Below are 54,545 nucleotides of genomic sequence, written 5' to 3' on the forward strand. Positions count from 1 at the left end.
TACGCGGCGTCGCCGGCACCTGGCGGGACCTGACGGACAACGTCAACTCGATGGCGTCGAACCTGACCGCGCAGGTCCGCAACATCGCCCAGGTGTCCACTGCGGTGGCGAAGGGTGACCTGTCGCAGAAGATCACCGTGGACGCGCAGGGCGAGATCCTGGAGCTGAAGTCGACTGTCAACACGATGGTGGACCAGCTGTCGTCGTTCGCGGACGAGGTGACGCGGGTGGCCCGTGAGGTGGGCACCGAGGGCAAGCTGGGTGGTCAGGCCCAGGTCAAGGGCGTCTCGGGTACGTGGCGGGACCTGACCGACAACGTGAACTCGATGGCGTCGAACCTGACCAGCCAGGTGCGGAACATCGCCTCGGTCACCACCGCCGTGGCGAACGGTGACCTGGGTCAGAAGATCACAGTGGACGCGCAGGGCGAGATCCTGGAGCTGAAGAACACCGTCAACACGATGGTGGACCAGCTCTCCTCGTTCGCGGACGAGGTGACGCGCGTGGCGCGCGAGGTGGGCACCGAGGGCAAGCTGGGCGGTCAGGCCCAGGTCAAGGGCGTCTCCGGTACGTGGCGCGACCTCACCGAGAACGTCAACCAGCTCGCCTCCACGCTCACCACGCAGTTGCGCGCGATCGCGCAGGTCTCCACGTCGGTGACCCGCGGCGACCTGACCCAGCGGATCAACGTGAAGGCGCAGGGCGAGGTCGCCGAGCTGAAGGACAACATCAACCAGATGATCGTCACCCTCCGGGAGACGACGAAGAAGAACGCCGAGCAGGGCTGGCTCGACTCGAACCTGGCCCGGATCGGTGGTCTGCTGCAGGGCCAGCGCGACCTGGGCGAGGTCTGTCGCATGATCATGATGGAGGTGACCCCGCTGGTGGACGCGCAGCTCGGCGCGTTCTTCCTGGCGGACAGCTCCGAGGGCAGCATGCGGCTGCGGCTCACCGCCTCCTACGGATACGTGGCCCGGGGGCACGACGTCACGTTCGGCCCGGGTGAGGGGCTGGTCGGGCAGGCCGCGTTGTCCCGCCGGACCATCCGGGTCAAGGCGCAGCCGGACGGGCGCCTCGTGGTGCGCTCCGGGCTGGCCGACACGCCCCCGGCCGACCTGGTGGTGCTCCCGGTCCTGTTCGAGGGCGAACTGCTCGCCGTGATCGAGTTCGCCGGCGTGGCCACGTTCTCCGACCTGCACCTGGCGTTCCTGGAGCGGCTGGTGCTCACCATCGGCGTCGCGGTCAACACCATCCAGGCCAACCGGCGTACGGAGGAGCTGCTGGCGCAGTCGCAGCGGCTGGCGCACGAGATGCAGGACCAGTCGGCCGAGTTGCAGCGCACCAACGCCGAGCTGGAGGACAAGGCGAAGCTGCTGTCCGAGCAGAAGGCCAACATCGAGACGCAGAACCGGGAGATCGAGCTGGCCCGCCTCGGCTTGGAGGAGAAGGCGCAGCAGCTCACCCGGGCGTCGGCGTACAAGTCGGAGTTCCTGGCGAACATGAGCCACGAGCTGCGTACGCCGCTGAACTCGCTGCTCCTGCTGGCCCGGCTGCTGGCCGAGAACCCGGAGCGCAACCTCAGCGCGAAGCAGATCGAGTTCGCGCGGACCATCCACGGCGCCGGCTCGGACCTGCTCTCGCTGATCGACGACATCCTCGACCTGTCGAAGATCGAGGCGGGCCGGATGGACGTGGAGCCCACCGAGATCCAGTTCGCCGAGATCCGGAGCTACGTCGAGCAGGCGTTCGCGCCGCAGGCCGAGGAGAAGGGCCTGGACTTCCAGGTACGGGTCAGCAGCGATCTGCCGCCGGCGCTGGTGACCGACGCCCAGCGGTTGCAGCAGATCCTGCGCAACCTGCTCTCCAACGCGGTGAAGTTCACCGACAACGGCGCGGTGACGCTGCGGATCGGGCCGGCGGCCGAGAACGCCGTCTTCGACGTGCCGGCGCTGACGAACGCGCAGCGGGTGATCGCGTTCACCGTGATCGACACCGGCATCGGCATCTCCGACGACAAGCTGTCGCTGATCTTCGAGGCGTTCCAGCAGGCGGACGGCACCACCAGCCGGCGGTACGGCGGGACCGGCCTGGGCCTGTCCATCAGCCGTGATCTGGCCCGCCTGCTCGGCGGCACGATCACCGTCTCGTCCGCGCCCGGTCAGGGTTCGACGTTCACTCTCTTCGTACCCGATGTGCTGGCGCCGGACGCGGTGGTGGCGCCGGCGCCGCCGTCGCCGAGCCGCGCGGGCCTGCCGTCGTCGCTGCTCATGCCGATGGAGCTGCCGCAGCCGCAGGAGACGCCGGCCACCCGGCGGCTGGACGGCGTGACCGTGCTGATCATCGACGACGACGTGCGGAACGTGTTCGCGTTGACGTCCGCGTTGGAACTGCACGGCATGACCGTGTTGTACTCGGACAACGGGGCGGACGGCGTCCGCCAGCTCGCCGAGCATCCGGAGGTGGACATCGTCCTGATGGACGCCATGATGCCGGACCAGGACGGGTACGAGACGACAGCGCAGATCCGCCGCAACCACCGGTTCGCGGACCTGCCGATCGTCTTCCTGACCGCCAAGGCGATGCCCGGCGACCGGGAGTCGGCGCTCAGCGCCGGCGGCAGCGACTACATCACCAAGCCGGTGGACCTGGACGAGCTGATCGAGCTGATGGCGTCCTGGATCGGCCGCAGCCGAGGCGAGGAGAACGCGTGACGCAGACGGCCAAGGCCCTGCTGGTGGACGACCGGCGGGAGAACCTGATGGCGCTGGAGGCGATCCTCCAGGGTCTCCCGGTGCAGTCGGTCGCGGTGGAGAGCGGCGAGGCCGCGCTCAAGCAGCTCCTCGTGGACGACTTCGCGGTGATCCTGCTGGACGCCCAGATGCCCGACATGGACGGCTTCGAGACGGCGACGCACATCAAGCGGCGCGAGCGCACCCGGCACGTACCGATCATCTTCCTCACCGCCGCGGACAAGGACGCGCAGCTCGCGTTGCGCGGCTACGCGGCGGGTGCGGTCGACTACCTGACCAAGCCGTTCGATCCGTGGGTGCTGCGGGCGAAGGTGACCGTCTTCGTCGACCTGTGGGTGAAGACCCGGCAGCTCGCCGCCCAGTCGGACCTGGTGCGGGAGCGGGATCTGCAGTGGCGGCACCTGACCGACGCGGTGGACGAGGCGACGGCGCTGCTGCGCGCCGACGACGACCCGTCCACCCGCGAACGCGCGGTCGAGCTGCTGGAGCAGGCGCGCTGGGGCAACACCCGCTGACGGTTCAGCCGCCGGCCGGGCCGCCGTGCCCGGTCGCGGCCCGCCGGGCCCGCCACCGGTCGCCGAGCGATTCCAGTTCCTCCTGTACGAAGAGGAAGAAGTCGCGCATCTCGGCGACCCGTTCACCGGCCGGGGTGCTGCGGCCGTGCAGCGCGTCGACCCCGCCGGCGGCGATGTCGATGAAGTTCTTGTAGAGCGTGGTCTTGGTGATCGTCGCCTCGTACCAGGGGTTGTCCGGCATCCGGTAGCGGTCGCGCCGGGACCCCTTGACCGGCTCGCGGACCAGCATGGCGAACTGGGTCAGGTAGCGGACCGCGCCGCTGACCGCCGCCGCGCTGACGCCGAGCCGTTCGGCGATCTCGCCCGCGGTGAGCGGGTCGTCGGCGCTCATCACCGTGAACAGGACCCGGGCGGCCATCCGGGGGAAGCCCACGTCGGCGAAGGCCATCGCCATCCGCTCCACGAAGAGGTGGACCTCCTCCTCGTCGTCGTGGCGGAACGGCTCGTTCATGGTCGGCTCCTCGACACTCACCCCGTGACCCTACAGTCTTCACAAGTTTGTGAAACGAGCGTAGCTTCTGAATTATGGAAACGGCAATCGATGTGTCCGGCCTGGTGAAGACCTTCGGCCGCACCCGGGCCCTCGACGGGCTCGACCTGACCGTCCGCACCGGGGAGGTGCACGGCTTCCTCGGCCCGAACGGCTCCGGCAAGTCGACCACCATCCGGGTGCTGCTCGGCCTGCTGCGGGCGGACGCGGGGGCCGCCCGGCTGCTGGGCGGCGACCCCTGGCGGGACGCGGTCGCGCTGCACCGCCGCCTCGCGTACGTGCCCGGCGACGTCACGCTCTGGCCCAACCTCAGCGGCGGCGAGGTGATCGACCTGCTCGGCCGGATGCGCGGCGGGCTCGACCCGAAACGCCGCGCCGAACTGCTGGACTCCTTCGAGCTGGACCCGCGCAAGAAGGGCCGCACCTACTCCAAGGGCAACCGGCAGAAGGTCGGCCTGGTCGCCGCGCTCGCCTCCGACGTCGAACTGCTCATCCTCGACGAGCCGACCTCCGGGCTCGACCCGCTGATGGAGGAGGTCTTCCAGCACTGGGTCCGCCGCGCTGTCCACGACGGACGCACGGTGCTGCTGTCCAGCCACATCCTCGCCGAGGTGGAGGCGCTCTGCGACCGGGTGACGATCATCCGGGCCGGCCGGACGGTGGAGTCCGGCACGCTCGGCGACCTGCGCCACCTGCACCGCACCGCCATCGACGCCGAGGTCGCCGCGCCGCTCGACGGCCTGGCCGACCTGCCCGGCGTACACGACCTGCGGGTCGACGGGCGGCGGGTGCGCTTCGACGTCGACACCGCCGCGCTCGACGCCGCGCTGCGCCGGCTCACCGAGCTGGGCGTACGCAGCCTGGTCAGCACGCCGCCCACGCTGGAGGAACTGTTCCTGCGGCACTACGAGACGGCGGACCGGGCATGAGCACGCTCACCGGCACCCGCCACCTGGTCCGGCTGATCCTGCGCCGGGACCGTCTCCTGCTGCCGCTGTGGGTGCTGATCCTCGCGGTGCTGCCGATGACGTACGCGGCCAGCTTCGCCGGGCTGTTCCCGACCGCCGCCGAGCGGGCCGCGTACCTGGAGGGCACCGCCCGCAACCCGTCGATCGTCGCGCTGCTCGGCCCCGCCTACGGCGACAGCATCGGCGGGCTGACCGCGCAGCGCAGCGGCTTCCTGCTGCTGATCGTCGCGCTGGCCAGCCTGCTCACCGTCATCCGGCACACCCGCACCGAGGAGGAGGCCGGCCGGCGGGAACTGCTCGGTGGCAACGTGCTCGGGCGGCACGCCGGGCTGACCGCCGCGCTGCTCGTCACGTACGCGGCGGATCTGCTGCTCGGCCTGCTCACCGCCGCCGGGCTGGTCGCGACCGGGCTGCCGGTCGGCGGCTCGCTGGCGTACGGCCTGGTCACCGTGCTGACCGGCGTCGTGTTCGCCACGCTCGGCGGGCTGGCGGCCCAGTTGACCGAGACCGCGGGTGGGGCGCGGGGCATCGGCCTCGCCGGTCTCGGCGCCGCGTTCGGGCTGCGCCTGGCCGGGGACACGGCGGGCAACGACTGGCCGAGCTGGCTGTCCCCGCTGGGCTGGGCCGCCCGGGTCCGCCCGTACGAGGGGGAGCGGTGGTGGGTGTTGCTGCTGCCGCTTGCCGCCACGGCACTGCTCGCCGCGTTCGCGTACCCGGTCTCGGTCCGCCGCGACCTGGGCGCGGGCGTGCTGCCGCCCCGGCTCGGCCCGGCCGCCGCCGGTGGTGGCCTGTCCGGTCCGTTCGGCCTGGCCTGGCGGCTGCACCGGGGGCAGGTCCTCTGGTGGTCGGTCGGGTTCGGCCTGCTCGGGCTGATCCTCGGTGGCGCGGCCGAGGCGGCCGGACGGTCCGTCGAGGGCAGCCCGCGGATGGAGGAGATCGTGGCCCGGCTCGGCGGGGCGTCCGGGATGGCCGACGCCTACCTGGGCGTGACGCTGAGCCTGGCCGGGCTGGCCGCCGCCGGATACGGCATCCAGGCCGCGCTGCGGATGCGCGCCGAGGAGTCCGCCGGGCACGCCGAGCCGGTGCTCGCCACCGGCACCCGCCGCTCGACCTGGCTGCTCTCGCACGTGACGTTCGCGCTGCTCGGCCCGGTGGTGGTGCTCGCGGTGACCGGGCTCGCGACCGGCCTGACGTACGGGCTGAGCACCGGTGACGTGCCCCGCCAGCTGGGCCGGATGCTCGCCGCGGGCCTGGCTCAGGTGCCGGCGGCGTGGGTGCTGGCCGGGCTCGCCGTGCTGCTCTACGGCCTGCTGCCCCGGCTCGCGCCGGTCACCTGGGCGGTGCTGGCGGTCTGCGTGCTGCTCGGGCAGCTCGGCGCGGTGCTGGAGCTGGACCAGTGGCTGCTGGACCTGTCCCCGTTCACGCACACTCCGCAGGTGCTCCGCGACGCCTGGACCCCCACCCCGCTCTACCTGCTCACGGCCCTGGCGGTGACCCTGGCCACGGCTGGCCTGCTCACCTTCCGCCGCCGCGACCTCCCCGTCCTCTAGCAGCGTTGATCTTGCACTTGCGGCCCCGGCGAAAGGGGTGAATCACCCTCGTGGAGGGCCGCAAGTGCAAGATCGCGGAGGAAGGAGGGCGGGGCTACGGGGTGGCTTCGTTGCGGATCATCAGGGCGCTGCGGAGACCGGTGATGTCCAGGACGCGGATCAGGAAGTCGCCGACGTTGGTGAGTATCAGCAGGCACTGGGCATGACTGGCCTTGCGGCTGAGCACCACGAGCGTGCCGAGGCCCTGCGAGTCGCAGAACGTGACCCCGGCCAGGTCGAGCACGATGCGCGGGGGCGGATCCGCCAGCACCTCGTTGACCACCGTCGAGAGCTGGGCGGCCGTGAGCATGTCGATCTCACCGGCCAGACGAAGCACTGCTTCGTCACCGGTCCGCTGTACGGCGATGGACAGTTCGGCACGATCCACCCGGTCAGCCTATCGCGATCTCGACCGACGGGCCTGTCGAGCGGATCGCTGGCGGCCTGCCGCCGCTCACCGGGGTGAGCCTGGTAACCCCCGTCGCGGGGTGCGTGCCAGGCAGTGCTCCGACGCTGACACAATGGGCCCATCGTGACCGAGACGCTTTCCGCCGGATCCGGCCGCTACCCGGCCGACGCCCCGGCCTCCGAGGCCCTGTTCGACCGCGCCAAGGCCGTCGTGCCCGGCGGGGTGAACTCTCCCGTGCGCGCGTTCCGTGCCGTCGGCGGCACCCCGCGCTTCATGGTCCGGGGGGAGGGTCCGTGGCTCTTCGACGCCGACGGTCGTCGGTACGTCGACCTGGTCTGCTCCTGGGGCCCGCTCATTCTCGGCCACGCGCACCCGGCAGTGGTGGAGGCGCTGCGCGAGGCCGCCACGCTGGGCACGAGCTTCGGCACGCCCACCCCGGGTGAGGTGGACCTCGCCGAGGAGATCATCGCGCGGACGCCGGTCGAGCAGGTGCGCCTGGTCAACTCCGGCACCGAGGCGACCATGTCGGCGATCCGGCTGGCCCGCGGCTTCACCGGCCGCTCCAAAATCATCAAGTTCGCCGGCTGCTACCACGGCCACTCGGACGCGCTGCTCGCCGCCGCCGGCTCCGGCGTGGCCACGTTCGGCCTGCCCGACTCGCCCGGCGTGACCGGCGCGGCAGCGGGCGACACGATCGTGCTGCCGTACAACGACCTGCGCGCGGTCGAGGAGGCGTTCGCCGCCCAGGGCCAGCACATCGCCGCGATCATCACCGAGGCCGCCGCCGGCAACATGGGCGTGATCGCCCCGCGCGACGGCTTCAACGCCGAACTGGCCCGGATCGCGCACGCGCACGGCGCGCTGCTCATCGTCGACGAGGTGATGACCGGGTTCCGGGTGTCCCGCGCCGGATGGCACGGCCTCGACCCGTCGGACGCGGACCTGTGGACGTACGGGAAGGTCATGGGTGGCGGCCTGCCCGCCGCGGCGTTCGGCGGGCGCGCGGAGATCATGGCGAAGCTCGCCCCGGCCGGCCCGGTCTACCAGGCCGGGACGCTCTCCGGTAACCCGCTGGCCTGCGCCGCCGGACTGGCCACGCTGCGGCTGGCCGACGACGCGCTCTACCGGCGGCTCGACGAGACCTCCGCCGCGCTCGGCAAGCTCACCACCGAGGCGCTGTCCGCGGCCGGCGTGCCGCACCGCCTCTCCACCGCCGGCAACATGTTCTCGGTCTTCTTCACCGACGCGGACGTGCGCGACTACGACAGCGCCCGTACCCAGGTGGTGCCGGCGTTCAAGGCGTTCTTCCACGCGATGCTCACCGGTGGCGTCTACCTGCCGCCGAGCGCGTTCGAGTCGTGGTTCGTCTCGACCGCGATCGACGACGCGGCGTGGGAGCAGATCGCCGCCGCCCTGCCGGTGGCGGCGCGGGCGGCGGCAGCGGCGGGAAGCGGGGGGTAACTATGGCGGAGACCGTGGTGCACGTGCTGCGGCACGGTGAGGTGCACAACCCGGACGGCATCCTCTACGGCCGCCTGCCCGGGTTCCGCCTCTCCGAGCTGGGCGTGCAGATGGCGAAGGCGGCCGCGCAGGCGCTCGCCGACCGGACCGTGGTGCACGTGGTGGCCAGCCCGCTGGAGCGCGCCCAGCAGACCGCCGAGCCGATCGCGGCGCAGTTCGGCCTCTCCGTCGGCGTCGACGAGCGGCTGATCGAGAGCGCGAACTGGTTCGAGGGCAAGAAGGTCTCGCCCGGTGACGGCTCGTTCCGCGACCCGCGCAACTGGTGGGTGCTGCGCGACCCGGTGACCCCGTCCTGGGGCGAGGCGTACCGGGCCATCGCCGAGCGCATGTTCGCCGCGCTGCACGCCGCCCGCGTCGCCGCCGAGGGCCGCGAGGCGGTGCTCGTGTCGCACCAGCTCCCGATCTGGACGCTGCGCCGGCACGTCGAGCGCAAGCGCCTCTGGCACGACCCGCGCCGCCGCCAGTGCGGCCTGGCCAGCCTCACCTCGTTCCACTTCGACGGCGCCAAGATCGTCGGCATCGGGTACTCCGAGCCGGCCGCCCACCTGGTGTCGATCTCGCCGACCGCCCGGACGGCCAAGGGGGCCTGATGCTCACCCGGAGGCTCGCCGCCGCCCTGCTCGCCGCCGTCACCGCCGGTACGGCGCTGGTCGGCTGCTCCTCCGGCAGCCAGGAGAGCCGGTGCGCGGCCGACGGCTCCGTCGTCACCTGCGCACCCGACCAGCGCTCGAAGACGCCGAAGGTCAGCGGTGAGCTGCTCACCGGCGGCGGCTACGACATCTCCCGCGACCGCGGCCAGGTCGTCGTGGTCAACTTCTGGGGCTCCTGGTGCGCGCCCTGCCGTGCCGAGGCGGACGACCTGGAGGACACCTACCAGGCCACGAAGGGCTCCGGCGTGACGTTCCTCGGCATCAACGTGCAGGACAGCAAGGACAAGGCGCTCGCCTTCGAGGAGGGCCGGGTCACGTACCCGAGCATCTTCGACCCGGCCAGCCGGCAGGCGCTCAACTTCGACATCCCGCCGAACACCACCCCGGCCACCGTCGTGCTCGACCGCGAGGGCCGGATCGCCGTGGTGATCCGCCGGGCCGTCACCCGCGACGAGCTGCGACCGATCGTCGAGAAGATCGCCGCCGAGTCGCCGGCGCCGAACGGCGCCCGCTGATGGGCGAGACGTTCCGCCAGCTCGCCGAGTCCGGCCCGCTGCTGTTCGCGGTGGGCGCGGCCGCACTGGCCGGGCTGGTGAGTTTCCTGTCCCCGTGCGTGCTCCCGCTGATGCCCGGCTACCTGTCGTACGTGACCGGCCTGGCCGGCGCCGACCTGGAGGGTGCAAGGAAGGGCCCCCTGTTAACGCCTCCGGTAGAGGAAGGGCCCCTTGTTAACAGCGGCGGCGCGAGCGGGGGCGGTGTGGGCGTCGCCGAGCGGGCGGCGCCGGCCCGGACCACCGCGGCCGTCAAGGGCCGGGTGCTCGCCGGCACGCTGCTGTTCATCGCCGGCTTCACAGTCGTGTTCGTCGCCACCGCGATCCTCTTCTCCGGCGTCGGCAAGCTCTTCTTCCGGTACGAGCGCACGCTGGAGATCGTCATCGGCGCGCTCGTGGTGGTGCTCGGGCTCGGCTACCTCGGGGTGATCCCCGGCATGCAGCGGGAGTTCCGGATCCGCTGGCTGCCCTCCGCCGGGCTGCTCGGCGCGCCGGTGCTCGGCGCGGTCTTCGCGCTCAGCTGGCTGCCCTGCACCGGCCCGACGCTCGGCGCGGTGCTCGGCATGGCGGCCACCGAGGGGGGCACCGACCGGGCCGTGGTGCTCGCCGTGGCGTACTGCCTCGGGCTGGGGATACCGTTCGTCGTCTTCGGGCTGGGCTTCCAGCGCCTGCTCGGGGTGTTCCGCGCCGTCCGGCGCAACAGCCGCTGGGTCACCCGCATCGGCGGGGCCCTGCTGATCGCGATCGGCCTGGCGCTGATCAGCGGCGGCTGGGTGAACGTGGTGATCTGGCTGCAGACGAACGTGGGCGTGGGCGAGGTGAGCATCTGATGACGACCGTCGACGACCGGCCGTCGACCCCTCCGGCGCAGGCGCCCCGACGGCGGGTCAACCCGGTGCTGGCCCTGCTGCGCAACTCGTGGCGGCAGCTCACCAGCATGCGTACCGCGCTGATCCTGCTGTTCCTGCTCGCCGTCGCGGCCATCCCCGGCTCGGTGCTGCCGCAGCGCGGCGTCAACCCGGAACGGGTCAACCAGTGGTTCGTGGACCACCCCGACCTCGCGCCCCGGCTGGACCAGATCGGCGCGTTCGAGGTCTTCGGCTCGGTCTGGTTCTCCGCGATCTACCTGCTGCTGTTCACCTCGCTGATCGGCTGCATCCTGCCCCGCGCCCGGGACCACGTCCGCGCGCTGCGGATGAAGCCGCCGGCCGCGCCGAAGCGGCTCGAACGGCTGCCCCAGCACACGGTGCTGGAGGCCCCGGCCGCCGCCGACCCCGAGGCGATCGCGGCGGTGCTGCGCGGCCGCCGGTGGCGGGTCACCGTGCGCGGCAACGAGGTCTCCGCCGAGAAGGGCTACCTCAAGGAGACCGGCAACCTGCTCTTCCACGTGTCGCTGGTCGCCGTCCTGCTCGGGGTCGCGCTCGGTTCCTGGTACGGATGGCACGGCAACCGCATCCTGGTCGCGGGCGAGGACAACGCCTTCTGCAACACCCGTCAGCAGTACGCCGAGGCGTCGCTCGGCCCGCGCGTGGACAGCGCCGACCTGCCGCCGTTCTGCCTGACGCTGGAGAAGTTCGAGGCCGACTACCTGCCGTCCGGGCTGGCGTCCCGCTACTGGGCCACGGTGACCGTGGAGGAGCCGGGCGGCGAGGCGCGGACCGCCGGCTTCTCGGTCAACTCGCCGCTGCGGCTCGGCTCGGCGAACGTCTACCTGCTCGGCAACGGCTACGCGCCGCTGCTGAAGTACACCGACAAGTACGGCCGCAGCCAGACCAGCGAGGCGCCGTTCCTGCGTACCGGCGACTCCAACGCGACCGAGGAGGGCGTGGCGATCTTCCCGGACGCCAACGTCGACCCGAAGACCGGCGCGCGGGCCCCGGACCAGCAGATCGCCTTCGACGGGCTCTACCTGCCCACCGGGCCGGAGAGCGCGCCGTACGTGGCGTCGCAGTATCCGTCCGAGCGCAACCCGATGGTGAACCTGACCGCGTACCGGGGGAACCTCGGGATGGACGCCGGCATCCCCGGCTCGGTCTACGCGCTGGACCGGCGGCAGATCGACGACGGCAAGCTCAAGGAGATCGGCACCAAGCTGCTGCGGCCGGGGGAGAAGTGGACCCTCGACGACGGCAGCACGCTGGAGTTCGTCGGCACCAAGCCGTACATCACGCTCGCGGTCCGGCACGCGCCCGGGCAGACGCTGCTGCTGGTGGCCAGCGGCACGCTGCTGCTGGGCCTGATGGGCTCGCTGTTCGCCCGGCGGCGACGGGTGTGGTTCCGGGTTTTGCCCCCGGAGGGTGGATCTCCGACGGGCGGTAGTAGTTTGGTGGAGGCCGGTGGGCTGCCGCGCACCGAGCACCCAGGGTTCGCCGACGAGTTCGCGCAGCTCGTCGCCGCGGTGAGCGGCGACGCGCCGGACGCGCGGCGGGCGCGAGAAGGAGACGAGTGATGTCCGCACTCTCCGACCAGCTGGTCGCGTACGCGATCCTGGTGTACCTGATCGCGATGATCAGCCACGCCGTGGAGTTCGCGCTGGGCAACGCGCGGAAGGTCCCCGCGGCCGCGCCCGCGCGGGAACTGGTCGGCGCGGGCGTCGGCGGCGCCGGCGGCACCGTCGACGAGCCGGCCGCGCCGCCGCGGCCGGACCACTCCGCCGCCCGGGCCGTGCTGGCCGGCCGGATCGCCGGCTGGCTCACCGCGGTCGCCGCCGCCGTGCACCTGGGCGCGGTGATCACGCGGGGCGTCGCCGCCGACCGGATGCCCTGGGGCAACATGTACGAGTTCGTGCTGACCGGCACCTGGATCGGTGTGGCGGCCTGGCTCGTGGTGCTCTGGAAGCAGCCGTGGCTGCGCCGGCTCGGGCTGTTCCTGACGCTGGTGATGGTGCTGCTGCTGGCGTTCGCCGAGCTGAAGCTCTACGTGCCGATCGAGCCGCTGATGCCGGCGCTGCAGTCGTGGTGGTTCATCATCCACGTCTCGACGATCATCTTTGCCTCGGGCCTCTTCCTGCTGGGCGTGGTGCCCGCCGCCGCGTACCTGATGCGGGCCGGCTGGGAGCAGGGTCGCCGCAGCTTCCCGTACACCCTGGCCCGCCGCCTTCCGGCGGCGGCCGGGCTGGAGCGGTTGACCTTCACGCTGCACGCCTTCTCGTTCCCGATCTTCACGTTCGCGGTGATCGCGGGCGCGATCTGGGCCGAGGCGGCGTGGGGCCGCGCCTGGGGCTGGGACCCCAAGGAGACCTGGGCGTTCATCTCCTGGGTGGTGTACGCGGGCTACCTGCACGCCCGGGCCACGCCGAGCGTGAAGCGCAACGTGGCGACCTGGATCTCCATCGTGGGCTTCCTGACCGTGATGATGAACCTGTTCGGCGTGAACTTCTTCTTCACCGGTCTGCACTCGTACGCCGGGGTGTAGTGGCCGGGCGCGCGCTCAGCACCTCGTCCACCCGGCGCGTGACCTGGTAGGCCACCTCCGGCAGGTCGGCCAGTTCGAGGCGGTCGGCCCGGAGCGCGAACTGGGCGTGCAGTTCGCGGGCCACCGCGTCGCGGATCTCTGCCTGGAGTGGGCTGAGGCCGTCCGGGTCACCCACCACGTATGCGTCGTCCATCCGCCGATGATGAACCGCCGTCGGCGATCCTGTCAGTGACGAATTCATCCGCCGAACCAGCCGGGGACGTCGAGGCGGAACACGTCGGCGGGAACCATCCGGCGCAGGTCGTCCTCGATGGCGGCGACCCGGTCCGCGCCGAGCGTGGCCGCCCAGCGGTCGCGTAGCTCGTCGAAGACCGCCGCCGAGCGGTGCAGCCCGTCGCGGCCCTTCGCGGTCGTCCGGACCAGCTTGCGTCGGGCGTCGGTCGGGTCGTCCACGCGTTCCAGGTAGCCGAGCGCGACCAGCCGGTCCACCGTCTTGCCCGCTGCCTGCTTGGAGACGCCGAGACGCTGGCCGAGGTCGGAGGCGGTGGTGCCGTCCGGGCCGACGGCCTGGAGGACGAACCCGTGGGCCGGGCGCAGCTCGGGGTGCCCCTGGCGGGCCAGCTCGGCGTGCAGGTCGTCGACGAGCGTACGGAAGCCGGCGAGCAGGAGCAGCGGCAGCGCGAAGCCGGGGCGGTCAGGCGTTGCCACGTTCGACAACCACGTTTACTATTTCGTCAACCACGTTGACCATCTTACGAGAGGGGCACAGTCATGTCCCGCTTCACCACGTACGAGCCGGACACCGCACCCGCCGCCGCCCGCCCGGTCATGGCCGGGGTACGCCGCACACTGGGCCACCTGCCCGCTGCCGTCGGCCTGATGGCGGGCTCACCCGAACTATTGAAGGGCTTCCTCGCCGCCAACGCCGCGTTCGAGGCGACCGACCTCGACCCGGTCGCCCGGGAGGTGGTCGTGCTCGCCGTCGCCACCCGCAACGGCTGCCACCTCTGCGTGGCCATGCACACCGCTACGCTCGTCCGGCACGCCGCCGCGCCGGAGCTGATCGAGGCGCTGCGGACCGGCGCGACGCTGCCCGACCCTCGGCTGGAGGCGCTGCGCCGGTTCACCGTCGCCGTCCTCGACCACCGGGGCGCGGTCCCCGACGCCGACCTCGACGCGCTGCTCGCCGCCGGGTGGCAGCGCCGGCACGCGCTGGACGTGGTGCTCGGCGTCGGCACGTACACCATCTCCACGTTCGCCAACCGGCTCACCGAGGCGCCGCTCGACGCGCCGCTGGCCGCGTACGCCTGGACGTCCGCGGCCTGAGCTGCGGGGTGTTAAGAAGGGGCCCCTCCTCTACGGGAGGCGTTAACAGGGGGCCCTTCCTTACCTCCCAGGAACGTGCGGGAGGATGGCGGCATGGCGGCTCGTGGCTTCCCGTACACCGATCTCAAGGACTTCCTCGCGGCGCTGGAGCGCGCGGGCGAGCTGCGGCGGGTGAGCGCGCCGGTCGACCCCACGCTGGAGATCAGCGAGATCGTCACCCGCACCGTCCGGGCCGGCGGGCCGGCGCTGCTGTTCGAGCGCCCCACCCGGGGTGAGATGCCGGTGGCGATCAACCTGTTCGGCACCGAGAAGCGGATGGCGATGGCGCTCGGGGTGGAAGACCTCGACGAGATCGGCGCGCGGATCGGCGACATGCTCAAGCCGGAGCTGCCGCAGGGCTTCTCCGGGATGATGGGTGGCCTCGGCAAGGTCATGCAGCTCAAGTCGATGCCGCCGAAGAAGGTCAAGACCGCCCCCTGCCAGCAGGTCGTCTACCGGGGCGACGACGTCGACCTGAACCGGCTGCCCGGGTTGCAGGTGTGGCCCGGCGACGGCGGGATCTTCCACAACTTCGGGCTGACCCACACCAAGCACCCGGAGACCGGCAAGCGCAACCTCGGGCTCTACCGGCTCCAGCAGCACAGCCACAACACGATCGGCATGCACTGGCAGATCCACAAGAACTCCACCGCGCACCACGCGGTCGCGGAGCGGCTGGGCGAGCGGCTGCCGGTGGCGATCGCCATCGGCGCGGACCCGGTGGTGGCGTACTCGGCCAGCGCGCCGCTGCCCGCCGACATCGACGAGTACCTGTTCGCCGGGTTCCTCGCCGGTGAGCGGGTCGAGATGGTCGACTGCCTGACCGTCCCGCTCCAGGTGCCGGCGCACGCGCAGATCGTGCTGGAGGGCTACATCGAGCCGGGCGAGCGGCTGCCCGAGGGCCCGTTCGGCGACCACACCGGCTTCTACACGCCGGTCGAGCCGTTCCCGGTGATGCACATCGAGTGCATGACCATGCAGCGCGACCCGGTCTACCACTCGATCGTCACGTCCCAGCCGCCGCAGGAGGACCACGGTCTCGGCAAGGCCACCGAGCGGATCTTCGCGCCGTTGCTGCGCTTCCTGATCCCGGACATCGTCGACTACGACCTGCCCGCCGCCGGTGTCTTCCACAACTGCGCGATCGTGTCGATCCGCAAGCGCTACCCGAAGCACGCGCAGAAGGTCATGAACGCGATCTGGGGCGCGCACATGATGTCGCTGACCAAGCTGATCGTGATCGTGGACGAGGACTGCGACGTCCACGACTACAACGAGGTCGCGTTCCGCGCCTTCGGCAACGTCGACTACGCCCGTGACCTGCTCCTCACCGAGGGCCCGGTGGACCACCTCGACCACGCCTCGTACCAGCAGTTCTGGGGCGGCAAGGCGGGCATCGACGCGACCCGCAAGCTGCCCGAGGAGGGCTACACCCGGGGCTGGCCGGAGGAGATGCGGATGTCGCCCGAGGTGGTCTCACTGGTGGACAAGCGCTGGAAGGAATACGGGATCTGATGACGGCGGCGGTACAGGAACGGCCCGGCCGGGTCGCGTCCTTCCTCAAGCTCGTCGCCATCGAGCACTCGGTCTTCGCGCTGCCGTTCGCGTACCTGTCGGCGCTGACCGCCATGCAGCTCAACGGCGGCCGGGTGCGCTGGGGCGACCTGCTGCTGATCACCGTGGCGATGGTCGGCGCGCGGACGTTCGCCATGGCCGCGAACCGCATCCTCGACCGGCGGATCGACGCGCGGAACCCGCGTACGGCGAACCGGGAACTGGTCACCGGCGCGGTGAGCGTGCGGACGGCCTGGACCGGCGCGGCCGTCGCGCTCGTGGTGTTCCTGGCCGCCGCCGCCCTGCTCAACCCGCTCTGCCTGGTGCTCGCGCCGCTGGCCGTGGTGCCGCTGATCGTCTACCCGTACGGCAAGCGGTTCACCAACTGGCCGCACGCCATCCTCGCGGTGGCGCAGGCGGTCGGCCCGGTCGGCGCCTGGCTGGCGGTCACCGGCACGCTCGACGGCTCCGGCCCGGCCTGGCTGCTCGGCGCGGCGGTCGGCCTCTGGATCGGCGGCTTCGACCTGATCTACGCCTGCCAGGACTCGGAGATCGACCGGGAGATCGGCGTGCACAGCGTCCCCGCCCGGTACGGCCGGCGCTTCGCGCTGCACGCCTCCACCGTCGCGCACGCGGTGACGTTCGCGCTGTTCATCTGGTTCGGCGCGTGGGTCGGCTTCGGCTGGCTGTGGTGGATCGGGCTGGCGCTGACCGCTGCCGCCTTCGCGTACCAGCACCTGGTGGTCAGCCCGACCGACCTGAGCAAGGTCAACCGGGCGTTCTTCACCGCGAACGGCTTCGTCGGCATCGCGTTGTTCGTCCTCGCGCTGCTCGACCTGGTGATCCGGCTCGGCCTGCGGCCGTAACGGCAACGCCGGAACGCGGTCAGGACGCCGGGGTGACCGGATAGCGGGCGCTCTCCAGCGTCCAGTCCACGGTGCCGCGCACGGCGGCGGCCAGGCCGTCGAGGTGGACGGCGACGGCGTCGTCGAGCGTCGGGCCGAACGACGGCGCCGCCGCGCGGAGCGCCGCGAACCGGGCCATCTCGGCTCGCCAGTGCCCGGCCACCAGGTCGACCGCCGCCGGCAGCGGCACGCCCCGCTCGGCGGCCACTGCCAGCACCAGGTTGTGCCCGCCGCCGGTGGCGTGGTCGCGCTCCAGCGAGGCGATGTCGTTGAACCAGGACAGCAGGTCGTTCGCGAGGTCCGCGAGCCGCCGCAGTGCCGGGTGGTGGTAGACCGCGTCGGGCAGCGGGCGTCCGGACGCGAACTCGATGAGCGGGTACGACACGTACGCCGCCGAGGTGGCCCGGCGCAGCCGCACGTACTCGGCGACGCCCGGCGGACGGCCCGACCCGGTGGCGGTGGCCTCCCGGTGGACGCCGTCGAGGTGGTCGGCGACCGCGTCGGCGAAACGTAGCCGCCAGCGGGCCGGCATCCGGCGGCGGGGCTCCCGCCACGCCTGCACCAACAGGCGGCGCAGCGGGCCGGAGAAGCCCGGATGGCGGGCTCGCGGACCCTCGCGCAGCAACGCGAGCGCGCCGTCGCGCAACGCGCGGATCTGCCCCGGCGTCAGCCCGTCCCGCCCGTCGCAGGCGTCGTCGACCAGGAAGAACCAGGTGAACAGCGCGGTCAGCACCCGCAGGTCCGCCTCGGTGGCGTCCGGGTAGAGGCGGCCGGCGTACCGGGCGAACCCGGCCCGCGCCAGCCGCCGCCGGGTGGCCGGGTCGGGCGGCAGACCGAGCCGGTCGACCAGTTCCACCAGCCAGCCCTGCACGTCGTCCGCGTACGGGGAGAGGCGGGGCGTGATGGGGCAGTCGGAGCGCAGCGCCCGCAGCACCGCCGCAGTCATCACCGGCCCTTCCCACGGAAGTGGATTTGCCGATCGAAGAATTTCACGCCGAGGGAACTCCCGTGAACCCTCTGGACATCCCGGGCGGGCCGCCCGAACGGGGGTCGTGGTCCGCCGCCCGCGGCGACCAGGCACGCTTGAGGGCATGCGCGAACCATGGGTGGTGGGTGTCTCCGGCGCCTCGGGCACGCCGTACGCGGCGGCGGTCGTCCGGGCACTGCTCGACGCGGGCCAGGCGGTGGACCTGATCGTGTCCCGGGCGGCCCGGCTGACAGTGCTGGACGAGACCGGCCGGCCCTTCCGGGACGGGCACTGGGCCGAGGACCTGGCCGCCTGGCTCGACCGCGACCTCACCGGCGCGGACATCCGGCACTGGCCCGCCGGTGACCTGGCCGCCGGCCCGAGCAGCGGCTCCTATCGGGTACGCGGGATGGCGGTGGTGCCGGCCAGCACCGCCGCCTGCGCCGGCATCGCCATCGGGCTCTCCAAGGACCTGCTCCAGCGTGCCGCCGAGGTGAACCTCAAGGAGCGCCGCCCGGTAGTGGTGGTGCCCCGGGAGACCCCGGTGACCCGCAGCCACCTGGAGCACCTCATCGCGCTGCACGACGCGGGCGCCGTGGTGCTGCCGGCCAGCCCGGGCTTCTACGGCGCCGGGGCGGCGGCCTCCGCCGGGCAGCTCGTGGACTTCGTGGCCGGCAAGGTGCTGGACGCGCTGGGCGTCCCGCACACGCTGTTCCGCCGGTGGGCCGGTGAGCTGGCCTCCGGTCGCCGGGAGCCCGGCCCGGCCTGACCGGACCCGGCGTACGACGAGCGGGGCGCGGCCTCGATCGGACCGCGCCCCGCACGTTCAGTACATGCCGGCGTTCGCCGGGCCGGGGCCGGTGGAAGCGGTCGGGCCCATGTTGCGGGCCTTGCCCATGTCCTCCGCCTCGTCCAGCATGCCCTCCCCCTCGAGCAGGGCCCGCACCTCGGATTCCCGAAACCGGCGGTGCCCTCCTGGAGTCCGGATACTGCCGATCCGGCCGGCCGCTGCCCATCTGGTCACGGTTTTCGGGTCAACCCGAAACAGCGCAGCGACCTCACCCGGTGTCAGCAGGCGATCTCCAGTGTCCACAGCCCCCTCCTCGCGTCGACGAAGCCCCCGGCTGAACACACTGCCCCCGGCCGGTGCGAGCCCAGAGCCGTCATGAGGGACGTATGGCAATTACAGCACCGGCTACCGGACGTGTCCGCCAAACGCGAAAAACGCACACACTGGGAAGTTAGGAAATGGTACCGGCGGAGAACCCCCGTGAGCGCACGTTTGTGATAGGCGCGGCCCGACCTCATCGTCGCCCGGTGGCCGCAGTGCCGGGCCCCGATCGAGATAGGGTCACTCTCCGTGGACACGATCGACCTGAGCCTTGTGGAGCTGTTGCGAGGCAACGCCCGTCTGTCGTACGCCGAGCTGGCCCGTCAGGTCGGCCTCTCCGCCCCGGCCGTGCACGAGCGGGTCGGCAAGCTGGAGTCCAGCGGCGTGATCCGGGCGTACCGGGCCGAGGTCGAGCCGGAGTCGATCGGGCTCGGCGTCACCGCGCTCATCGGCATCATCGAGGACTCCGACGCGGACACCGACGACGTGCTGGAGTCGTTCCGGCGCATCCCCGAGATCGAGTCCTGCTACTTCATGGCCGGCGTCGAGTCCTTCCTGCTCAAGGCGCGGGTCGGCACGATCGCCGAGCTGGAGCAGCTGATCGTCCGGCTGAACCGGACGGCCGGCGTGGCATCCACCCGTACCAGCATCGCCCTGTCGACCAAGTGGGAGAACCGCCCGCAGCCGCTGGAACCGCCCACCGCCTGATCACTCTGGCCCCGGCGCGGGGATTGCGGTTACCGTGCGCCGATGACGATCTCGGGACGCGGCGCCGCAGTGGTCACCGGTGCGGCCGGCGGGCTGGGCCGGGCCATCGCCGTCGCGCTGCACGCCGACGGCTGGAACGTGCTGCTCACCGACGTCGACGCCGATGCCGTGGCGGCCGCCGCCGCGCCGCTGGGTGGCTGGTCGCGCCCGCTCGACGTACGCGACGAATCCGCCTGCGCGGACGTGGCCGCCGAGGCGGCGGCCGCACCCGGCGGCCTCGGGCTCTGGGTGAACAACGCGGGCATCCTGGTCACCGGCCCGTCCTGGGCGCACGACGCCCCGACCCGGCGCGCGGTGGTCGAGGTGAACGCGCTCGGCGCGATGAACGGCACGCTCGCCGCCGTCGCGGTGATGCGCGAGCAGGGCCGCGGCCACGTGCTGAACGTCGTCTCGCTGGCCGGGCTGATCGCCGCGCCAGGCGAGACGGTGTACGCGGCCAGCAAGCACGCCCTGCTCGCGTTCAGCCTCGGCACGTTGAGCGACCTGCGGATGGCCGGCGTCCGGGGCGTACACGTGTCGTGCCTGTGCCCGGACGGGATCTGGACGCCGATGCTGCACGACAAGCTGGACGACCCGGGCGCGCTGGCATCCTTCACCGGTTCGCTGCTGACGCCGGAGCGGGTGGCCGCGCGGGCCGTCCGGCTGGCCCGGCGGCCCCGGCCGGTGGTCAGCCTGCCGCGCTGGCGCGGCGCCCAGGTACGGCTGCTCGACGCCTTCCCCCGGCTCGCCCTGGCGCTCACGCCGGTGATCCGGGCCACCGGCCGGGCCGGTCAACGGCGGCAGGCCCGCCGGGTCCGGGGAAACCCGAGCCCACCTCGCTTGTAACGTTGCCGACGTGACTCATCTCGACCGGTGCGACGAGGCCAGCCGGCGCTGGGTGACCGAGGCGATCGCCGCTGTCGAGGCGGACGCCAACCGCTCCGCCGACACCCACCTGCTGCCGTTCCCGCTGCCCCGCGAGTGGGGGATCGACCTCTACCTCAAGGACGAGTCGGTGCACCCCACCGGCTCGCTCAAGCACCGGCTCGCCCGCTCGCTGTTCCTCTACGGGCTCTGCAACGGCTGGATCGGCCCGGACACCACGATCGTCGAGGCGTCGTCCGGCTCGACGGCGGTCTCCGAGGCGTACTTCGCGCGGATGCTCGGGCTGCCGTTCATCGCGGTCATGCCCGCCTCCACGTCACCGGAGAAGATCGCCCAGATCGAGTTCCAGGGCGGGCGCTGCCACCTCGTCCAGGACCCGGCGAAGGTGGTGGTGGAGGCGCGCTGGCTCGCCGAGGACAGCGGCGGCCGGTTCATGGACCAGTTCACGTACGCCGAGCGGGCCACCGACTGGCGGGGCAACAACAACATCGCCGAGTCGATCTACGCCCAGCTCGCGCTGGAACGGCACCCGGTGCCCGCCTGGATCGTCGTCGGCGCCGGCACCGGCGGCACCAGCGCCACCATCGGCCGCTACGCCCGCTACCGGCGGCTGCCCACCAAGCTCTGCGTGGTGGACCCGGAGAACTCCGCGTTCTACCCCGCCTGGCAGGCCGGCGACTGGTCGGTGTGCACCGGCCGCGGCTCCCGGATCGAAGGCATCGGGCGGCCCACAGTCGAGGCGTCCTTCCTGCCCAGCGTGGTGGACCGGATGGTGCAGGTCCCGGACGCCGCGTCGCTCGCCGCCATGCGGGCCGGCTCGGCGGTGCTCGGCCGCCGCGTGGGCGGCTCCACCGGCACCAACCTGTGGGGCGCGTTCGGGCTGATCGCCCAGATGCTCGCGGACGGACGTACCGGCTCGGTGGTCACGCTCATCTGCGACCCGGGCGACAGGTACGTCGACACCTACTACTCCGACGAGTGGGTGGCCGCGCAGGGCCTCGACCTCGCCCCGCACCTGGCCACCATCGACCGGTTCCTGACCGACGGCGCCTGGCCGGCGGCCTGAGCCGGCCCCCGGACTGTCAGCGCGGGTCGACCCGCTCGGCCAGCCCCGGATAGCGCACCACGAAACCCTCCGGGTCGACCTCCAGGTCGGCCGTGAACGTGCCGCTGGCGTACCGGACCCGGCCCGGGCCGAGCGAGGTGTAGACCTGCTCGGCGGGGACCACGGCCAGGCCGGGCAGCAGCACCCAGGCCACGGTCACCGCCGTCGCCATGTCGGCGGGCAGCCGCCCCAACCCGATCCGGCGGATCGGCAGCGTGTTCGTCAGCGGGGACCCGCCCAGGTCGACGTCGAGCGCGTCGTCCAGCCGGCCCGGGTCGTCGGTGCCCGGCAACCCCGCCGGTGGGTGGCCCGCCGCGCTCAGCGCCGCGTCCAGGTCGCCCTCCTCGCCGGTACGCACGCGCCACCCGTCCCGGCCCCGTTCCAGGCGTACGCTCCGCGACCAGCCGGCGCCCTCTGCCTCGACCTCCAGCTGGTCGGTCGACCAGTCGGGCGCGAGCGCCAGGCGGTAACGGCAGGTGTACGGGATCGGGTCCACGGCGAGTGCCACGCCCTGCGCGGTCAGCCCCTGCCCGCCGTCGAGCACGACGTGCTCGCAGCCGGCGGTGTCGGTCCGGGCCCAGAAGAGCGACTTCGGCATGGTCCGGACGTTACGCGACCCGGCCGTCGGCGGCAGCGGATGCGCGAACGCCGCCGCCGGCCGGATGGCCACTGACTACCCCTGCTCGTCGCCCTCAGTGGGGCGCGACGGCCGGTTGTGGCGGGCCCACTCGTCGACCTCGTCCGCGTCCCAGACGTTCATGCCGATCAGCCGGGCGAGCGGCTCGGGGAACCCGGGGCGGCGGGTGATCTGCAGGACCCGCTGACGCGATACGCCGAACAGGGCGGCCAACTCGCCGGGCCCGTACAGGCGTGGTCGTCTCACCCGACGAAGGTAGTCATGGTCGTGCCTCTTCGGGCTATTCGTCGTCGTCCGCCGGCCGGGGCGGCCGGTGCTCCCGGATGTACCGCTCCACGTCCCGCTTCAGCCAGACGGCGCCGACCGACAGCTCTTGATACGGCGCGGGGAATGCGGGATGCCGCCGGATCTCGCGGAATCTCGATCTGCCCACGCCGAGCATCTTCAAGATCTCACCGGCCGCGACGAGTTCGCCCGGTCCCGTCTCCTTGCCCATGACTTCGAAGGTAGGGAACGAGCCGACCCGGCGACATCCCGTCCTCACGCCGCGCACCTAGAACGGGAGCCGAAATCACCACAGACGCACAGCCGCCGCCGAGCGGGTGCTCGGCGGCGGCGTCGTGGGTGCGCTCAGATCAGTGGGTACGCGCCGGCGGTCGCCCGCCGAAGCCGCGCCGGTCGTCCCGGCCCCGCCCCTCGGCCCGGAAACCGCCGCTCCGGCGCTCGGCCGGACGCGCGTCGCCCCGGTCACCGAAACGCCGCTCGGCGTGCGGGCGGTCCTCCTGGCGACGGTCACCGAAGCCACCCGGCCGGTCGTCGTACCGCCGCTCGTCGCGGTCGTACCCGCGCCCGGCCGCCGGCCGGTGCCGGTCCCCGAACGGGCGGTCGGCGCGCTCGCCGAAACGCCTGTCGTCGCGCTGGCCGCCGAAGCGGTCGCTGCGCTGGCCACGGTCGTCGGACCGCTGCTCGCCGAAGCTCCGGCCGTCGGACCGCCGGTCGCCGAAGCTCCGGTCGTCGCGACGCTCCGGCCGCCCGAAGCGGCGCTCGCCGCCACCGGCCCGCTCGCCCGAGTAGCGCTCGCCCGCCGGACGGTCGCCGAACCGGCGGTCACCGCCACGGTCCGCGAACCGGTCGCCGGACCGCTCGCCCGCGGGCCGGTCGCCGTAACGGCGCTCGCCCCGGCCGTCGCGGTCGCCGAACCGGCGCTCGCCACGGTCGGAGAAGCCGCCCCGGCCGCCCCGGTCGAAGCCCCGGCCGTCCCGGTCGCCGAAGCGGCGCGGGCCGCCGCGTCGCGGCTCCGGCTCGTCCCGGACGGGTACGCCGCTGGGCTCGCGCGCGCCGGTCAGCTCGGCCAGCGCCTCGTCGCCCGCCCGGACCCGGGTCTCGGCCGGCTCGACGCCCGCCTTCTCCATCATGGCCAGGGTGGTGCGGCGCTGCTTGGGCAGCACGAGCGTCGCCACCGCGCCCGACTCGCCGGCCCGGGCCGTACGGCCGGCCCGGTGCAGGTAGTCCTTGGGGTCCTTCGGCGGGTCCACGTGCAGCACCAGCGACACGCCGTCGACGTGGATGCCGCGGGCCGCCACGTCGGTAGCGACCAGCACGGGCGTGCGGCCCTCGCGGAACTCGGCGAGCGTCTTGGTACGCATTCGCTGGGTCTTGCCGCCGTGCAGCCCACCGGCCCGCACGCCGACGGCCGCGAGCTGCTCGACCAGCCGGTCCACGCCGAGCTGCGTACGGGCGAACAGCATGGTGCGGCCCTCGCGGGCGGCGATGGACGCGGCGACCGCGAACTTGTCGTGCGGCGGGATCAGCAGCAGGTGGTGGTCCATGGTGGACACGGCGGCGGTGGCCGGCGCGGTCGAGTGGGTGACCGGGTCGGTCATGAACCGCTTGACGAGCGTGTCGACGTCGTTGTCCAGGGTGGCCGAGAACAGCAGCCGCTGCGCGTCCGCCGGGGTCTTCGACAGCAGCTGGGTGACCTCGGGCAGGAAGCCCATGTCGGCCATCTGGTCGGCCTCGTCCAGCACGGTGATCTCGACGTCGTCGAGCCGGCATACGCCGCGCTCGATCAGGTCGGCGAGCCGGCCCGGGGTGGCCACGACGATCTCCACGCCGCGGCGCAGCGCGTCGATCTGCCGGTCGTACGGCACCCCGCCGACGGCGGTCTTCAGGAAGACGCCCACCGACTTGCCGAGCGGCACGAGGGCGTCGTTCACCTGCATGGCGAGTTCACGGGTGGGGACCAGGACGAGCGCGCGGGGGTGCAGCGGCCGGGCCCGGTTGCGGTCGGCGACCCGGGCGATCACCGGCAGGCCGAAGGCGAGCGTCTTGCCCGAGCCGGTCTGGCCCCGGCCGAGTACGTCGCGGCCCGCGAGCGAGTCGGGCAGGGTGGCCCGCTGGATCTCGAACGGGGTGGTGATGCCCTGCCGGGCGAGCGCCTCGACGAGCTGCCGGGGCAGGCCGAGCGACGCGAAGTCGACGGCGTCGGAGTTCGGGTCGACGGACGGGGACGTGCTGGATTCAGCGAACGTGGTCAAGAAATGCCTCTCGAGCGGGGCGCATCTTCGCGATGGCCCGCCGCGGCCTGTCACGCCGCCGAATCGCCCGCAAGATCGCCCATGAGCGCGCAATCGGGGCGCGCCAGGTCAGTAATCGGAGACAAGTGTACGGCGCTTCGCCCACTCCGCCACGGCAGCGCGAGGCGGTAGTGGGCGGGCTCACCCCCGTCACTCGACCGGCATGGCTCCGGTCAGGCCGCTGAGCGCGTCGTTGGCCAGGAAGACCACGAGCAGACTGATCGCGATGAGCATGGTGAGCGCGACCGCCAGCACGATGATCACCTTGGTGTTGCCGCCCCGGGCCGCCGGGCTCTCCTCGGACCAGCCCTGGGCCAGGATGTGCCCGGTCAGCGAGCCGGAGTTCTCCAGCGGATTGCCCTGCGGGAACGACACGGTGGCGAAACCGGGTCCGTCCGTCCCGCCGCCGTAGACGGCGCCGGCGAGGTCCGTGCTGCCGGACTGCTGACGTACCGGACGGGTCGCGTCGGCGTCGCGGGCCGGCGTGGCCGGCGGCGGCCAGGTCGGCAGCGCCGGTGCCGGGACCGCGGGCGGCGGCGGGGCGGAGACGGGCGCGGCGGCCCACGCCGGAGGCGACTCGGCGGAGGACGCCGGAGTGCCGGTCGTGGCCGGCGGCGCGGACGGGAAGGGCGTGGTGGCCGGCGCGGGCGGCACCGCCGAGCCGGCCGACGGCGTGGCGAACGACGGCGGGCCCGCGGTGACCGGTGGCGTGACGAACGACGGCGCGCCTGGGGTGGCCGACGGCGTGCCGAACGACGGGCCTGCGGTGGCCGGTGGCGCGGGGAACAGCGGCGCGGGCAGCGGGTTCGCCGCGGCCGTCATCGCCGGTGGTGGCGGGAACGGAGGCGCGGGCATCGGACCCGGTGGGGGCGGCGGCGGGGGCACCGCGGGTCCGGGCGGCGGCACCGGCGGCCCCGGTACGGGCGGAACCGGCCCCGGTGGGGTGGGCGCCGGCGCGGGCGGCGCGGGCGCGGGCGGCGTGGGCCGGAACGGCGGCTCCGGCTCCGGCACCGGCGGCGCGGGCGACGGCGGGGTCGGACCCGGTACCGGGGTCGGCGCCGGCTCGGGCTCCGGACCGTGCGGGGCCGGGGGCTGCGCGGGCTCCGGCGGCTGGGCGGGCTCGGGCGGCTCCGGGTTCACCGGACCCGCCCGGTAGACGGTCGCGGCGGCGGGAGCGGTCACCACCGAGGCGGCGATCTCGTCGGCGGACACCCGGCTCAGGCCGGGTACCGCGGCGCTGGCCCGGGCGTGCGCCGTCCCGCCTTGCCCGGCCGGCTTCGTGGACAGCGCCGCATTGAGCCCGGCGGGCTTCGCGGACGGCGCCGCATCGAGGTCGGCGGGCTTCGCGGAGGGCACCGCACCCGGCCCGGCCGGTTGCTCGGCGAGGGCGGGGGACGCGGTGCCGGAGTCGGCGGACCCGGCTGCCGGGGCGCCGTCCCGGGGATCGGTGGCGGTGCTTCCGGCCGCGTTCTCCGGCCCGCCCGGCGCGGCGTCGCGGTCCGGTCGATCGTCGGTCGCGACCGCATCCGCGCCGGCGGCGTCCTCACCCGGCGTCTCGCCGCCCGCCGGAGTGGACACGCCAGCCGGAGCGGCCGGTGTGGACGAGTCGGCAGGAGCGGAAACGGCGGGAGCGGACACGGCAGGCGGAACGGCCGGGGCAGCCGAGTCGGCGAGGGCCGTCGGAGTGGGCACGGGCACCCGGGCGGAACCGGAGACACGGGGAGCCGGGATACCGGCAGCCGGGCCGTCCGGCGTGGCCGGGGAGGGCGTACCCGCAGCGGGTGTGCTGATGGGGGCCTCGGGTGTCGCCGGGCGTTCGGCCACGGCGAAGGCGGACCAGGTCGACGGGGGAACTGTCGCGCCGGGCTGACGCCGGTCCAGCGGCGGGGCGTCCGCCGGGGTGCCCGCGCGGTACGTGGTTGGGCTCGACGGCGCCGCCGGCGGCTCGTCGCCTGCGGGAGGCGGTACGGCCGCCCCGGCGACGGTCACCCGTGCCCGCGCGACGGCCACCGGCCCGGGGCGGGCCGCTGCCGGGCTGTCGTCGGCAGGGTCGGCGGCGTCGGGCGTCGGTCCGGGGTGGACCTTCTCCGCCGGAACCTCGTGCTCGCCCATCTCGCCCCTCCGCACCTACGCTCGCCCCCGACCGTGGCGCCGGCCGAAAGTGCCTGGATCTCACCGTGCCATATTCCGGCCCGGGCGCACAGCCGGAGTGCGGGTTGGGTCAGTCGGCGCTGCCGCTCGCGCTGGCAGAGGCGCTGGCGGACGTGCTGCGCGACGGGGCGACGCTGCTGCTGCTCGGGGCGGCGCTGGTGCTCGGCGCGGCGCTCTTGCTCTCGCTCGGCGTCGGCGTCGGCTCCTCGGGCGGGCTGGGCGGCGTGCTGGGCGTCGGGCTGGAGGTCGTCGGGTCCGGCGTGGGCGTGGTCGGCCTCGGGGTGGTCGGCGTCGGCCTGGGGGTCGTCGGCGTCGGCTTCGGCGTGGTGGGCGTCGGCTTCGGCGTCGGGGACGACGGCGGCGGGGTGGTCGGCACGGGCGGCGGGGGAGCCGGGGTGGCCGGGGCGGCGACGGCTCCGATCACCCGGGTCGCGGCGTAGAGCCGGGACCAGCGGACCACCGAGATCTTGACGACGTCGCCGGTCCGGGGCGCCTCCACCATCTTGCCGTTGCCGATGTACATGGCGACGTGGTGGATGCTCGTCCAGCTGCTGCTGGAGGCGAAGAAGAGCAGGTCGCCGGGGAGCAGCGCGTTCGGTGAGACGGTGCGGGAGCGGGTGGCGTAGTACTGGTCCTTCGCGACCCGCGGCAGGCCCTTGTAGCCGGCCGACCGGTAGGAGGCGAGCACCAGGCCGGAGCAGTCGAACCGGTCCGGGCCCTCGGCGGCCCAGAGGTACGGGTCGCCGAGCTGGGCGAGGGCGTAGCGGACCGCGGCGAGCGCCTTGGGGTCCGCCGCCAGGCCGTCGATGCTCTGGTTGACGACGTACGAGGTGCCGAGCTGCTGCTCGGCGGCGTCGGCCAGGCGCTCGATCTCGAGCAGCTTGGCGGCGTTCTCCTTGCGCAGCGCGACGAGCGTCGTCTCCTGCTTGCGCAGGTCGGTCTCGGCGCGGGTGAACTCGGCGGCCTTCTCGGTCGCCCGGCGCTGGGCCGAGTCGTGCGCCTCCCGGGCGATCCGCTCGGCGTTCGTGGCCCGGAGGAGTTCGCCGGTCACCGACGTGGTGGCGCCCTCGGCCTTGTCGCCCCGGGTGATGCGCTGGAGGTTGGCGAAGTCACGCAGGCTGGCGCCGAACTCGCCCGGCGGCAGCGCCGCGTCGGCCTTGACCGCGTCGGCGGCGGCGCTCTTCGCGTTCTCCTGGGCCCGGGTGAGCGCGTCCTGGGCCTCCTTGAGCCGGGCGGCGGACTGGGTCAGCTCGGCCTGTGCGGCGTCCCGCTCGCCCTTGATCCGCAGCATTTCCTCGCCCAGCAGCCCGACCTGGGCGTCGAGCTGGTTGATCTGCGCGATCAGCGGGCCGTCGGCCGGGTTGGTGACGCCGGTGGTGCCGCCCGGCAGGCCCGGGACGGTTACTCCGGGCACGCCCGGAACGCTGCCGGGCAGGCCGGGGACGCTGCCGGGCAGTTGCAGGGGGCCGGTGACCTGGGGGCGGGAGCCGGTGCTGGGCACGGTGTCGGGCAGCGGGTCGGCCCAGGCCGGGGTGGCGAGCGCCGCCGCCGCGACCGCACCGAGGAGGGCGGACCAGAGGGCCGGACGCAGGACCGGTGAGATCACCGGCTGCCGGCCTCGTCGCCGCCGGGCCTTGGTGCTGTCGGACATTCCGCTCCCCGTCCGGTCTGGTGCCCGCCACGCGAGGTGGGGCGTGTCAGGACAGGACGGCACTGGTGTGTGTTCCGCCCCACCCTGTCTTACCTCACCGTCGCAGCGATGTCGATGTGCGGAGAGTGACGGCGGGTGAACTGGCTCGACCACGTCGGCGGCTGGTCGGACCCGCGACGTACGCTCGATCGGGAACCCAGGGGGAAGGACGTGGCTTTCGGATGGACGCCGGACTCAAGCGCGAACTCGAAGCGAAGGTGTACGCCGGGGAGCGGTTGACCCGCGAGGACGGCATCGCCCTCTACGACAGCGACGACCTGACCTGGCTGGGCCGGCTGGCCCACCACAGGCGTACGGAGCTCAACGGCGACCGGGTGATGTTCAACGTCAACCGGCACCTGAACCTGACGAACGTCTGCTCGGCGTCGTGCGCGTACTGCTCGTTCCAGCGCAAGCCGGGCGAGAAGGACGCCTACACGATGCGGATCGACGAGGCGGTCCGTAAGGCCAAGGAGATGGAGGACGAGCAGCTCACCGAGCTGCACATCGTCAACGGCCTGCACCCGACGCTGCCCTGGCGCTACTACCCGAAGGTGCTGCGGGAGCTGAAGGCCGCGCTGCCGAACGTCAACCTCAAGGCGTTCACCGCGACCGAGGTGCAGTGGTTCGAGAAGATCAGCGGGCTCACCGCCGACGCGATCCTCGACGAGCTGATGGACGCCGGCCTGGAGTCGCTGACCGGCGGCGGCGCGGAGATCTTCGACTGGGAGATCCGCCAGCACATCGTCGACCACAACTGCCACTGGGAGGACTGGTCGCGCATCCACCGGCTGGCCCACTCCAAGGGCATGAAGACGCCGTCGACCATGCTCTACGGCCACATCGAGGAGCCCCGGCACCGGGTCGACCACGTGCTGCGGCTACGCGAGCTGCAGGACGAGACCGGTGGCTTCCAGGTCTTCATCCCGCTGCGCTACCAGCACGACTTCGTCGACTCGGCGGACGGCAAGATCCGTAACCGGATCCAGGCCCGCACCACGATGGCCTCGCCGGCCGAGTCGCTGAAGACGTTCGCGGTCTCCCGGCTGCTGTTCGACAACGTGCCGCACGTCAAGTGCTTCTGGGTCATGCACGGCCTGTCGGTGGCTCAGCTCTCGCTGAACTTCGGCGTCGACGACCTGGACGGCTCGGTCGTGGAATACAAGATCACCCACGACGCCGACTCGTACGGCACGCCGAACACCATGCACCGCGACGACCTGCTGCACATGATCTGGGACGCCGGGTTCCGCCCGGTCGAGCGGAACACCCGCTACGAGATCGTGCGCGAGTACGACGGGCCGCCGTCGCTGGCCGAGCGCCGGTCCGAGCCGCAGCAGGTCTGGGCCTGAGCGGGCGATGAGCGGCGAGGAACAGCAGCGCGCCTTCCCCCGGCGTGACGCCGAGGGGCGCATCCTGACCCTCGGTGACCTGCTCGGCGTGAGCCTCGCCGGCCTGGTCATCGGGGTGCTGGCGCTGCTGGTCTTCGAATGGGCGTTCGCCACCATCGGCGACAGCGGCTTCGGGGGCACGAACGGCTGGCTGGCGGTGATCCTGCCGCTCTGGTTGTTCTGGGACGAGTTCCGGGCCTGGGAGTTCGGCGCCGCCCGGGTGGTGGCGGCGCTGGCCGGCATCGCGCTCGGCGTGCTCGCCGGTCTGCTGGCCGCCGGACTGGCCTCGGGGCTGCCCGCGCTGTTCACGGGAGCGTTGGCCGCGGCGGTGTTCACCGTGGTCTACGCGGTCGTCTGGTTTCATGGCGTGCACTGGCTGGCCCGGCGTACGGGCTGAGGCACGAAGAGAGTGGGAATGCGGGAATGAGCGCGGCGCTCAAGTACACGCTGGGCCGGATCGGGCTGTTCGTCGTCGTGCTGGCGGCCCTCTGGTTCGTCGACATGAACATGTTCCTGCGGCTGATGCTGGCGCTGATCTTCTCCGCCACCCTGTCGTTCTTACTGCTCAAGGGCCTGCGGGACCAGATGGCCGGGGAGATGGCGGAGGCGGCGGAGCGGCGTCGCCTGGAGAAGGACCGGCTGCGCTCCGCGCTGGCCGGTGAGGACCAGGCCGAGGCGGACGGCGAACGCCGCGACAGCTGAGCGGACCGGCGGGGCCCGGCGCGCGACGTCGCGCCGGGCCCTTCGCGGTTCACCAGCCGGTCGAGCGGTTCACCGGATGGTCGAGCCGCTCACCAGTTGGTCGAGCCCGGGACGACCGGCCACGGCCGGTCGACCGGCTTGATCAGGTACGCGATGCCGCCCGAGCCGGAGGCCACTGTGCCGTTGGCCCGGTAGCGCTTGGTGCGCAGCCAGATCTGCTCGAACTGCTCCCGCTTGTAGACGTTGCGCACCGCCTCGTTCGAGGAGGACGCGGGGTCGTTGACGATCACGTCGCCCTCGGCGGTGAAGCCGACGATCACGAACAGGTGCCCGGCGGTGCCGTAGTTGGCCCCGTCCAGTTCGCTGGCGAGGAACGACTGCGAGGTGACCACCGGGATGCCGGCCCTGATGAAGCGTTCTGCCTCGTCCAGCGAGTGCAGCCGGGTGACCCGGCCCTCCAGGCCGGGGAAGCTCGCCGCGTACGCGGTGTTGAACGGCCAGTTGCCCGCGCCGTCGTACTCGTAGTCGTAGGTCATCCGGGCGGCGTGGTCGACGGTCGGGTCGGGGTAGGCGGGGTCGACCCAGGAGGTGTCCTCGGCCGAGGGCTTGCGGCCCCAGTACTCGACCACCATCTCCGTCGAGGTGGGTGAGCACCACGCCTCGCCGCCGCCGTTGTACTCGGGGTACTCGCCGATGTGGACGTTCTGCGAGTAGCGCGGCACGGCCAGCTCGGTGCCCCAGGCGATGCCGCCCCGGCTCGGGGTGACAGTGAACCGGTCGGGCACGTTCGACGCCATCGCGCCGACCATCCGCACCTGCGGCGCGGCGGCCTGGCCGGGCGCGCGGTAGAGCGTCAGCCGCAACTGGTACGAGCGCAGCAGCACTCCGGCGTCGGCGTCGTCGATCGAGAACGTGTCGGTCCAGATGCTCGACCAGGGGTCGCCCTGGCCGTCCAGCGTGGACCGCTTGATGTCCTGGTCGCCGGAGGCCCAGCGGCCCATGACGAACCACGGGGTCTGCGCCCCGGTGTTGTACGTGCCGTGCAGCTCGACCTGGATCCAGGTGCCGGCCGGGGTGGCGGCGTTCCAGGACGCGACCATCTCGCTGGCGTCGAAGCCGATCCGCCGCTCGGGCGAGGTCCAGGTGGCGTACTCCCAGGTTCGGGTCGTGCCGGTGTGCTCGTCGGTGAACTCGGTGGTGCCCACCGGGCGGTCGATGGTCAGCGCGGGGTGGCGGCCCGGTACGGCGCGGGTGCCCTGGTGGGAGCCGCTGCGCCAGTCGGGGAAGCGGGAGTACTCCTGGAACGTGATCTGTTCGTCGTGTGTGAGGCCCGGCCGCGGGGCTTGTGCCTGGGCCGGTGCGGTGGTGCCGAGGAGGGTGAGCGCGGTGAGGCCGGCGAGGGCGGCCGCGCGCATGGGTCGTCCGAACATGGCAGCTCCACGGGGAGACGGCATCGTTGCCGTTCACTGTCGCGCCTGGCGGGAAGTTTCGCCAGATGTTCAGGCATGGAAAATCATTGCCGAAGTGACGATCAGGTCGGGATGACTAAAGGAAGAGACAGATATTGATATGACCATGTGTCTCCTGGTGGAGTGTGCGGACAACGGGAGCTCTCCCGTACCCCCAGGAGGTTGTCCATGGCCTTCCGCACCTCTCCGTTCCGCCGCCGGCTGGCGCTCGCCGCCGCCGTCGGCCTGACCATCGTCAGCGCGGCCGCCGCGCCCGCCGTCGCCCGGCCCGCGCCGGAGGGCTCCGGCGAGCCGGCCACCGTCGCGTACCGGGTGCTCGGCCCCCGCACCGCCGCGGACCGCACCGCGGTCGCCGGCACCGGCGCCGCCATCGACTACTCCGAACACGGTGTGTTGCACGTCACGGCCACCAAGGCCGAGGCGAACGCGATCACCCGGCTCGGGTTCCGGCTCGAGAAGGACGTCGTGCCGGAGCACGACCACGCCGACGGGGGCATGACCGCCAACGCGTTCCCGCCCGCCGACTCGAACTACCACGACTACGCCGAGCTGACAGCGGTGGTGAACAAGGTGGTCGCCGACCACCCGACCATCGCGCGGAAGCTGAGCATCGGCACGTCCTACCAGGGCCGGGACCTGATGGCCGTGAAGATCTCCGACAACGTCGCCACCGACGAGGCGGAGCCGGAGATCCTGTTCAACGCCCAGCAGCACGCGCGTGAGCACCTGACCGTCGAAATGGCGATCTACCTGCTCAACCTCTTCACCGACAACTACGGCAGCGACTCCCGGATCACAAACATCGTCAACACCCGGGAGATCTGGATCGTCCCCACCGTCAACCCCGACGGCAGCGAATACGACATCGCCACCGGCTCCTACCGCTCCTGGCGCAAGAACCGGCAGCCCAACAGCGGCTCCACCGCCGTCGGCACCGACCTGAACCGCAACTGGGGCTACCAGTGGGGCTGCTGCGGCGGCTCGTCCAGCTCGAAGTCGTCGGACACCTACCGTGGCCCGTCCGCCTTCTCCGCGCCGGAGACCGCGGCGCTGCGCAACTTCGTCAACAGCCGGGTCGTCGGCGGGGTGCAGCAGATCAAGGCGAACATCGACTTCCACACCTACTCGCAGCTGGTGCTCTGGCCGTACGGGTACACGTACAACAACACCGCCACCGGGATGAACACCGACCAGTACAACACCTTCGCCACCATCGGACGGCAGATGGCGGCGACCAACAACTACACCCCGGAACAGTCGAGCGACCTCTACATCGCCGACGGCACCAGCATCGACTGGATGTGGGGCGCCCACAAGATCTGGGCGTACACCTTCGAGATGTACCCCGGCTCGGCCTCCGGCGGCGGCTTTTACCCGCCGGACGAGGTGATCCCGGCGCAGACCTCACGCAACCGGGAAGCCGTGCTGATCCTGTCCGAGTACGCCGACTGCCCGTACCGGGCGATCGGCAAGCAGAGCCAGTACTGCTGACCTCACCACCGGGTGGGAACCCCGGTTCCACCCCCGCCGGGGTTCCCACCCACCCCCACCGTCCGGACGATCTCCGCTGGTCGTGCGCTACCGTGGCACCGACCGTGCCACAGCGAAGCCGGTGCGAAACCGGCGCTGTCCCGCAACTGTGATGCCCCGTACGCGCGGCGTCGGCCTCCCGCCGGCGCCGACGGACGTGGGACGAGCCAGGTCGCCTGCGGCCCGGTCGCGACACGCGCTCTCGAGGAAGGGCGCCTCGCGGACGGGCCTCTCTTCCTGTCGGCGAAGCACCACACTCCTCGACCGACAGGAGGCTTCATGTCCCGACGTACCCCCCGGCTCTTCGCCACCGCGCTCGCGGCCGGCGTGCTGCTTCTCGGCGGTTGCGCCGAGAAGACCTCGACCGACACCCCCGCCGCCGGCGCCTCCGGCGGCGCGTTCCCGGCCACCGTCGGCAAGCTGACGCTGGAGAAGCGGCCCGAGAAGATCGTCTCGCTCTCGCCGACCTCCACCGAGATGCTCTTCGCCATCGGCGCCGGCAAGCAGGTCACCGCCGTCGACGACCAGTCGAACTACCCGGCCGACGCGCCCCGCACCGACCTGTCCGGCTACCAGCCGAACGCGGAGGCGGTCGCCTCCCGCAACCCCGACCTGGTGGTGATCTCGGACAACCTCAACAAGATCGCCGACCAGCTCGTCGCGCTGAAGATCCCGGTCCTGCAGATCCCCGCCGCGGCCACGCTCGACGACACGTACCGGCAGCTCACCGACCTGGGCACGCTCACCGGCCACCGGTCCGAGGCCGAGGCCGTGGTGCAGAAGATGAAGGACGACATCACCGCGCTGACCAAGGACCTGCCCAAGCGCACCGAGAAGCTGACCTACTTCCACGAACTGGGTCCGGAGCTGTACACCGCCACCAGCAAGACGTTCATCGGCACCATCTACGCGCTCGCCGGGCTGGAGAACATCGCCGACCCGTCCGACGTCGACGGGAAAAACGGCGGCTACCCGCAGCTCTCCCAGGAGGTCATCGTCAAGGCGAACCCCGACTTCGTCTTCCTGTCCGACACCAAGTGCTGCAAGCAGAACGCCGACACGGTGAAGGCGCGCAGCGGGTGGGCCGGCATCAACGCGGTGAAGAACAACCAGATCGTGGAGCTGGACGACGACATCGCCTCGCGCTGGGGCCCGCGCGTGGTCGACCTGCTCAAGGTCATCGTCGACGCCACCGCCAAGGTCCCGGCCTGACAGTGGCCCTACGACAGGCGGACTCCGCCCCGAACCCGGCCGGAACGCCTCGGGCGTCCCGGCCGGGCATCCGGCCGCTGTCCCGCCCCGGGCGGCGCGGGGCGCCCGGCGCGGGCGGCGCCCCGGTCCGGCCCGCCGGGCTACGCAAGCGCTGGCTGCTCGCCGGAGTCGTGGCCCTGCTCGTCGCGCTGGTGGCCGGCGTCTCACTCGGCCCGGTCAGCCTGCCGCCCGGCAGCGTCGCCGCCGAACTGCTCAACCTGCTACCCGGGGTACGCCTCGACAGCGGGCTCACCGAGCGGGAAATCGCGATCATCACCGAGCTGCGGCTGCCCCGGGTCGTGCTCGGCCTGCTCGTCGGCGCGCTCCTCGCCCTGGCCGGCGGCTGCTACCAGGGCGTCTTCCGCAACCCGCTGGCCGACCCGTACCTGCTCGGCGTGGCGGCCGGCGCCGGCTTCGCGGTCACCACGGCGATCGTGCTCGGCGCCGGAGCCGGCGGGGCGCTGACCGGGTTGCCGATCACCATCCCGCTCGCCGCGTTCGTCGGCTCGCTCGGCGCGGTCGTGCTGACGTACCTGCTCGGCGCGGCCGGCGGACGGGACCGGTCACCGGCCACGCTGATCCTGGCCGGGGTGGCGGTCTCGGCGTTCTTCGGCGCCGGGCAGACGTACCTGCTGCAACAGCACTCCGACAACATCCAGCAGGTCTACTCCTGGCTGCTCGGGCGGCTCGCCACCGCCGGCTGGCACGACGTGTGGCTGGTCCTGCCGTACTTCGTGCTCACCGCCGTGGTGGTGCTGCTGCACCGGCGTGAGCTGGACGTGCTCTCCGTCGGCGACGACGAGGCCACCGGTCTCGGCCTGCACCCGCAGCGCTCCCGCTACCTGCTGATCGCCGCCGCGTCGCTCGGTACCGCCGCCGCGGTCTCCGCGTCCGGGCTGATCGGCTTCGTCGGCATCATCGTGCCGCACACCATGCGGCTGCTCTTCGGCTCCAGCCACCGGATCATCCTGCCGCTGTCCATGCTGTTCGGCGGCGCGTTCCTCGCGCTCACCGACGTGGTCGCCCGTACCGCCGCCGCCCCCGCCGAGATCCCGATCGGCGTGGTCACCGCGCTGCTCGGCGGCCCGTTCTTCGTCCTCGTCCTGCGTACCGCCCGCCGGGTGGCGATGTGAACGCCCCCGCCGTGCGCGTGCACGACCTGCGGGTCGCCCTCGGCGGCAACCCGATCCTGGCCGGCGTCGACCTCACGGTCTCCGCCGGTGAGTGGGTCACCGTGATCGGACCCAACGGCGCCGGCAAGTCGACCCTGCTGCGCGCCGTCGGCGGCCTGCTGACCGGCCCGGGCGAGGTCGCACTCTTCGGTACGCCGATCGGCGCGCTCCGCCGCCGCGAACGGGCCCGGGTGGTGGCCACGGTGGCCCAGTCCCCGGTGGTGCCGGCCGGCATGTCGGTCTTCGACTACACGCTGCTCGGGCGTACCCCGTACATCCCGGCGCTGGGCCGCGAGTCCGCCGCCGACCTGGCCGCCGTGCACGAGGTGCTGGACCGGCTCGACCTCGGCCCGTTCGCACACCGTGAGCTGGCCACGCTCTCCGGCGGCGAGCGGCAGCGCGTCTTCCTGGCCCGGGCGCTGGCCCAGGGAGCCACCCTGCTGCTGCTGGACGAGCCGACGAGCGCGCTGGACATCGGGCACCAGCAGGAGGTGCTGGAACTGGTCGACCAGCTCCGCCGCGAGCACGGCCTGACCGTGCTGGCCACCATGCACGACCTCTCGATCGCCGGCGAGTACGCCGACCGTCTGGTGCTGCTGGCCGACGGCCGGGTGGCCGCCGCCGGTCCACCGGACGAGGTGCTCACCGAGGCCCTGCTGGCCCGCCACTACCGAGCCCACATCCGGGTGATCCCCGGCGACCACGGCCCCTTGGTGGTCCCCGTCCGCCCAACCTGACCCCACCCGCCCCGCCTTCGCGCCGTCGATCTTGCACTTCCGGCCCCGACAAAAGGTGCGAATGTGACGCCACGAGGGCCGCAACTGCAAGATCGGCGGACGGGGTGGCGGCTTTGCCGCTGAACAGCCCACCCTCAGGGAGCGCCGTCCCGAATCCTGGGCAGGTGTTCCGATTGCCGGGAGGGCAGATAGATCTTGGTACGAACAGGCCCTCCTGGGGGCCAACCCGTACCAAGATCTCGACCGGACCCGCCTCGCGCGCGGCGGAGGGGGTCAGCGGAGGGTGGAGATGGAGAAGAGGGCGCCGGACGGGTCGCGCAGGGCGGCGCTGCGGCCGGCCGGGTTGTCGCGCGGCGGGACCAGGATGGTGCCGCCCAGCTCGGCGGCCCGCGCGGCGGTGACGTCGGCGTCCTCCACCGCGAAGTAGACGGCCCAGTACGCGGGCAGGTCCTCCGGCATCGGCTCGGCCCGGGGCAGCATCCCGGCGACGATCCGGGCGCCGCAGCGCCACCCGGTGTACGGCACCGGCCCGGCGGGACGTTCCTCCGGGTGCCAGCCGAAGACCAGCGCGTAGAACTCCTTGGCGTTCTCCGGATCGGGGGTGACCAGCTCGTTCCAGCACATCGCGCCGGGTGCGTTGAACAGTTCGGCGCCGCGCATCGCCATCGGCTGCCAGACGCTGAACACCGCGCCCGCCGGGTCGGCGAGCACCGCCATCCGGCCCTGCGTGGCGACGTCGAACGGGGAGACCACCACCTGCCCACCGGCCGCCTCCACCCGGGTCGCGACCAGGTCGGCGTCGTCGGTGGCCACGTACATCGACCAGACCGGCACCTGGTCCGGCGTGGCCGGCGGGCCGGCCCCGGCGACGGCCTTGCCGTCCTTCTGGAAGACGGTGTAGCCGCCCGCTTCCGGCTCGGGGGAGATCTGCCCGGTCCAGCCGAACAGCTCGGGGTAGAACCGTCGCGCGTCCTCCAGCCCCGGCGTGGCCAGGTCGGTCCAGCAGGGTGTGCCGGGCTCGACGCCGTTCACGGTGACCCCTCTCGCCGGGGACGGTCCCGCTGACCCGCCCTGTCGGCATCGTGGCACCGCCGGGTCGGCCACCGGGCCGGAACCGGACAAAAGGTCAGGTGAAGCGGCGTCCCTCGTCCCGCCGGTACGCCCAGCCGGCGGCCGCGGCGAGCACCAGCACCCAGACTCCCAGCATCACCAGCGACAGGGTGCCGGGCCGGAAGTCGGTGACCGCCGCCCAGATCAGTTCCACCGCGCCCCGGGTCGGCAGGTAGGGGGCGATCGCCTTGATGAAGCCGGGCGCGTCGTCCGGCCCGGAGAGCAGGCCGCCGCCGAACGCCAGCGGGAAGAAGATCACCTGCGCCACCACGATCGCCGCCTTGCTCGGCAGCGCGTAGCCGATCGCCAGGCCGAGCAGCGTGAACGGCACCGAGATCACCGCTACCGCGCCGAGCCCGAGCAGGAACTGCAGCGCGCTGACCCGGGCCTCGGTGGCCACCGCGGCGATCACCACCACCGGGATCATCGACACGTACGTCAGCACCAGCCCGGCCAGGATCCGCCCGGTGAGTCGCGGGGCCGGTCCGGTCGGCAGGGTCCGGGTGTACGGGTTCCAGGGCTGGTCGCGGTCCTCGGCGACACCCACGCCGTACTGGAAGATGTTGGCGCTCATCACCGCGAACGTCACCATGGCGGCGGTGGCGTAGGTGGCGCCGGTGGGGTCGTCGCCGGCGAACGGCACCACGAAGAAGAGCATCGCGGCCGCGGGGAAGAAGGCGCTGCCCACCACCGCCACCGGAATCCGGATGATCTCCAGGAGGTGGTAGCGGGCGTGGACGAGGGCGAGCGGCACGACTGTCTCCTAGGCGGGGGTGGGCGCGGGCCGGTCGCCGGCCGTGATGGCGAGGAACGCCTCCTCCAGCGAGGTGGGCCGGACCTCCAGGTCGCGGAACGCCACCCCGGCGGTGACCAGGTCGCGGACGAGCTGGTCGGCGTCGGTGGTGAGCAGGTGCACCCGCCCGTCGGCGCGTTCGGTGGCGACCACCCCGGGCAGCGTCGGCAGGTCGTCGGCGACCAGGCTGACCCGGCGTACGCCGACCATCCCGCGGATCGCCGTCACCGAGTCGTCGGCCAGCACCCGCCCGTGGCCGATCACCACGACGCGCTGCGCGAGCGCCTCCACCTCCTCCAGGTAGTGGCTGCTCAGCAGCACGGCGCCGCCGTCGGCGTGGAAGCCGCGGATCGCGTCCCAGAGCGCGTGCCGCGCCTCCACGTCGAGGCCGGTGGTCGGCTCGTCCAGCACCACCAGCCGGGGACGGCCGACGAACGCCAGCGCCACCGCCAGCCGGCGACGCTGGCCGCCGGAGAGGCCGCCGGTCTGCCGGCGTACCTGGTCGGCGAGGCCGAACCGGTCGAGCAGCTCGCCCCGGGGCACCGGGTCGGGGAAGTGCGCGGAGACGAAGTCGACCACCTCGCCGACCCGCAGCGTGCCGGGCAGGCCGGTCTCCTGCGGAGTGACGCCGAGCTGCCGCCGGCTCGCCGGGTCACGCGGGTCGCCGCCGCACAGCTCGACCCGGCCGCCGCTCGGGCGGCGCAGCCCGACCAGCAGGTTGATCAGGGTGCTCTTGCCGGCGCCGTTCGGGCCGAGCAGGCCGACCAGCTCCCCGGCCCGGACGGTCAGGTCGACCCGGTCCAGGGCCAGCACGTCGCCGTAGCGGCGACTGACCTGTTCGGCGCGGGCCAGGATCATCCGGGGCTCCTCGGGCGGCGGAAGGGTGCTCGTGCACTCCCTGTCTACCGTGCCGGGGCAACCGTCGCCGCCCCCTGTGGAACTGCGCACATCCCCTAGGCTGGTGGCGCCGTCGAGGACGGTGGAAGTTCCGACCGGACACTGGGGAGGGTCCGTGACCAGTCCGAGCAGGAATCTCGCGGTGCAGCCGGAGGCGTTGACGGCGTTCGCCGCCGCCTCCCGGGACCGGGCCGGCCAGTTCCGTGAGCTGCACCGGCTGTTCCGCGACGGCCACGTGGCCCGGCACGCGTTCGGCGTGATGCCCGCGTCGTTCAGTCTCGCCGCCGCGTACGAGCAGCAGTTCGAGGCGTGCCTGGCAGGGCTGGAGGACGGCGCCGAGGTGATGGCGACGATCGCCGAAGGGCTCCGCGACACCGCCGAGGCGTACACCGGCACGGACGTGGCGAACACCGACATGTTCCAGCCGGGCGCCTGAGGGGGCGGGATGAGCACCGAGGCGCTGCAGCGCAACAAGACCTACTTCGAGCAGATCGTGTCGGGCACGCCCGACCCGTTCAAGCCGCTGTCCAACGCCGTGCTGTGGCCGTTCGAGCAGCTGCTGGAACTGGTCGCCGGCGAGCCGGACGATCTGATGCGGGCGGCCCAGCTCGCGCTGACCACCGGCGACGCGGTCCGGCGGATCGCCGGCGACCAGGTCGCCGACCGGGCCCGGCTGCGCGGCGCCTGGGACGGCGACGCGGCGGACAAGTTCCACGCCTCGATGGAGTCGATCGAGGAGGCGATGGAGGAACTGGCCAAGGGGCTGGACGGCACCAAGGAGGTGCTGGTCGACGCCGCCAATGCCGCTGTCGACGCGTTCAACCTGCTGGTCGAGCTGATCCTGGAGTTCCTGCTCTGGTTCCTGACCGAGGTCATCATCGCCGCGGTGGCGGCAGTGCTGAGCGCCGGGGTGAGCCTGGCCGCCACAGTGGTGCGGGTGCTGGCCCGGCTCGCCACCACCGTCGGCCGCATGGTCAAGATCGTGGCGCGGTTCGCGGAGATCCTCACGAAGCTCGCCACCAAGCTCCAGAAGGTCGCCGAGCTGCTCATGCGCTACCGCCAGGTGGTGCTGGAGCTCCGCAAGGCCAAGAAGGCGTACGGCGCGTTCAGTAAGGCCGGCTACACCAGGGAGGCGGTGCTGTTCAAGGCCAAACGCGCCGCCATCCTGTTCCCGGGCAAGTTCGCCATCAACCAGGCGTCACCGGTGAACATCCCCGGTATCGGCGGCGCCCTGCTCGACACCGGCATGGGGCTGCACGACATCTCCGACGGGCGCAAGGACCGCAACTACCTGGTGGACGGCACGTACCGCGAGGATCTCGGCCCGTACACAAAGGGCGTGCAGAACGTGTTCGACTCGATCGTGAACTGAGAGGCACCCATGACGTTCCCGGCCCTGGACCGGATCGAGGCGCTGGCCCGCAACCTGGACGGGTGGCAGCGCGAACTCGGCGCGCGGATGGCCGAGCTGGAGCAGAGCAGCGCCCAGGGGGTCAGCGACTCCGGCCTGGTCACCGTGGTGGCCGCCGCCGACGGCAAGATCCTCTCCACCGACATCAACGCGCGGGCCATGCGGTTCGACTCGTACACGCTGGCCGAGGAGATCACCGCCGCGGCGAACCGGGCGCAGGAGGCCGCCGCCGCCCGGGTACGCGAGATCGTCGGCGAGGTGATGGGCAACGCCCCGGCGGCGGAGCGCCGTACCGACGACGGCTACGGCGACGGCCGATACTGAGCCGATGGACGAGACCAGATACCGCGACCCGATCGACCGGCTCGTCGAGCCCGGCGAGCGCGTGCTGGCCCACGCCAAGGCCGACGTCGGCCAGGGCCTCGCCCCGGCGCCGCCGCCCGAACCGGAGTCCACTGCCGAGCCGGGTCGGCGGACGGTCGGCTCGGTGCTGCTGAACGTCCTCCTGCCGCTCGCCACCTGGGACCGCGGTGACCGGCTGGTCGACGCGATCGGCTGGGGGATCGCCGGCCGTGGCCAACCGGGCTCGGCCGCCTCCCGCCTGCACCGCGCGCTCCGCCCGGCCCGGCCCGACCTCCAGGTCCGGGAGACGCTGCTCGCGGTCACCGACCGGCGGCTGCTGGTCTGCCGTACCGGCGGGGTCAAGCTGCTGGCCGGGCGCGAGGCCGAGGAACGCGCGCTGGCCGAGACGTCGGTGGCGTGGTCGGCCGCGCGTGCGGAGGTCGCCTCGGCCCGGGTCGGGTGGCACCGGCTCAACCCGAAGCGGCTGCGGATCGACTTCACCGACGGTTCCTGGCTGTCGTTCACCGTGCCGATCGCCGACTCCGGCCGGCCGCTGCGCGAGGTCGCCGCCGCGCTGAGCGCCTGACCGGGCCCGCTCGCCGGGCCGCGACCAGGGGCCGGGCCGCAGCAGCCCGCCCAGGTCAGGTGGCCAGCGGCGCGGGCAGCGGCTCGCGGTGCAGCACGGCCAGGCGGGAGACCGCCCGGGTCAGCACCACGTAGAGGCGGTGCAGCCCACGCGGCTCGGCGGCCACGATCGCGGCCGGCTCGACGACCACCACGTGGTCGTACTCCAGGCCCTTGACCAGCGTCGCCGGGACCACTGTGACGCGCGCCGCGGCCTCGACGTCGTCGGCCGTCGCGGTTGCGACGCCCGCGTCGGCGAGCGCCGCGCGCAGCCGGTCCACCGCGTCGTCCGCGGCGATCACACCGACCGAGCCGTCGTGCGCGAGCGCCGCCCGCACCTCGGCCACCGTCGCGGCCGTCAGGTCCTCGGCGGTACGCACATCCAGCGCGCCGTCGTGGCGAAGCGAGCGGGCCGGGGGTACGTCGACGGCGAGCGCCGGCAGCAACCGGTTCGCGAACGCCACCACTGCCGCCGGCACCCGGAAGCCCACGCTCAGCGGCACCACAGCGGCGTCCGGCTTGCCCAGGTGGGCCAGCGACTCCCGCCAGTCAGTCGCGGCCCACGGCGCGGTGCCCTGGGCGAGGTCGCCGAGAAGCGTGATCGAGCCGTGCTCGCTGCGCCGGGCGATGGCGCGGCACTGCATCGGGGAGAGGTCCTGCGCCTCGTCCACCACCACGTGCCCGAAGCCGGCGGGCCGTTCCAGCAGCCCGGCCACCTCGTCGATGAGCACCGCGTCGGCGGCGGTCCACCGGGTCGCCTTCGCGGTGCGCGCGGGCTTGCCGGACCGGAACAGCTCCTGCTCCTCGGGCGTGAGCAGGCCGTCCGCGGCGGCGGCGAGCGCGTCGGCGTCGGTGCGCAGCCGGTGCAGCAGCCCGTCCGGGGTGAGCGCCGGCCAGACCGCGTCGAGCAGGTCGGTGACCGGCTTGATCCGGCTCATCCGCCGCAGCCAGGCGTCGCTCGGCGACTCCGCCCGGCGCGCCTCCGCCTGGCGTTGCAGCAGTCCCACCACCCGCGCCCGGACCCGTTCCCGGCCGGTGGCGTAGGGCAGCCCTTCCTGGCGCGTCTCGGTGACCAGCCGGTGCAGCGGGTCGAGCCCGATCCGCCACCGGTACGAGCCGTCCGACACCATGATCGGCTCGGTGGGCGTACCGATGTGGGCCTCGACGGCCCGGCGCAGCACCTCGGCCATCCGGACGTCGTGCTTGAGCGCGGCGGCGGCCGGATCGTCGACCGCGCGGACCGGGACCCGCGCGACCAGGTCCTCCACGGTGGCCTGCTCGACCTCGACCTCACCGAGCGCGGGGAGCACCGCCGCGATGTACGACAGGAACGCCCGGTTCGGCCCGACGATCAGCACTCCCGAGCGGCGCAGTCGTTCCCGGTGCAGGTAGAGCAGGTACGCGGCGCGGTGCAGCCCGACCGCTGTCTTCCCGGTGCCGGGCGCGCCCTGCACGCAGATCGAGTCGGCCAGGTCGGCCCGGACCAGTTCGTCCTGCTCCGGCTGGATGGTGGCGACGATGTCGCGCATCGGGCCGACGCGGGGGCGCTCGATCTCGGCGGTGAGGATGCGGCTGGCGGTGCCGAGTTCCTCGCCCCGGTCCAGGTGCTCGTCCTCGAAGCTGGTCAGCACGCCCGCGCTGAACCCGAACCGGCGGCGTACGGCGACGCCCTGCGGGTCACGCGCGCTGGCCCGGTAGAACGACCGGGACACCGGGGCCCGCCAGTCCAGCACCAGCGGCTCGCCCAGCTCGTCGGTGACGTGCCGCCGCCCGACGTGGTAGTCCCGCCCGGCGTGGTCCGGGTCCGTCTCCCCGAAGTCGAGGCGGCCGAAGAACAGCGGCGTGGTCGGGTCGTCGGCCAGCTCCTTGACCCGCCGGGCCATGTGCCGGCCGAGCTGCTCGGCGGTGTACGAGTCACCGGCCACCTTGTCGCCGGTGGCGAAGAGCGCCTCGGCGCGTTCCCGCATCCGTTTCAGCGCGGCTCGGGAGGCGTCGAGGTGGGCGCGCTCGGCGGCGAGTTCGGCGTCGAGGTCGGGCGTGGCGTCACGTTCGGGCGTGGTGTCAAGTTCGGTTGCGGGCACTGTGAACTCCGATGGCTCAACTGAGGCTCGCTCGCGTGTCCGGGGCGGTTGGCCTGCTCCCGGCGCGGGGACGTCCGCTGCGGTGCATGTTCACCGCGGCCGTCGGGCGGCCATCCACGCTACGGCCATCCAGCCGCCCGCACCACCGATTTTTCCTGCCGAGCGTGTCACTCGACCGACCCGGCTCTTAATAATATTCTTAAGTTCGGGGGTGAGAAGTGGAGTGGGAGATTCTGATGACCGGGCAGGTCGAGGACTTCCTCGATGAGCTCTACGCTGCCGACCGTGAGTCGCACCGCCTGGTGAACCAGGCAATCCTGGTGCTGGAACGCAACGGTCCCATCGAGGGGCGCCCGCTGGTCGACAGCATCACCGCATCTCGCCTCAGTAACCTCAAGGAGCTGCGGCCTCCCTCTGCCGGGCGCACCGAGATCAGGATTCTCTTCGTCTTCGACCCGTGGCGCTCCGCGGTTCTGCTGGTCGCCGGCGACAAGTCGGGGCAGTGGACGCGCTGGTACCGGGATGCCATTCCGGAGGCGGAGCAGCTCTACGACACCTACCTCAAGGAGCGGCAGGAGGAGATTCGATGAGCGGCGTCAAGCGGTGGCGTGACACCTCGCACCTGGGCCGGGCGGTGGAGACCGCCGGTGGTGTGCAGGCATTCGAGGCCGCGATCGGTGGCATGCTCGACGAGGCCCGCGGGTGGCGTCTCGCGGAGCTGCGCAAGCGGCGCGAGATGACTCAGGAGCAGGTCGCGTTGAGGATGGGTGTGTCGGTCGCGCGGGTGTCGCAGATCGAGGCGGGCAGTGTCGCGACCCAGGACGTGCTCGCGCGGTACATCGCCGCTCTCGGCGGCACGCTCAAGCTGATCGCCGATTTCGGCGACGAGCAGCTCAAGGTCGCCTGAGTCGACGGGCTCCACCCTGCGTGTCCAGGTGTCGGCGGCGCGGGATCATTGGGGCATGACCGAGGCGCGGCCCGAGCAGCGCCGGGTGACGATCAGCGACCCGCAGGTGATGCGGGCGCTGGCTCACCCGGCCCGTATGGCGATCATGGAACATCTCGGCACGCTGGAGGGCGGTGCGACGGCCACCGAGTGCGCCGAGATCGCCGGGCTGTCGCCGAGCGCGACCAGCTACCACCTGCGTGAGCTGGCGAAGTTCGGGCTGATCCGGCAGGCGCCCGGCCGGGGGGACGCGCGGGAGCGGGTGTGGCAGGCGGTGAATCCGTCGTTCCACGTCGAGGTGGGGCCGGATGCCGAACCGGAGGCACGCGCCGCCGAGGCGGCCCTGGTCGAGGCGCACATGGTCCGCGACGCCCAGCGGGTCCGGGACTGGTTGCGCCGCGCGCCGGACGAGTCGCCGGAGTGGTACGCGGCGACCTGGTTCAGCGACAGCGTGCTGCTGGTGACCGCCGAGGAGTTGAGCGAGTTGAACCAGGCGATCCAGGCGCTGATGGAGCCGTACCGGCGGCGGCATCGGGCCGATCCACCCGCCGGGGTCCGTGCGGTGGCGGCGCAGTACCGGGCGATGCCCATCGACTGAGGGGTTGTGCGCACCAGGTGTGAAGGATTATTTTCGAAGTATGTCCTTCACACCTGGCCCCTCGTGCTGGCCGGACGTCTGGCTCGCGGCCACCGCGCGTGGCATCTCCAGCTGCGGGAACTTCCTGGTCACCAGCGCCCTCACGCTCGCGCTCCAGTCCGCCGGGGCCGGTGGGCTCGCCGTCTCCGGGCTGCTGCTCGCCGCGACGCTGCCGCTGGTCGCGCTCGCGCCGCTGACCGGTCGTCTCGCCGACCGGGTGGACAGCCGGGTGCTGCTGATCGCGACCGGGCTCGGTCAGGGGGCGACCTGCCTGGCGCTCGCCTACGCACCGGGTCCGGTGCTGGTGATCGCGCTGGTGGCACTTCTGGCCACCGGCCTCGCGGTCTCCCAGCCGGTGATCTCCGCGCTGGTGCCGGTGATGGTGCGGCCGGAGGACCTGCCCCGGGCCGGCGCGCTCAACCAGACCGCCGGCACACTCGGCGCGCTCGCCGGACCGGCGCTGGCCGGGCTCCTGGTCGGCCAGTTCGGCACCCGGGTACCGCTGCTCCTCGGCGCGCTCAGCTATCTCTCCCTGGTGGCGGCCGGGCTGCTCGTCCGTACCCGAAGGGGTGGCCGCCGGGTGACCGTCGGCGCCGCCGCGGCGGTCGCGCCCCCGTGGCGGTTCCGGCGCGACCCGCTGCTGACGGTGATGGTCGGCAGCGTGGCCGCGGTGATCGGCGCGGTCGGGGCGGTGAACGTGATCGAGGTCTTCTTCATCCGGGAGACGCTCGGCAGCAGCGCCACCGTGTACGGGCTGGTCACCGGCTCGTGGACGCTCGGCATCGTGCTCGGCGCGTGGCTGTTCGCCCGGGTCGCCCGCCGGCTCGCCGACGACGGCGCGCTGCTCGGCGCCGGGCTGGTGCTGCTCGGCGGATGCTGCCTGGCGGTGCTCGTGTCGGCGGCGGTGCCCTCGGCGTGGCTGCTCGTGCCGATCTGGTTGCTGGGCGGGGTCGGTAACGGCGGCGACAACGTCTTCAACAACCTCCTGCTGGCCCGGCGGGTGCCGGAGGCGACCCGGGGCCGGGCGTTCGCGGTCTTCGGCGCGGCGGCACAGGGCGCCGCGATGGGCGGCTACCTGGTCGGGGGCCTGCTGCTGGAGGTGGCCGGCCCGCGCACGCTGATCGCCGGCTGCGGCGTGGCCGGCCTGCTGGTGGTGGCGGCGCTGGCCGGGCCGGTCCGCCGGGCGGTACGCGCCGAGCGCGCCGTCGTCCCCGCCGCAGCCGTGGCGGCGGAGGCCGCGTGAGCTGGTGTTAAGAAGGGCCCCTTCCGCTACCGGAGGCGTTAACAAGGGGCCCTTCCTTACCGCCGGGTGCGGGGTTCACCACTCCATCGGATCCCCCGGCGGCGGGGGAGAGGCCGCGGCGATACGGTCGGGTCATGGCCGATCGCATCGCCCGCCCCCGGGTGGGGCACATCCAGTTCCTCAACTGCCTGCCCATCTACTGGGGGCTGATGCGGTCCGGCGCGCTCATCGACGTCGACCTGCACAAGGACTCGCCGGACCGGCTCAGCGCCGACCTGGTCGCCGGTGACCTCGACATCGGCCCGATCACGCTCGTGGAGTTCCTCAAGCACGCCGACGACCTGCTGCTCCTGCCCGACCTGGCGGTCGGCAGCGACGGGCCGGTGCTCTCGGTGAACATGGTGTCCACCCGCCCGCTGGGCGAGCTGGACGGCGCCCGGGTCGCGCTCGGCTCGACGTCGCGTACCGGGGTGCTGCTGGCCCAGCTGCTGCTCGCCGAGCGGCACGGGGTGCGGCCGGAGTACTTCCGCTGCCCGCCGGACCTGACCCAGATGCTGCTGGAGGCCGACGCCGGGGTGCTGATCGGCGACGTGGCGCTGCGCGCGCTGTACGAGGCGCCCGCCAAGGGCCTCGAGGTGACCGACCTGGGTCAGGCGTGGCACGACTGGACCGGGCTGCCGATGGTCTTCGCCGTCTGGGCGGTACGCCGTGACTTCGCCGCCGCCCACCCCGGCCTGGTCAAGGAGGTGCACGAGGCGTTCCTGCGCTCGCGTGACCTGTGCCTGGCCGAGCTGGACCAGGTGGCGGAGGCGGCGGCCCGCTGGGAGACGTTCGACGCGGACACGCTCGCCACGTACTTCCGGGCGCTGGACTTCTCGCTCGGTGAGCGGCAGGTGGCCGGGCTGCGCGAGTTCGCCCGCCGGGCGGCCGCGTACGGGGAGGTGCCGGCGCTGCCGGCCGACGGTCCGGAGTTCTTCCAGGGCTGAGCGTGCGGCCCGGCTGCCGACCCCGCGGTAGGCGGCCGGGCGGATCAGGTCGCCGGTCGCAGCAGCGCCTTGGTGATCCGTTCGCAGGCGTCCATGCCGTACTCCCAGCCGCCCTCGACACCGAACGGGCTGCGGACCATCACGCCCATCGTCCACGTGTCGCCGATGGCGAGGCAGTTGACGTGGTACTCCTTTTCCTTGTCCCGGTCGATCCACCCGTTCTTGATGGCGATCTTCTTCTGCTGGGCGGCCGGGAACGCCTTGCGGATGCCGAAGTCACCGGGGGCGCGTACCTGGCGCATCTCGTTGAGCAGCCACTTGGTCCACTTCGGCCCCGCCGCGCGGCCGTCGTCGATGCAGAGCCCGAGCCGGGCGGTGTCCCGGGGGGACAGCTCGGTGCGGCTCCAGCCGCCGTCGTCGGCGACCGCGCTGTCGGTGAGCTTGCAGATCGAGATGAGCCGCTCGATCGAGTCGGAACCGCCCACGCTCTCGTAGAACTCCTGGGCGCGGGTGTTGTCGCTGTCGCGAATGATCTTCGTGGCGTCGGCCAGCTTCGCCTCGCTCGGCGTCCTGCCGTCCTCGGCGCGCAGGCGCAGGTAGTCAGCCACCACCCAGGACTTGATCAGCGAAGCGGTAGTGCTGGTCTCGTCCATGTTCGCCGATCCGATGATCTTTCCGGTGCGCTTGTCCAGCACGGACCAGGCGTACCAGCCCTTGATCTTCAGGCTGTCCAGGTTCTTCTCCTGGAACGGCAGCGGGGTGAGCGCCGGTGAGGGGGCGACGCGCGGCGCGTTGCGGTCGACCGGTTGCCGGGCGGACCGCTCGTTGGTCGGCTCGGGGTGCGAGCTTGCGGTGGCCTCCAGCGGCGAGCCGGGGATCACCCGCAGGGAGAGGCCGAGCAGTCCGAGGAGAACCACTGCCAGGGCGCTGAACGCCAGCGGGCGGCGATGGCTGCCGGGTCGACGCCGGGCGCCGGCCATCAGAGCTTCCCGGCCGGCTGTTGCGGCACCTTGAGCGCGGCGCCGGGCTGCGGCGTCACGAGCTGGGTGGCGACGCTGGCGCACATCTTCGCGCCGTACGACAGGCCGGCCCTGGCCGGGTAGCGCATCATGACCGAGAGACTCCACTTGTCGGTGAACGCCAAGCAGCTGACGTGCCAGTTGCCGTCGTAGGCGAGCCGCGTCCAGCCGTTCTTCATGTGCACCGGGCCCTGCGCCTTGATCGTCGCGGGCAGGCCGTCGATGATGCCCCACCGGCCGCCGCCGGAGCGCTCCTCCTGCTGCTTGACGCTGCCGGCCACCTTGGTCATCTCGCTGAGCAGCCACTTCGTCCACTTGGGCCCGGCGGCGCGGCCGTCGGCGATGCAGTCGCCGAGGCGAACGGCGTCCCGGGGGGACATCTCGGTGAAGCTCCACCAGCCCTCGTAGTCGGGCACGTCGCCGGGCCTGGTGTCGGTCAGGCCGCAGATCCGGATCGCGCGCGCGATGACCGGGTCCGGCTTGCCGCCCGGCTGCGGCTTGTAGGAGCCGCCGGCCGCCCGGTAGACCCGGTTGGCGCCGTCGTCGTCGCTGTCCCGGATCGCCAGGATCGCCGCCTTCTTCAGGTCGTCGCTCGGCTCCTTCTCGCCGAGCTGGCGCAGGTAGTCCGCGACGATCCAGGCTTTGAGCATCGACTCGGTGGAGCTGGTCTGGTTCATGTTCTTCGCGCCGGTGACGGTGCCCGTCTCGCGGTCCATCAGTGCCCAGGAGAAGAACTCGCCCTCGAACTTCACCGAGACCGGCGCGTCGGCGAGCGTCGGCGGTGCGGGGGCGGTCGGGCTCGGCGCCGGGACCTGTCCACCGCCGCCGATGCCGCCCTCGCCGCTGCCGCCGGCGAACTTGGCGTACGCGGCGGGCACCAGCATGACGCCACCGACGAGGACCGCCACGATGGCGAGCACCATGGTCACGCGAGGTCGCATGAGTGGTGAACTCCAGATGTATGGCCGGGGGGACCGGCGCTTCCGCAGGTTTCGCTCCGGTCGCCACAAGGCCGGGGGACGTTGGCCTGAACGGTGACGATCTTGGAGCCGAACGGCTTGCCGGGGGAAGTCTACTTCCGGACTGTCGATATGCCAGGTCTCGACACCCGCCGACTTGGTGGGAAGGGCGGGTTATTGACGTGCTTTGCCAGCCTTGGGAGGTTTCACCTTCATTGGGTGATCGACATCACAGTCACTCTCCGATTGCTGGCGATGACGGCAGGCGCTTGTCCGGTCGTGGAAGGCGGCTCGCGAATGCTGTTACACCCTCTGGTGTCAATCGTGCCGAGCTGTAACACTAGCTACATGTATGGCAATGACTTCGCTCCGCCGGAGGACGCTCCGGGCGGCGGCCTGCTCGGCGAAGTGGAGGCCGCGGAGGCGGCGCTGCGCGAAGCGGCGGCGCGGGCGCGGCGCGGCGGTCCGGCGCCGGACGAGGACGTCGAGGCGTACTTCGCCGACGTCATCGACGCGGACCAGAAGATCGAGCCCCGCGACTGGATGCCCGAGGCGTACCGCAGGACGCTGATCCGGCAGATCGCGCAGCACGCGCACTCCGAGATCATCGGCATGCAGCCGGAGGGCAACTGGATCAGCCGGGCGCCGTCGCTCAAGCGCAAGGCGATCCTGCTGGCGAAGGTGCAGGACGAGGCCGGCCACGGCCTCTACCTCTACGCGGCGGCCGAGACGCTCGGGATCAGCCGCGACGAGCTGGTGGACCTGCTGCTCGACGGGCGGCAGAAGTACAGCTCGATCTTCAACTACCCGACGCTGACCTGGGCCGACGTGGGCGCGATCGGCTGGCTCGTGGACGGCGCGGCGATCGTCAACCAGGTGCCGCTGTGCCGCTGCTCCTACGGCCCGTACGCCCGGGCGATGATCCGGGTCTGCAAGGAGGAGTCGTTCCACCAGCGGCAGGGCTACGAGATCCTGCACACGCTGGCGCACGGCACCGAAGCGCAGAAGGCGATGGCTCAGGACGCGGTGGACCGCTGGTGGTACCCGTCACTTGCCATGTTCGGCCCGCCGGACGGCGACTCGACGCACAGCGCCCAGTCGATGGCCTGGAAGATCAAGCGCTTCTCCAACGACGAGCTGCGCCAGCGCTTCGTCGACATGTGCGTCGGCCAGGCGGAGGTGCTCGGCCTCACCCTGCCCGACCCGGATCTGCGCTGGAACGACGAGCGGCAGGCGTACGACTACACCCAGCCCGACTACGACGAGCTGATGCGGGTGATCAAGGGCAACGGGCCGTGCAACAGGGAGCGCATGGCGCACCGGCGCAAGGCGCACGCCGACGGCGCGTGGGTACGGGAGGCCGCCGCGGCGTACGCCGCGAAGCGGTCAGATCGAAAGGAGCCGGTGGCGGCATGAGCAGCTCGTCCTCTCCCCTCTGGGAGGTCTTCGTGCGGGCCCGCCGTGGCCTGTCGCACACCCACGTCGGCAGCCTGCACGCCCCCGACGCCGAGCTGGCCCTGCGCAACGCCCGGGACCTCTACACCCGCCGCCAGGAGGGCGTATCCATCTGGGTGGTGCCGGCGAGCGCGATCACCGCGTCCAGCCCGGACGAGAAGGACTCGTTCTTCGACCCGGCCGCCGACAAGGTCTACCGGCACCCCACCTTCTACGAGGTCCCCGAAGGGGCGGCGCACCTATGAGCCGGTTCGACTTCACGCTCGCCATCGGCGACGACGCGCTCATCGCGGCGCAGCGCCTCGGTGAGTGGACCTCCCGCGCGCCGGAGATGGAAGAGGACATCGCGCTCGCGAACATCGCCCTCGACCAGCTCGGCGCGGCGCGGCTGCTGCTCACGTACGCGGGCGAGCTGGAGGGCGCCGGCCGCGACGAGGACGACCTGGCCTACCTGCGCGACGACCGCGAGTTCCGCAACTGCCTGCTGGTCGAGCTGCCCAACGGCGACTTCGGCGTGACCATGGCGAAGCTGTTCTTCCTGGCCGCGTACCAGGTGCCGCTCTACACGGCGCTGGCCGGCTGTGCGGACGAACGGCTCGCGGCGGTCGGCGCGAAGGCGCGCAAGGAGTCGGCGTACCACCTGGACCACGCGGCGCTGTGGGTGAAGCGGCTCGGCGACGGCACGGAGGAGTCGCACCGACGCATGCAGGACGCGGTCGACGAGGTGTGGCCGTACGTCCACGAGCTGTTCAACCCGGATCCGGCGGCGCCGGTCGACCCGTCCACCCTTCGGGCCGACTTCGACGCCACCGTGTCCGCCGTGCTGGACGAGGCGACGCTCACCCGCCCGGAGACGGGCTGGACGCCCGGTGGTGGCCGGGACGGCCTGCACACCGAGCACCTCTCGTACCTGCTCGCCGAGATGCAGGTGCTGCACCGCGCCCACCCCGGAGCGAGCTGGTGACAAGCGCGAGGAACGCCGCGGCGGCGGTGGTGGACCCGGAGATCCGGGTCATCACCATCGACGAGCTGGGCATCCTGCGCGCTGTCGACGAGGAGCCCGGCACCGGCCGGGTCGTCGTCACGATCACCCCCACCTACACCGGCTGCCCGGCCATGGACGTGATCCGGGCGGACATCCGCCGGGCGCTGGCCGCTGCCGGGCATCCGGACGCCGAGGTCCGCACGGTCTACCACCCGGCGTGGAGCACCGACTGGATCTCCGACGCCGGGCGGGCCAAGCTCGCCGCCGCCGGCATCGCCCCGCCCGCGCCGCGCGGCGACGACACGGTGGTGCCGCTGACGCTGGCCGTACGCTGCCCGCGCTGCGGGTCGCCGGAGACCACCCAGATCAGCCGCTTCGGCTCGACCGCGTGCAAGGCGCTGTGGCGCTGCCGCTCCTGTTCCGAACCCTTCGACCACCTGAAGGCGCTGTGACTGTCACCATCACGCGGCCGGTTCGCCGCCGGCCGGTCTTCCACCCGCTGCCCGTGGCCGCCGTGGACCGGCTCACCGACGACTCGGTGTCGATCACGTTCGCGGTGCCGGAGGAGCTGCGCGAGACGTTCGCGTTCTCCGCCGGGCAGCACCTCACCGTCCGCCGCCCGGCCGACGCCGACGGCGGGGAGGTGCGGCGGTCGTACTCGATCTGCTCCACCCCCGACGAGCTGGCCCGGCACGGCCGGTTGCGGGTCGGGGTGCGTGAGGTGCCGGGCGGGGCGTTCTCCGCGTACGCCTGCGGCGCGCTGCGTGGCGGCGACACCGTCGAGGTGCTGCCGCCGCTGGGCCACTTCACCTCCGCGTTCACCCCGGACCGGGTCCGCCGGTACGGCGCGGTGGTCGCCGGTTCCGGCATCACCCCGGTCCTCGGGCTGGCCGCGACCGCGCTGGCGACCGAGCCGCGCAGCACGTTCACGCTGGTGTACGGCAACCGCACGGCGAACTCGGTGATGTTCGCCGAGGAGCTGGCGGATCTGAAGGACCGCTATCCGACCCGGCTGCACCTGGTGCACGTGCTGTCCCGGGAGATGGGCGAGTCGGCGCTGCTGTCGGGGCGGATCGACGCCGACCGGCTGACCCGGCTGCTCGACACCGTCGTGCCGGGGGACGAGATCGATGAGTGGTTCCTCTGCGGCCCGTACGGGATGGTGGTGGACGCCAAGGCGGTGCTGGCCGGTCGTGGCGTGCCGGACGCGGCGGTGCACACCGAGCTGTTCCACGTCGACGCCCCGCCGGAGCCGGTCCGGCGTGAGGTCGAGCGGCCCGGCGCGGGCACCGACGTGACGATCGTGCTGGACGGGCGCTCGTCCAGTTTCACGATGGGCCGGGACGAGCGGGTGCTGGACGCGGCGCTGCGGGTGCGCGGCGAGCTGCCGTACGCCTGCAAGGGCGGGGTGTGCTCGACCTGCCGGGCCAAGGTGACGTCCGGCGAGGTGACGATGGCGCGCAACTACGCGCTGGAGCCGGACGAGGTGGCCGCCGGTTACGTACTGACCTGTCAGTCGAGCCCGGTCACCGACGAGCTGACCGTCGACTACGACGCCTAGCGGCGCCGCCGCTCAGATCACCACGGGCGGTGCCGTGGCGGCGCGGCCACGGGCCCGGCTGACGTGGCCGCGCCACCCGCCGACGAGCGCGAACAGGGTCCATCCCGCCGCGCCGAACACGAGCATGCCCCGCTTTCCGTCCGGGTCCACGTCCCGCGCGTCGGTCAGTTCCACCTCACCACGCGGGTCGACGAGCACAGTCAGCCGCTGGCCCACCCGGTAGCCGGGGGAACTGCCCCGGTAGACCAGCGGCTCGTCCAGCCGGCCGGCGTCGCCCTGGAGGGTGAACTCGTGCCGCTTGCCGGCCGTCTGCACGTCGGTGATGGTCACCTGCTGGGCGACGCCGCGCTCCCGGAGCACCGACTCGGGGGCGAGCTGGACGGCGCCCACCAGCACGAACAGGGCCGGCAGCACCGACAGGAGGGTCAGCCACCAGCCCCGGTGCAGCAGGCGCAGGCCGACCGCGAAGGCGAGGCAGCCGACCAGGCCGACGGAGATCGGCACCGCGATCGGGAGTCCCACGGTGAGGTGGCCGACCGCCGCGGTCACGACGATCACGGCGAGGCCGAAGCCGACGAGCACGGCGGTCATCGTGAGGGACCAGAGGGCGGAGCGGGCGCCGGCCACGCGTACG

The 54,545-nt window shown here is 72.6% G+C and carries 57 protein-coding genes, 1 pseudogene and 1 riboswitch (1 of these 59 running past the window's edge); of the genes and pseudogenes, 38 read left to right on the top strand and 20 right to left on the bottom strand.

Features of this window, described 5'->3' with window-relative positions:
- Window positions 1–2,711 (top strand): HAMP domain-containing protein (locus tag A4R25_RS25945; RefSeq protein ID WP_157539163.1); only part of this gene is annotated, 2,711 nt, incomplete at its 5' end.
- The gene (locus tag A4R25_RS25950; RefSeq protein WP_013283536.1) at window positions 2,708–3,265 is read left to right on the top strand and encodes a two-component system response regulator; all 558 of its coding nucleotides are present in this window, start codon (window positions 2,708–2,710) and stop codon (window positions 3,263–3,265) included. The genes A4R25_RS25945 and A4R25_RS25950, both read left to right, overlap by 4 nt.
- Window positions 3,266–3,269: 4 nt before the next feature.
- On the opposite strand, the gene A4R25_RS25955 is transcribed toward A4R25_RS25950, so the two are convergent.
- The gene (locus tag A4R25_RS25955; RefSeq protein ID WP_231915637.1) at window positions 3,270–3,797 is read right to left on the bottom strand and encodes a GbsR/MarR family transcriptional regulator; all 528 of its coding nucleotides are present in this window, start codon (window positions 3,795–3,797) and stop codon (window positions 3,270–3,272) included.
- A 53-nt stretch (window positions 3,798–3,850) separates the two neighbouring features.
- On the opposite strand from A4R25_RS25955, the gene A4R25_RS25960 reads away from it, so the two are divergent.
- A complete protein-coding gene (locus tag A4R25_RS25960; protein ID WP_043327413.1) occupies window positions 3,851–4,744 on the top strand; it encodes an ABC transporter ATP-binding protein in 894 nt (297 codons plus the stop codon).
- Window positions 4,741–6,333 carry an ABC transporter permease gene (locus tag A4R25_RS25965; protein ID WP_064448399.1) on the top strand — a complete coding sequence of 531 codons (1,593 nt, stop codon included), beginning with the start codon at window positions 4,741–4,743 and terminating at the stop codon, window positions 6,331–6,333. Before A4R25_RS25960 ends, A4R25_RS25965 begins: the two co-directional genes overlap by 4 nt.
- A gap of 94 nt (window positions 6,334–6,427) precedes the next feature.
- Here A4R25_RS25965 and A4R25_RS25970 read toward each other — a convergent pair whose 3' ends face one another.
- A complete protein-coding gene (locus A4R25_RS25970) occupies window positions 6,428–6,760 on the bottom strand; it encodes an STAS domain-containing protein (protein ID WP_043327409.1) in 333 nt (110 codons plus the stop codon).
- Between the two features lie 144 nt (window positions 6,761–6,904).
- Between A4R25_RS25970 and hemL the strand changes: the two genes are divergently transcribed.
- Genes hemL through ccsB form a run of 6 tightly spaced genes read left to right on the top strand, consistent with a single transcriptional unit; the run spans window position 6,905 to window position 12,917 of the window.
- Window positions 6,905–8,242 (top strand): glutamate-1-semialdehyde 2,1-aminomutase, encoded by a 1,338-nt coding sequence (gene hemL / locus A4R25_RS25975; protein WP_064448400.1) that lies wholly within the window; start codon window positions 6,905–6,907, stop codon window positions 8,240–8,242.
- Window positions 8,243–8,244: 2 nt separating this feature from the next.
- The gene (locus A4R25_RS25980; protein WP_013283542.1) at window positions 8,245–8,892 is read left to right on the top strand and encodes a histidine phosphatase family protein; all 648 of its coding nucleotides are present in this window, start codon (window positions 8,245–8,247) and stop codon (window positions 8,890–8,892) included.
- Window positions 8,892–9,467, top strand: coding sequence for a TlpA disulfide reductase family protein (locus A4R25_RS25985; protein ID WP_030500717.1), 576 nt, complete (start codon window positions 8,892–8,894; stop codon window positions 9,465–9,467). Before A4R25_RS25980 ends, A4R25_RS25985 begins: the two co-directional genes overlap by 1 nt.
- A complete protein-coding gene (locus tag A4R25_RS25990; RefSeq protein ID WP_064448401.1) occupies window positions 9,467–10,333 on the top strand; it encodes a cytochrome c biogenesis CcdA family protein in 867 nt (288 codons plus the stop codon). Before A4R25_RS25985 ends, A4R25_RS25990 begins: the two co-directional genes overlap by 1 nt.
- Window positions 10,333–11,952, top strand: a complete 1,620-nt coding sequence (locus tag A4R25_RS25995; RefSeq protein WP_064448402.1) for a cytochrome c biogenesis protein ResB — start codon at window positions 10,333–10,335, stop codon at window positions 11,950–11,952. Before A4R25_RS25990 ends, A4R25_RS25995 begins: the two co-directional genes overlap by 1 nt.
- On the top strand, window positions 11,952–12,917 hold the full coding sequence (ccsB, locus tag A4R25_RS26000; RefSeq protein WP_064448403.1) for a c-type cytochrome biogenesis protein CcsB: 966 nt from the start codon (window positions 11,952–11,954) through the stop codon (window positions 12,915–12,917). The genes A4R25_RS25995 and ccsB overlap by 1 nt, the downstream gene beginning before the upstream one ends.
- Here ccsB and A4R25_RS26005 read toward each other — a convergent pair.
- A complete protein-coding gene (locus A4R25_RS26005) occupies window positions 12,886–13,110 on the bottom strand; it encodes a hypothetical protein (RefSeq protein WP_043327397.1) in 225 nt (74 codons plus the stop codon). The genes ccsB and A4R25_RS26005 overlap by 32 nt on opposite strands.
- Before the next feature lie 44 nt (window positions 13,111–13,154).
- Window positions 13,155–13,625 carry a MarR family winged helix-turn-helix transcriptional regulator gene (locus A4R25_RS26010; protein WP_043327395.1) on the bottom strand — a complete coding sequence of 157 codons (471 nt, stop codon included), beginning with the start codon at window positions 13,623–13,625 and terminating at the stop codon, window positions 13,155–13,157.
- 63 nt (window positions 13,626–13,688) lie between these two features.
- Between A4R25_RS26010 and A4R25_RS26015 the strand changes: the two genes are divergently transcribed.
- The 3 genes from A4R25_RS26015 (at window position 13,689) to mqnP (ending at window position 16,702) form a co-directional block, all read left to right on the top strand.
- On the top strand, window positions 13,689–14,243 hold the full coding sequence (locus tag A4R25_RS26015) for a carboxymuconolactone decarboxylase family protein (RefSeq protein ID WP_064448404.1): 555 nt from the start codon (window positions 13,689–13,691) through the stop codon (window positions 14,241–14,243).
- A gap of 93 nt (window positions 14,244–14,336) precedes the next feature.
- Window positions 14,337–15,797, top strand: coding sequence for a menaquinone biosynthesis decarboxylase (locus tag A4R25_RS26020; protein WP_043327390.1), 1,461 nt, complete (start codon window positions 14,337–14,339; stop codon window positions 15,795–15,797).
- The gene (mqnP, locus tag A4R25_RS26025; protein ID WP_064448405.1) at window positions 15,797–16,702 is read left to right on the top strand and encodes a menaquinone biosynthesis prenyltransferase MqnP; all 906 of its coding nucleotides are present in this window, start codon (window positions 15,797–15,799) and stop codon (window positions 16,700–16,702) included. Before A4R25_RS26020 ends, mqnP begins: the two co-directional genes overlap by 1 nt.
- Window positions 16,703–16,721: 19 nt before the next feature.
- Here mqnP and A4R25_RS26030 read toward each other — a convergent pair whose 3' ends face one another.
- The gene (locus tag A4R25_RS26030) at window positions 16,722–17,687 is read right to left on the bottom strand and encodes a hypothetical protein (protein ID WP_064448406.1); all 966 of its coding nucleotides are present in this window, start codon (window positions 17,685–17,687) and stop codon (window positions 16,722–16,724) included.
- Window positions 17,688–17,832: 145 nt separating this feature from the next.
- Here A4R25_RS26030 and A4R25_RS26035 point away from each other — a divergent pair, with 145 nt between their 5' ends.
- Window positions 17,833–18,477: a UbiX family flavin prenyltransferase gene (locus A4R25_RS26035; protein ID WP_043327384.1), complete on the top strand. Its 645-nt coding sequence runs from the start codon at window positions 17,833–17,835 to the stop codon at window positions 18,475–18,477.
- Window positions 18,478–18,534: 57 nt separating this feature from the next.
- Here the strand turns inward: A4R25_RS26035 and A4R25_RS26040 are convergent, their stop codons facing one another.
- Complete coding sequence (locus A4R25_RS26040; RefSeq protein ID WP_013473529.1) at window positions 18,535–18,801, bottom strand: BldC family transcriptional regulator; 267 nt, start codon at window positions 18,799–18,801, stop codon at window positions 18,535–18,537.
- Window positions 18,802–19,068: 267 nt separating this feature from the next.
- Between A4R25_RS26040 and A4R25_RS26045 the strand changes: the two genes are divergently transcribed.
- From A4R25_RS26045 to A4R25_RS26055, 3 genes are read left to right on the top strand one after another with little or no spacing between them, the layout of a single operon-like run.
- Entirely contained in the window at window positions 19,069–19,527 is a 459-nt protein-coding gene (locus A4R25_RS26045; protein ID WP_018787850.1) for an Lrp/AsnC family transcriptional regulator, read from the top strand.
- A 42-nt stretch (window positions 19,528–19,569) separates the two neighbouring features.
- Window positions 19,570–20,412, top strand: a complete 843-nt coding sequence (locus A4R25_RS26050) for an SDR family oxidoreductase (RefSeq protein ID WP_064448407.1) — start codon at window positions 19,570–19,572, stop codon at window positions 20,410–20,412.
- Window positions 20,413–20,422: 10 nt separating this feature from the next.
- Window positions 20,423–21,517 carry a PLP-dependent cysteine synthase family protein gene (locus A4R25_RS26055; protein ID WP_064448408.1) on the top strand — a complete coding sequence of 365 codons (1,095 nt, stop codon included), beginning with the start codon at window positions 20,423–20,425 and terminating at the stop codon, window positions 21,515–21,517.
- A gap of 16 nt (window positions 21,518–21,533) precedes the next feature.
- Here the strand turns inward: A4R25_RS26055 and A4R25_RS26060 are convergent, their stop codons facing one another.
- The 6 genes from A4R25_RS26060 to A4R25_RS26085 all read right to left on the bottom strand — a co-directional run bounded on the left by A4R25_RS26060 (window position 21,534) and on the right by A4R25_RS26085 (window position 28,571).
- On the bottom strand, window positions 21,534–22,154 hold the full coding sequence (locus tag A4R25_RS26060) for a putative glycolipid-binding domain-containing protein (RefSeq protein ID WP_043330730.1): 621 nt from the start codon (window positions 22,152–22,154) through the stop codon (window positions 21,534–21,536).
- 75 nt (window positions 22,155–22,229) lie between these two features.
- The gene (locus A4R25_RS26065; RefSeq protein ID WP_064448409.1) at window positions 22,230–22,439 is read right to left on the bottom strand and encodes an AlpA family transcriptional regulator; all 210 of its coding nucleotides are present in this window, start codon (window positions 22,437–22,439) and stop codon (window positions 22,230–22,232) included.
- Window positions 22,440–22,473: 34 nt separating this feature from the next.
- A complete protein-coding gene (locus A4R25_RS26070; protein ID WP_064448410.1) occupies window positions 22,474–22,689 on the bottom strand; it encodes an AlpA family transcriptional regulator in 216 nt (71 codons plus the stop codon).
- A 139-nt stretch (window positions 22,690–22,828) separates the two neighbouring features.
- Window positions 22,829–24,730 (bottom strand): DEAD/DEAH box helicase, encoded by a 1,902-nt coding sequence (locus A4R25_RS26075; protein WP_064448411.1) that lies wholly within the window; start codon window positions 24,728–24,730, stop codon window positions 22,829–22,831.
- A 189-nt stretch (window positions 24,731–24,919) separates the two neighbouring features.
- On the bottom strand, window positions 24,920–26,881 hold the full coding sequence (locus tag A4R25_RS26080; RefSeq protein WP_064448412.1) for a hypothetical protein: 1,962 nt from the start codon (window positions 26,879–26,881) through the stop codon (window positions 24,920–24,922).
- A gap of 109 nt (window positions 26,882–26,990) precedes the next feature.
- Window positions 26,991–28,571, bottom strand: a complete 1,581-nt coding sequence (locus A4R25_RS26085; RefSeq protein WP_064448413.1) for a C40 family peptidase — start codon at window positions 28,569–28,571, stop codon at window positions 26,991–26,993.
- A 221-nt stretch (window positions 28,572–28,792) separates the two neighbouring features.
- On the opposite strand from A4R25_RS26085, the gene mqnE reads away from it, so the two are divergent.
- The 3 genes from mqnE to A4R25_RS26100 are packed head-to-tail and all read left to right on the top strand — an operon-like array spanning window position 28,793 to window position 30,703.
- Entirely contained in the window at window positions 28,793–29,962 is a 1,170-nt protein-coding gene (gene mqnE, locus A4R25_RS26090; RefSeq protein WP_043327375.1) for an aminofutalosine synthase MqnE, read from the top strand.
- A 7-nt stretch (window positions 29,963–29,969) separates the two neighbouring features.
- The gene (locus tag A4R25_RS26095) at window positions 29,970–30,398 is read left to right on the top strand and encodes a hypothetical protein (RefSeq protein WP_043327373.1); all 429 of its coding nucleotides are present in this window, start codon (window positions 29,970–29,972) and stop codon (window positions 30,396–30,398) included.
- A gap of 26 nt (window positions 30,399–30,424) precedes the next feature.
- Complete coding sequence (locus tag A4R25_RS26100; RefSeq protein WP_064448414.1) at window positions 30,425–30,703, top strand: DUF4229 domain-containing protein; 279 nt, start codon at window positions 30,425–30,427, stop codon at window positions 30,701–30,703.
- Window positions 30,704–30,792: 89 nt separating this feature from the next.
- Here the strand turns inward: A4R25_RS26100 and A4R25_RS26105 are convergent, their stop codons facing one another.
- Window positions 30,793–32,133, bottom strand: coding sequence for a C39 family peptidase (locus A4R25_RS26105; protein WP_064448415.1), 1,341 nt, complete (start codon window positions 32,131–32,133; stop codon window positions 30,793–30,795).
- Window positions 32,134–32,340: 207 nt separating this feature from the next.
- Between A4R25_RS26105 and A4R25_RS26110 the strand changes: the two are divergent.
- The 4 genes and pseudogenes from A4R25_RS26110 to A4R25_RS26125 form a co-directional block, all read left to right on the top strand.
- Window positions 32,341–33,660 (top strand): annotated as a pseudogene (locus tag A4R25_RS26110) (M14 family metallopeptidase); the annotation flags it as partial.
- A 120-nt stretch (window positions 33,661–33,780) separates the two neighbouring features.
- Window positions 33,781–33,874: riboswitch (cobalamin riboswitch) on the top strand.
- Window positions 33,875–33,981: 107 nt separating this feature from the next.
- On the top strand, window positions 33,982–34,914 hold the full coding sequence (locus A4R25_RS26115) for an ABC transporter substrate-binding protein (RefSeq protein ID WP_064448417.1): 933 nt from the start codon (window positions 33,982–33,984) through the stop codon (window positions 34,912–34,914).
- 77 nt (window positions 34,915–34,991) lie between these two features.
- Window positions 34,992–36,086 carry an iron ABC transporter permease gene (locus A4R25_RS26120; protein WP_064448475.1) on the top strand — a complete coding sequence of 365 codons (1,095 nt, stop codon included), beginning with the start codon at window positions 34,992–34,994 and terminating at the stop codon, window positions 36,084–36,086.
- The gene (locus A4R25_RS26125; RefSeq protein ID WP_043327362.1) at window positions 36,083–36,862 is read left to right on the top strand and encodes an ABC transporter ATP-binding protein; all 780 of its coding nucleotides are present in this window, start codon (window positions 36,083–36,085) and stop codon (window positions 36,860–36,862) included. The genes A4R25_RS26120 and A4R25_RS26125 overlap by 4 nt, the downstream gene beginning before the upstream one ends.
- 273 nt (window positions 36,863–37,135) lie before the next feature.
- Here the strand turns inward: A4R25_RS26125 and A4R25_RS26130 are convergent, their stop codons facing one another.
- From A4R25_RS26130 to A4R25_RS26140, 3 genes are all read right to left on the bottom strand, one after another.
- Window positions 37,136–37,894: a VOC family protein gene (locus A4R25_RS26130; protein WP_064448418.1), complete on the bottom strand. Its 759-nt coding sequence runs from the start codon at window positions 37,892–37,894 to the stop codon at window positions 37,136–37,138.
- Window positions 37,895–37,988: 94 nt separating this feature from the next.
- On the bottom strand, window positions 37,989–38,726 hold the full coding sequence (locus A4R25_RS26135) for an ABC transporter permease (RefSeq protein ID WP_043327358.1): 738 nt from the start codon (window positions 38,724–38,726) through the stop codon (window positions 37,989–37,991).
- A gap of 9 nt (window positions 38,727–38,735) precedes the next feature.
- On the bottom strand, window positions 38,736–39,623 hold the full coding sequence (locus A4R25_RS26140; protein WP_064448419.1) for an ABC transporter ATP-binding protein: 888 nt from the start codon (window positions 39,621–39,623) through the stop codon (window positions 38,736–38,738).
- Between the two features lie 154 nt (window positions 39,624–39,777).
- On the opposite strand from A4R25_RS26140, the gene A4R25_RS26145 reads away from it, so the two are divergent.
- From A4R25_RS26145 to A4R25_RS26160, 4 genes are read left to right on the top strand one after another with little or no spacing between them, the layout of a single operon-like run.
- A complete protein-coding gene (locus tag A4R25_RS26145; RefSeq protein WP_064448420.1) occupies window positions 39,778–40,098 on the top strand; it encodes a type VII secretion target in 321 nt (106 codons plus the stop codon).
- 9 nt (window positions 40,099–40,107) lie between these two features.
- Window positions 40,108–41,034, top strand: a complete 927-nt coding sequence (locus A4R25_RS26150) for a WXG100 family type VII secretion target (protein WP_043327351.1) — start codon at window positions 40,108–40,110, stop codon at window positions 41,032–41,034.
- A 9-nt stretch (window positions 41,035–41,043) separates the two neighbouring features.
- Complete coding sequence (locus A4R25_RS26155; protein ID WP_043327350.1) at window positions 41,044–41,397, top strand: YbaB/EbfC family nucleoid-associated protein; 354 nt, start codon at window positions 41,044–41,046, stop codon at window positions 41,395–41,397.
- 4 nt (window positions 41,398–41,401) lie between these two features.
- Window positions 41,402–42,001: a hypothetical protein gene (locus A4R25_RS26160; protein WP_064448421.1), complete on the top strand. Its 600-nt coding sequence runs from the start codon at window positions 41,402–41,404 to the stop codon at window positions 41,999–42,001.
- A gap of 55 nt (window positions 42,002–42,056) precedes the next feature.
- Here the strand turns inward: A4R25_RS26160 and A4R25_RS26165 are convergent, their stop codons facing one another.
- The gene (locus A4R25_RS26165; RefSeq protein WP_064448422.1) at window positions 42,057–44,120 is read right to left on the bottom strand and encodes an AAA family ATPase; all 2,064 of its coding nucleotides are present in this window, start codon (window positions 44,118–44,120) and stop codon (window positions 42,057–42,059) included.
- Window positions 44,121–44,356: 236 nt separating this feature from the next.
- On the opposite strand from A4R25_RS26165, the gene A4R25_RS26170 reads away from it, so the two are divergent.
- The 5 genes from A4R25_RS26170 (at window position 44,357) to A4R25_RS26190 (ending at window position 47,932) form a co-directional block, all read left to right on the top strand.
- Window positions 44,357–44,710 carry a type II toxin-antitoxin system RelE/ParE family toxin gene (locus tag A4R25_RS26170; RefSeq protein ID WP_043330725.1) on the top strand — a complete coding sequence of 118 codons (354 nt, stop codon included), beginning with the start codon at window positions 44,357–44,359 and terminating at the stop codon, window positions 44,708–44,710.
- A complete protein-coding gene (locus tag A4R25_RS26175) occupies window positions 44,707–45,027 on the top strand; it encodes a helix-turn-helix transcriptional regulator (RefSeq protein ID WP_043327344.1) in 321 nt (106 codons plus the stop codon). Before A4R25_RS26170 ends, A4R25_RS26175 begins: the two co-directional genes overlap by 4 nt.
- 55 nt (window positions 45,028–45,082) lie before the next feature.
- On the top strand, window positions 45,083–45,664 hold the full coding sequence (locus tag A4R25_RS26180; RefSeq protein WP_043327342.1) for a helix-turn-helix transcriptional regulator: 582 nt from the start codon (window positions 45,083–45,085) through the stop codon (window positions 45,662–45,664).
- Between the two features lie 40 nt (window positions 45,665–45,704).
- Window positions 45,705–46,946 (top strand): MFS transporter, encoded by a 1,242-nt coding sequence (locus A4R25_RS26185; RefSeq protein WP_064448423.1) that lies wholly within the window; start codon window positions 45,705–45,707, stop codon window positions 46,944–46,946.
- A gap of 134 nt (window positions 46,947–47,080) precedes the next feature.
- Window positions 47,081–47,932: a menaquinone biosynthetic enzyme MqnA/MqnD family protein gene (locus A4R25_RS26190; RefSeq protein WP_030500756.1), complete on the top strand. Its 852-nt coding sequence runs from the start codon at window positions 47,081–47,083 to the stop codon at window positions 47,930–47,932.
- Between the two features lie 44 nt (window positions 47,933–47,976).
- Here the strand turns inward: A4R25_RS26190 and A4R25_RS26195 are convergent, their stop codons facing one another.
- Together A4R25_RS26195 and A4R25_RS26200 are read right to left on the bottom strand one after the other, a co-directional pair.
- Window positions 47,977–48,912 (bottom strand): hypothetical protein, encoded by a 936-nt coding sequence (locus tag A4R25_RS26195; protein ID WP_043327337.1) that lies wholly within the window; start codon window positions 48,910–48,912, stop codon window positions 47,977–47,979.
- Complete coding sequence (locus tag A4R25_RS26200; protein ID WP_064448424.1) at window positions 48,912–49,892, bottom strand: hypothetical protein; 981 nt, start codon at window positions 49,890–49,892, stop codon at window positions 48,912–48,914. The genes A4R25_RS26195 and A4R25_RS26200 overlap by 1 nt, the downstream gene beginning before the upstream one ends.
- A gap of 366 nt (window positions 49,893–50,258) precedes the next feature.
- On the opposite strand from A4R25_RS26200, the gene paaA reads away from it, so the two are divergent.
- From paaA to paaE, 5 genes are read left to right on the top strand one after another with little or no spacing between them, the layout of a single operon-like run.
- A complete protein-coding gene (gene paaA, locus A4R25_RS26205) occupies window positions 50,259–51,326 on the top strand; it encodes a 1,2-phenylacetyl-CoA epoxidase subunit PaaA (protein WP_064448425.1) in 1,068 nt (355 codons plus the stop codon).
- Window positions 51,323–51,610, top strand: a complete 288-nt coding sequence (paaB, locus tag A4R25_RS26210; protein ID WP_064448426.1) for a 1,2-phenylacetyl-CoA epoxidase subunit PaaB — start codon at window positions 51,323–51,325, stop codon at window positions 51,608–51,610. Before paaA ends, paaB begins: the two co-directional genes overlap by 4 nt.
- Complete coding sequence (gene paaC / locus A4R25_RS26215; protein WP_064448427.1) at window positions 51,607–52,329, top strand: 1,2-phenylacetyl-CoA epoxidase subunit PaaC; 723 nt, start codon at window positions 51,607–51,609, stop codon at window positions 52,327–52,329. The genes paaB and paaC overlap by 4 nt, the downstream gene beginning before the upstream one ends.
- A complete protein-coding gene (gene paaD, locus A4R25_RS26220) occupies window positions 52,326–52,802 on the top strand; it encodes a 1,2-phenylacetyl-CoA epoxidase subunit PaaD (RefSeq protein WP_064448428.1) in 477 nt (158 codons plus the stop codon). Before paaC ends, paaD begins: the two co-directional genes overlap by 4 nt.
- Window positions 52,799–53,911 carry a 1,2-phenylacetyl-CoA epoxidase subunit PaaE gene (gene paaE, locus A4R25_RS26225; RefSeq protein ID WP_064448429.1) on the top strand — a complete coding sequence of 371 codons (1,113 nt, stop codon included), beginning with the start codon at window positions 52,799–52,801 and terminating at the stop codon, window positions 53,909–53,911. The genes paaD and paaE overlap by 4 nt, the downstream gene beginning before the upstream one ends.
- A gap of 12 nt (window positions 53,912–53,923) precedes the next feature.
- Here paaE and A4R25_RS26230 read toward each other — a convergent pair whose 3' ends face one another.
- A protein-coding gene (locus A4R25_RS26230; RefSeq protein WP_231915638.1) for a hypothetical protein crosses the window boundary here: on the bottom strand, window positions 53,924–54,545 show its 3' portion. Its footprint extends 29 nt past the window's final position; 622 of the gene's 651 nt are visible here — the last part of the coding sequence; its start codon lies off the right edge, out of view; its stop codon occupies window positions 53,924–53,926.

Origin of the sequence: Micromonospora sp. NBRC 110037 (assembly GCF_001652995.1) — a bacterium.
Classification (GTDB): domain Bacteria; phylum Actinomycetota; class Actinomycetes; order Mycobacteriales; family Micromonosporaceae; genus Micromonospora; species Micromonospora chalcea.

Coding starts and splice junctions, on each gene's coding strand:
- A4R25_RS26080 (WP_064448412.1), bottom strand. CDS start 26,881: ATGGGCGAGCACGAGGTTCCGGCGGAGAAGGTCCACCCCGGACCGACG.
- A4R25_RS25965 (WP_064448399.1), top strand. CDS start 4,741: ATGAGCACGCTCACCGGCACCCGCCACCTGGTCCGGCTGATCCTGCGC.
- ccsB (WP_064448403.1), top strand. CDS start 11,952: ATGTCCGCACTCTCCGACCAGCTGGTCGCGTACGCGATCCTGGTGTAC.
- A4R25_RS26115 (WP_064448417.1), top strand. CDS start 33,982: ATGTCCCGACGTACCCCCCGGCTCTTCGCCACCGCGCTCGCGGCCGGC.
- A4R25_RS26085 (WP_064448413.1), bottom strand. CDS start 28,571: ATGTCCGACAGCACCAAGGCCCGGCGGCGACGAGGCCGGCAGCCGGTG.
- mqnP (WP_064448405.1), top strand. CDS start 15,797: ATGACGGCGGCGGTACAGGAACGGCCCGGCCGGGTCGCGTCCTTCCTC.
- A4R25_RS26020 (WP_043327390.1), top strand. CDS start 14,337: ATGGCGGCTCGTGGCTTCCCGTACACCGATCTCAAGGACTTCCTCGCG.
- A4R25_RS26015 (WP_064448404.1), top strand. CDS start 13,689: ATGTCCCGCTTCACCACGTACGAGCCGGACACCGCACCCGCCGCCGCC.
- paaB (WP_064448426.1), top strand. CDS start 51,323: ATGAGCAGCTCGTCCTCTCCCCTCTGGGAGGTCTTCGTGCGGGCCCGC.
- paaC (WP_064448427.1), top strand. CDS start 51,607: ATGAGCCGGTTCGACTTCACGCTCGCCATCGGCGACGACGCGCTCATC.
- A4R25_RS26190 (WP_030500756.1), top strand. CDS start 47,081: ATGGCCGATCGCATCGCCCGCCCCCGGGTGGGGCACATCCAGTTCCTC.
- A4R25_RS26155 (WP_043327350.1), top strand. CDS start 41,044: ATGACGTTCCCGGCCCTGGACCGGATCGAGGCGCTGGCCCGCAACCTG.
- A4R25_RS26150 (WP_043327351.1), top strand. CDS start 40,108: ATGAGCACCGAGGCGCTGCAGCGCAACAAGACCTACTTCGAGCAGATC.
- A4R25_RS26140 (WP_064448419.1), bottom strand. CDS start 39,623: ATGATCCTGGCCCGCGCCGAACAGGTCAGTCGCCGCTACGGCGACGTG.
- A4R25_RS26105 (WP_064448415.1), bottom strand. CDS start 32,133: ATGTTCGGACGACCCATGCGCGCGGCCGCCCTCGCCGGCCTCACCGCG.
- A4R25_RS26005 (WP_043327397.1), bottom strand. CDS start 13,110: ATGGACGACGCATACGTGGTGGGTGACCCGGACGGCCTCAGCCCACTC.
- A4R25_RS26195 (WP_043327337.1), bottom strand. CDS start 48,912: ATGGCCGGCGCCCGGCGTCGACCCGGCAGCCATCGCCGCCCGCTGGCG.
- A4R25_RS26160 (WP_064448421.1), top strand. CDS start 41,402: ATGGACGAGACCAGATACCGCGACCCGATCGACCGGCTCGTCGAGCCC.
- A4R25_RS26100 (WP_064448414.1), top strand. CDS start 30,425: ATGAGCGCGGCGCTCAAGTACACGCTGGGCCGGATCGGGCTGTTCGTC.
- A4R25_RS26070 (WP_064448410.1), bottom strand. CDS start 22,689: ATGGGCAAGGAGACGGGACCGGGCGAACTCGTCGCGGCCGGTGAGATC.
- A4R25_RS26050 (WP_064448407.1), top strand. CDS start 19,570: ATGACGATCTCGGGACGCGGCGCCGCAGTGGTCACCGGTGCGGCCGGC.
- A4R25_RS26180 (WP_043327342.1), top strand. CDS start 45,083: ATGACCGAGGCGCGGCCCGAGCAGCGCCGGGTGACGATCAGCGACCCG.
- A4R25_RS26185 (WP_064448423.1), top strand. CDS start 45,705: ATGTCCTTCACACCTGGCCCCTCGTGCTGGCCGGACGTCTGGCTCGCG.
- A4R25_RS25985 (WP_030500717.1), top strand. CDS start 8,892: ATGCTCACCCGGAGGCTCGCCGCCGCCCTGCTCGCCGCCGTCACCGCC.
- A4R25_RS26095 (WP_043327373.1), top strand. CDS start 29,970: ATGAGCGGCGAGGAACAGCAGCGCGCCTTCCCCCGGCGTGACGCCGAG.
- A4R25_RS25980 (WP_013283542.1), top strand. CDS start 8,245: ATGGCGGAGACCGTGGTGCACGTGCTGCGGCACGGTGAGGTGCACAAC.
- mqnE (WP_043327375.1), top strand. CDS start 28,793: ATGGACGCCGGACTCAAGCGCGAACTCGAAGCGAAGGTGTACGCCGGG.
- A4R25_RS26030 (WP_064448406.1), bottom strand. CDS start 17,687: ATGACTGCGGCGGTGCTGCGGGCGCTGCGCTCCGACTGCCCCATCACG.
- A4R25_RS26170 (WP_043330725.1), top strand. CDS start 44,357: ATGACCGGGCAGGTCGAGGACTTCCTCGATGAGCTCTACGCTGCCGAC.
- A4R25_RS26035 (WP_043327384.1), top strand. CDS start 17,833: ATGCGCGAACCATGGGTGGTGGGTGTCTCCGGCGCCTCGGGCACGCCG.
- A4R25_RS25995 (WP_064448402.1), top strand. CDS start 10,333: ATGACGACCGTCGACGACCGGCCGTCGACCCCTCCGGCGCAGGCGCCC.
- A4R25_RS25990 (WP_064448401.1), top strand. CDS start 9,467: ATGGGCGAGACGTTCCGCCAGCTCGCCGAGTCCGGCCCGCTGCTGTTC.
- A4R25_RS25960 (WP_043327413.1), top strand. CDS start 3,851: ATGGAAACGGCAATCGATGTGTCCGGCCTGGTGAAGACCTTCGGCCGC.
- A4R25_RS26200 (WP_064448424.1), bottom strand. CDS start 49,892: ATGCGACCTCGCGTGACCATGGTGCTCGCCATCGTGGCGGTCCTCGTC.
- paaA (WP_064448425.1), top strand. CDS start 50,259: ATGTATGGCAATGACTTCGCTCCGCCGGAGGACGCTCCGGGCGGCGGC.
- A4R25_RS26060 (WP_043330730.1), bottom strand. CDS start 22,154: ATGCCGAAGTCGCTCTTCTGGGCCCGGACCGACACCGCCGGCTGCGAG.
- A4R25_RS26175 (WP_043327344.1), top strand. CDS start 44,707: ATGAGCGGCGTCAAGCGGTGGCGTGACACCTCGCACCTGGGCCGGGCG.